The following is a 56,097-nucleotide window of genomic DNA, read 5'->3' as shown; positions in this document are numbered from 1 at the left end:
CGAGGATTGCTCAAGGATGAGCGATCGCGTATTAGCGGAATATTTTCCGATAATATAAAGAAAACCTCACATCCCATATCGCTCTTGCGAAAGGGACGAGAGGTTATTTAACATTCCCGCGGTACCACCCAGATTGGCAAATGACATGCATTCACCCACTTGTTTCATCCGTATCGGGGATAAGCCGCTCACCCTTACGCAGTCATTGTTTGAATGACCTTGGGGGCAAGTGCTGGGAGGTGAGTTCAGATAGATCCGGGTTGACTTGCACCATCCGTCAACTCTCTGTGAATGCTCGAATCCTATTCCTACTATTCCTCTTAAACGCGTCGAAATTTGTAGTTATAACGCCATTATAGTCAATCCGAACCAATCATGTCAAACTTTTCGGCTTGCGGGCTGAAAAAAATAGGCGCTCACTCGCTTCTTGTGGCGGCATATCCGAGTAATCAGCGGTGATGACAATATCTGTGAAGCCGGCATCTGTCAGCCAGCGCATCAGTTGGACAGGCTGGTAAGCCCGTTGCCAATGCTCTTCTTCCATCCGCTCGTACAATCCGTTTGGCTGACGAATGAAAAACGTTAACTGATGCTCTATCTCCAGTCGCAGCGGGTCGCAAAAACATTGCCAAATGTACGAAACTTCATCTTCTACATGTGTGAACGTCTCGTCTCCGAAAATGTGCAGCATCTTGTACGGACTGTGCACATCAAACAGAAAGCTCCCACCAGGCGCGAGATGAGCGAAAACGCGCTTGAACGTTTCCTGCACATCCGCTTCTTCTGTAAGATAGCTCAATGAATCACACAAGGAGATAACCGCATCCGCTTCGGGTAAGGACAGCTCGCGCATATCCTGCTCCACCCACGCTACTTCTACTTGCTCCTGCCTCATTTTGTCATAGGCGATCGCAAGCATTTCTGTTGAGAGATCCACTCCCGTAACACGGTATCCCCGCTTGGCGAGTGGGATCGCAATCGTGCCAGTCCCACAGCCAAGATCAATGACCCGCACAGGCTTCTCTCCCTTTGTCCAATGACGCTCGACCCAATCGAGCCACTGGTCATATGGAGTATCCGCCATCAGCCTGTCATATACAGCGGCCATATGTGCGTATGCCATCTGTCCTTACCCTTGCGCGCTGAAGGAAACTTCCTCTGCGTCCTTCCACAGGCGCTCCAGGTTGTAAAACTCGCGATCTTCGCGATGGAAAACGTGAATGACGATATCGCCCAGATCAACCAGTACCCAGCGACCTTCATCCGCTCCCTCGATACCGCGGACGTCAAAGCCGTTTTTGTGGGCTTGATCACGAATTTCGCGAACAATTGCCTGTACTTGACGCTCGTTGTTTCCGTGGCAAATCATGAAATAGTCTGCGATCACGGACAGCTTTTTAATATCGAGCACCTTCAAGTTCTCTGCTTTCTTGTCCTCTACTGCCTTCACAACCAACTGAGCCAAATCTTCTACTGTTTTAACCATCAAAACCCTCCTTCTCTCCCTTTGCGGGAAACCAAATCGTTATATGCGGTCAATGTCAACGGGAAAACCGTCTTTTGCTTCTCTATCAAAAATTGAATTGTGCCTCCCAAGGCGAGTGCCAGGGCGGCATCCAAATCATGCATGGCTTTGGCGCGAATAAAATCAACACCAGGGTATACCCGGTTTGGTTCTATATAGTCTGCCACACAGACGACTTTTTCTAACAGGGACATGCCAGCCCGACCCGTTGTATGGTAGCGAACGGCTTGTAAAATATCTGCATCCGTTACACCTAGGTCAGTCTGGATCACAATGGCTGCTGCAAAGGCGTGCCATAGCTCTTTTTCCCCTTCCAAAAGCTCTGTGGGCATATCGTGACGAACGAGAATCTCGAACATTTTTTCCACAGGCCAGCACTTACAGTAATCGTGCAACAGTCCAGCAAGCTCGGCTTTGTCAGGATCAGCCCCGAATCTCTCTGCCAGCTCGCGAGCCGACGCAGCCACCCCGAGGGTGTGCTTGTAGCGTTTTTCATGCATTTGTTGCCGTACGCGAACGAGAAGCTCTTCCCGATTATCCAAAAGTCTCATAGATTCGGTTCTCCTTTATATAGCGCTCCACGGCATCAGGTACAAGATAACGGATGCTTTTTCTGGCAGCTGCCTTCTCGCGAATCATCGTAGAGGAAATGTCCCAAACAGGCATCCCCACAAATGTGACGTCCTCGCTCGATTCTCGATCTAGTTCAGTTCCAGGCCTCGCTAGACCTATAAATCGTACCATATGAATCAGCTCTTTGTACTGGTACCATTTGGGCAAGATTTTTACCATATCTCCTCCCATGATAAAGGAAAAACGGCAATCCGGGAACTGCCTGATGAGCTGGGACATCGTGTCATAGGTGTACGATGGACCTTCTCTTGCGAACTCCACATCTGTTACACGAAACACCTCGTGATCAGACACGGCGAGCTGAACCATTTGCAAGCGGTGATGCGCCAGCGTCAGACTCTCTCTCTTTTTGTGCGGTGGAACGTGTGTAGGCATAAACCAGACTTCATCCAGGCCCGCTTGCTCTCTGGCTTGTTCAGCCGCCAGCAAGTGCCCGCAATGAATCGGGTCGAACGTTCCTCCCATGATCCCTACTTGCTTGATTGGCTGTCTCATCGCATGCAGGTCACTTATGGCAGCTTGATCGTCTTGTTCTCCCTGGACTCTTTGTACAAGACAACCGTATGGCCGATCAACTGCACGAGCTCTGCTCCTGCACCTGCTGCCAGATCTTCTGCTACTTGATGTTTATCGTCATTATTGTTTTGCAAAATCGCTACCTTGATCAATTCACGTACTTCCAACGCTTCTTTGATCTGAGTAATCATATTTTCGTTTACGCCGCCTTTTCCTACTTGGAAAATCGGGGTGAGATGATGTGCTTCTGCGCGCAAAAAGCGCTTTTGCTTGCCAGTCAACATCGGCAATGCCTCCTTTTACATCCTGCAAAATCAGGTTGTTTTCTTTAATTGTTGCAAGACGACCTCACGCATAACCTCAGTTGGTGCTCGTTCGCCCGTCCACAGCTCGAAAGCCAGTGCACCTTGATTCACGAACATACCGATTCCGGAATGAACAGTGGCACCGATGCCACGCGCTTCTTTGAGCAGACGCGTTTCGAGTGGGTTATAAATCAGATCGCTAACGGTTAAACCGGAATGAAGCCATTCTGCTGGCACAGGTGTCTCCTGTACGTTTGGCAGCATTCCGATCGATGTCGTATTGATCAACAGCGAAGAGTCTGCGATGGCCGCTGCCCCTTCGCCCTGTTCTACGATTTTCGTAGGTACAATCGTCCCGACATGCTCAGCTAATACGGCGGCTCTTTCCCGGGAACGATTGATGATGCGAATTTCCTTGACTCCTTGTTCAGCCAAGGTAAACGCCACTGCACGTGCAGCGCCTCCAGCCCCTACCATGGTTACCACTTGCTTTTCAAGAACGATTCCCGTCTCTTCCACAAGCGAACGAACATAGCCCATACCATCTGTGTTGTAGCCAATCAAGCGTCCATCACGAGAAACGACGGTATTGACGGCGCCGATTCGTTTGGCGAGCGGATCGATTTCATCCAGCATCGGCATGATAGCAACCTTGTGGGGGATCGTGACGTTAATCCCTTTCAAGCCTAAGGCGCGAATACCCGCGACTGCATCTTCCAGATTTTCTGGTTCAACATCGAACGCAGCATAGGCAAATCCCAACCCGGTCTCTGAAAAAGCTGTATTGTGCATCATCGGTGATTGCGAGTGGGAAACTGGATGTCCAAACAGGCCAACCAGTTGTGTTTTGCTTGTAATCATGGAGCTTTTCCTCCCCGGACGTCTCTCTATAGCATATGGCAAGGGGCAAGGCTAACTCGACTTTTCTTGCTTAAGCTAGATCAGCCCTTTGCGCATCCCAACACTTACGCCTTTAGGTGCATGCACGACAACACTCGCTTCGTGTTTTCCTTGGATGCTGACCCAGCCCAAACCGGAAATTACGATGTCAGTAGTCGTGGTGGACTTGTTGATTTTAAAGGTGTGCTTCACAAATGGTGGAAGTGCTTTCGCAGCTTCCTCCCCTGTTGGCGGTACCAGCAAGGTTCCATGGTGCTTTTGCATCACCTCGTCTGATTTCTCCAGCTTCGTCCGGTGGATGTACAGGTCGTTGTCGACATAGACGATGAACGGCTGTCTCTCTCCGCGTACGAAGTCGATACGGGCTAATCCACCCAAAAAGAGTGATTGTCCATCATCGAGCTGATACACCTTGGAGTTGATCCGGCTGGTCGGGGTAATCTTTCTCAGATCAGTCGGGGATACCATATGTCCAATCTGGTCGCGATTAATGATTCCCGGCGTATCAAAAATGGATCGGCCATCCTCGAGCGGAATCTCGATTTTGTCCAGTGTCGTACCCGGGAATGGCGAAGTCGTAATCTCCAGCTCAGCCGCACCGTAGTCATGCAAGATGCGATTGATCATGGTCGACTTTCCTACGTTGGTTACACCGACAATGTAAACATCTCGACCTTTGCGCAGCTCTCCGATGCGATTTAACAGTTCATCGATATGAAGCCCTTTTTGCGCGCTGATAAGTACGACATCCTCTGGGCGCAGTCCGCGTTCTTTTGCTTCGTGCTGCATCCAGTTACGTACGCGGTTCAGGTTGATGTTTCTCGGCAGCAGATCGACCTTGTTACCCACGAGCAAAATCGGATTTTTCCCGACAAAACGTGGCAAACCCTTGAGCCAGGAGCCTTGGAAGTCAAAAATATCGACTACCATTACGACAAGGGACTCCGTAGAACCGATGCCATCCAAAATCTTGAGGAAGTCGTCATCGCCCATTCCTACGGGAGCTACTTCATTATAATGCTTGATACGATAACAACGCTGGCAAATGACTACCTTTCTGCCAAGCGCGGATTCAGGTGCATAGCCAGGCTTTTTTGCATCTGCTATCTGAATGGCAATTCCACATCCAGCACAAGAGCCATGCATTTGTTCCGTCATGCTTTTCTCCTCCACGAAACCATTCCTTTCCTCTCCATCCAAATAAGGGCCACACGCTCCATCTGACGATTAAAGCGCGTCCAAAAACCATCCGTCTGGGCCACAGGAACAACCAGGATCGTATGAAATCCTAATCGATTTCCTCCCAGCACATCGGTAAACAATTGATCGCCAATGACAACAGTCTCAGCGATGGTTACATTCATCTGCCTCACTGCCTGCAAAAAGGCACGGTTTGTCGGCTTTTTGGCCGCATAAATAAACCCGAGATTTAATGGGGCACAGAAGCGGTCTACACGCTCCTTGTTGTTGTTGGAGACAACAGTGACCTGTATGCCTGCCTCATGCATGCGAGCAAGCCAGTTGATGACCTCCTCGGTTGCATGTGGCCTGTCCCATTCCACCAAGGTATTATCCAAGTCTGTAATCACCGCACGGATGTTATTTCGTTTCAATTGATCTATGTCAATGTGATGGATTGATTCGACGAACTGACTAGGCATCAGCTTCTCTAAAAACACGGGGCACCTCCAAATGATGTGAAGCAATCAACCGCGATTTCGGCACCTACTATACCATAATCGACCACATAGTTGCAAAACAAAAAGCATGATCACCACTTGCATTGCTCTGTCATCCTGTGTAAAATGGTGTGACTGAGAAAACTGTTTTTGTTTTTATAGTTTTCTGTTCTGTTTTGGCTGGGGGGCGATTGCAATTAAAAACCGGATCATGAAAGGTTTTATTGAAGAGATTCGCGATAAAGGCATGAAATTTTCCATGGATGATTTGGCCAAGCGGCTCGGGATCAGCAAACGCACGTTATACGAGCACTTCTCATCTAAGGTAGAAATTCTGGAAACCATCATTCAGCAGTCCTTTGAAGAGGGCGATGAAAAAACACAGCAAATTCTCGCAGACGACAGTCTCTCTCTTATCAATAAAATCAAAGGCGTCATGATGGTTTTACCGACACACTATGAATTTTATGATTTGCGCATCCTCGAACAGATGAAGCGATATTATCCTGAGCAATATGCCCAAGTCGAGGCTTCTTTATCCGAGGATTGGCAGACGCTTCGCGTCCTTCTCGAGCAAGCGATTCGAGAAGGACTCATCGTCAATATGGACGTCACGCTCATGCTGAAGGTCATTGTCGATGCGCTGAATTCAACACTCGATCAGCGATTTTACATGAAAAACCAGATTACAGTCTCAGAGGCGCTTTCCGCTATTGTAGATGTCCTCTTGTTTGGATTGGTACCAGCGGATAAAAGGTAACAAATTGCTCGTGGTCGTTCCGCTTACTTTGGAAGACCACGATATCGTTTTTTGCAAGAAAACCAATAAAACAAAAATAGTTTTTATAGTTAAGAGGTGTTCCATCATGTCCATCTTTACACAAATGACCAAGCAACAACGAATAGGACTTTTATTTGTTATCCTGATCCTTTTTATCGACATGCTGCTGTACAGCTTGTTGATTCCGATTGTTCCTTATTTTACAGAAACGCTTGCGCCCTCCTCCACCATGATGGGCGTGCTGTTTAGCAGCTATGCTGTAGCGCTGCTCCTCGCCACGCCGATTTTCGGACCGATATCTGATCGGGTCGGCAGACGTACCATGCTTTTGATCGGATTGCTCGGGCTCGCTGCTTCCACTTTATTGTTTGCTTTCTCTGAGACAATGGTCATGTTGATTACCGCTCGTTTTGTTCAAGGTATAGCTGCTGCCGCTACATGGCCAACTGCCCTTGCCCTCTTGGCGGATTTGTTCCCATCCAAAATGCGCGGAGCTGTTATGGGAATTGCATTGACGGCGATTTCGACCGGTACATTGCTCGGAGCGCCGATTGGCGGATGGTTGTTTGAAATCAGTGACCATCGCATGCCTTTCCTGGCAGCAGCAGCCTTCACCGTGATCAACATTGTGCTGGTCTACTTGTTCTTGAAGGAAGACGCGACGAGAACTGAGAGTGAAAAGCTTCATGTCGGTGGATTCATCCGCAATCCGCAAGTCATCTTTATCGCTGGAATCGTATTGTTAGCTGAGATTTCCCTTTGTTTGCTAGAACCGACGTTGCCCGTATTTTTTACAGAGAAACTCAGCATGACGCCGACAACGATTGGTCTTTTGTTTGGCGTCATGACACTCGCATACGGACTGATCGCTCCAGTTGCTGGCTCCCTTTCCAGCCGCATGAATCCGTATAAGCTCATGTTTGGCGGGATCATTATGCTGGCTGTGTTTCTGCCATTTTTGGCGTGGGCGGACTCCCTCTGGCAGGCAATGCTCGCAATGGCATTGATCGGGGCTAGTATTGGCTTTACCTTATCGCCTACCTTGGCTACGTTGGGGGCTATTATTGACCAAGGGGGAAGCGGTGCATACGGCACGGCATACTCTCTCTTTAATATGTTTCACGGAATCGGAATGGTTGCTGGCCCACTGGCAGGGGGAGTTTTGACCGATTTACTGCCAGTATCCTCTGCCCTCCTGATCGTGGCAGCGTCCATCCTCGGCTTCAGTATTTTACTTTTTGTCCAATTAAAAGCAAGCAAATCCGCCCGTCTAAGCACCAATGAAAGCGAGATGAAATTTTGAGCTTGTCTATTCGTGAAATTACGAAAGAAAATTGGCGCCAAATTGCCTGCTTGACTGTAACGGAAGGCCAACACTCCTTCATCGAGAGCAACGCTTTTTCCATCGCCCAATCAGGTTTTGAACCGGAATGGATATCATGCGGTCTGTATGACAAGGACATCGCTGTCGGTTATGCCATGCACGGAATCGAAGTAGAGAATGGCCGAATTTGGCTGGATCGCTTTATGATTGATGGTAGCCATCAGGGTAAGGGGTACGCCAAAAGGTTTCTGCGCGTGCTCGTTGAAGAAATGTGCAGACGCTACAGCTGTACGCGCATTTACTTGAGTATTCATCCTGAAAACGAGTTCGCTCGCAAGCTGTATGAGTCGTTCGGGTTTACCTCAAATGGCGAAATGGATGGTCCGGAGGAAGTGATGATCCTCGACCTGACAAATGAGTAGATAAGGCACCTCCTCTGTCGACGGACGAAGGGGGTGCCTCTTTTTGTCGCTATCATTGACTTTTACGTGCTTCCATCAGTCTCTTGACCTTCTCTGTCGGAGTCCAGCATTGAAATCGATAGTCCGGACGTGTCTCATAGGTTAGACGCGAACATCGATAGCTGACTCCTCCCGTACCTTTCTCCACGCGAAAATGAATACAGGTCGCACAGCAATGAAAGGCATTCTCTGTCTCCACCGCTCTCCCTCCCTTACTTCCCCAGCTTCCACGAAAACATGGAGAGCTGTTCGTACCTCTCCCCTTGCTGTTCGGCAAAATTCGAAAAGCCTACCCCCACCAATCGAACTCCCGCTGTATAGTCAAAGGCGTCGAGCAAATCGTCCAACAGATCCTGCCAATTGGCCCCGGCTACAGCCTTGAGCTGCTTGGTCCGTTGGGTAAAGTCCGCGTACTTGATTTTCAGCGTTATCGTCTGGGGCTCGACTCCTTCTTCGCGAATGTCCTCTTCGACCTCGCGCAAAAGGGAGGTGGCAATCGGAGCAATCGCATCCCTGTCAAACAAGTCAAAGGGCAGTGTCGTTTCGCGGCTCAATGATTTCGGCGCGCGGTCCATTTCTATTTCGCGATTGTCTTCTCCTCTCGCCCGGTAATAGAGGGAACGACCGAACTTCCCAAATAATGTAGTGGCTTCATCGAGTGAAAGCCGCCAAAAATCCTCTACCGTCTCAATCCCCTTTTTCGCGAGCAGCTCCTGCGACTTTTTGCCGACTCCATGCAAGGTGCCAATTGGCAACGGCCTCAGCACATCCAAAGCCTGCTCAGGTCGGATGATTACAAAGGCATCCGGCTTTTTCAAGTCACTGGCAATCTTAGCCAACGACATATTGTAGGAAAGTCCGATGCTGCAAGTAAGTCCGGTCTCCCGTTTGATACGCCTCTTGATATCGCGGGCGATGGGTACCGCATTCTCATAATGGGACACGTCTAAATAAGCCTCGTCTAGACCCACTGTTTGATAACGCTCTGTATAAGAAGTAAATATCTGTCTGACTTCAGCAGACTTTTCGATATAACGGCTATAGCGGACAGGCAAATAAAAGCCTTGCGGACATTTTTTCCTCGCCATGGCAACAGGCATTGCGGATCGAACACCGAACTTTCGAGCTTCGTAGCTGCAAGTCGATACGACACCGCGATTGCCAGTTCCCCCGACAATGACTGGCTTCCCACGCAATTCGGGGCGATCTAACTGCTCTACACTCGCAAAAAACGCGTCAATATCCAGGTGAAGAATTTTTTTCATAGGGATACCCACCAAACATACATTCTCATTTCTATTATCCCTGTTTTGTTCTGCGGACGCAAGCGAGAACGTCTTATGCTTGGCTTTCGATTACCTGTAGCAGCTCAGACACCGGCGGATTTCCTTTTTTGGCGTAGATGATATTTCCGTTTTTGCCTATGATGTACACGATGCGTTGCTGAAAAAACAATCCGAGAACCTTTCCGACATCATATGCTTTTCGAATCGATTCGTCTTCATCCACGATTAACGGAAATTCATAGCGGAACTTATCAGCAAATGAGCGTTTCTTGTCCATGCCGCCTGGATTGACGCCAAAAACGACTGTATTTGCTTGCTCGATTTTGGTGTAGTGTTCCTGCACCGCACACAGCTGCTTCGTACAAATCGGGGTATCATCTCCCGGATAGAAAATGAGGACGATATTTTCTTTGCCGATGTGTGTTTGGAGATCTACGATTCCTTTTGTGCTGTTTGCTTTAAAAACGGGAGCCGATGTTCCTACTTTTAACATTCCCCTCACCTCTAGGCCAAGTATATCAATATGTACAGCTCAACAGCCAGAGCAACTAGCCCCGGCTGTCAGGTGATAATAGTCGATGTTCTCGGCAATCTGGGATGAGCGCGAACATGGTTGAAACGCCCTTTTTCACTAGATTAGGAAGCCTCTCCTGCATGCAAAAAACCGCTCTGGGCAATCCTAGAACGGTTTCTTGCATTTCTATTCTATTTAGTCGCTTGCAGCTTCAACTGCTTTACCCGGGCAACAAATGCCTCGGCAATTTTCAACATGTCGTCGTCGTGTGCCCACATCCGTTCTGGATGCCACTGTACGCCTACATGTAGCCCGTCGAGGCTTTCCATCGCCTCAATCACACCATCAGCCGCGCATCCTGTGACTTTGAAGCCCGGTGCTATGTCTTTGACTGCTTGGTGGTGAGAGGTGTTCACGAGCACCTCTGTCTTTCCGAGGGCATCCGCTACAAAACCAGGTTGCAGCGTAATCTTGTGCGCCCCGTATTGCCGTGAACCCTTCTGCGCATGCTGTAATGCTCCTGGTACTTGGCTCGGGATATCTTGAATGAGAGTGCCGCCACACGCCACATTCAAAATTTGCATCCCGCGACAAATGCCCAGGATTGGCTTTTTCAGCTCCAGCGCAATCTTGATAATCTCAAGCTCCGTGATGTCTCTTTCGTAATTGATATCGCCCAGCCCTTGCAGTGGGTCTTCGCCGTACAAATGCGGGGCCGGATCTTCACCACCGGACAAAATCAAGCCGTCCAGGGATTCGATCATCTCACGAAACGGAGCATCCTGAATCGTCAGCAGTGGCAAGATCAGTGGAGTACCGCCACAGCGCGCAATTCCGTTCACATAGCCTGAACCTACATAGAAAAACTGGTCGAGATCGTTCTTCGGAAAATACATTTTCGTACATGCCACACCAATGATCGGACGCACACCAGTCACTCCCTCATAGACTCATGATTACTTTTGATTGGAAGCGTATTTGAAGTCGATGAACCCGAGTGCATCTACTACCACATCTTTTACGCTATCCTGCTTTACCCACGCATAGGTGAAATAGTAGATTGGCAACGCAGGCATTTCATCCATGACAATTTGTTCAGCTTTCTTGAGGATTTCCTTACGCTTCGCTACATCCCCTTCTTTAGCAGATTGGGCGAGCAAATCGAGGAACTCCTTGTTTTCCCATTTGGATGTATTCAGTCCACCCTTGAAGACTTCCAGGAAGTTGATCGGATCGTTGAAATCGCCAATCCAGCTACCTCGACCGATTGTGAAGTTTCCTTGCTTCATGTCTTCGCGGTGAACCTTGTTCTCTTTGTTAACCAGTTTGACCTCGATGCCAAATGCTTTTCGCCATTGATCCTGAATGACCGTCGCAATACGTGAATTGACCTCTGACGTATTGTATGCAATCGTGATCGGTGGCAACTCTTTGATTCCCGCTTCTTTCATGCCTTCTGCCAAGAGCTTTTTCGCGGTCTCTACATCGCCGTCTTTGATGTAGCCCTCTGGTGTGAGTGCCATGGTTGGCGGGAGAATTCCTGTCGCTGGCGTGCTCTTGTATGGTACGACATTATCGGAGATTTCCTGACGATTGACTGCCGTAGCAAACGCCTGACGAATCTTTTTGTTGTCAAACGGCTTTTGCGTCGTATTGAAAATGTACCAGTACGTACCCGCTGTCGCTTGAGCTTGCATCTTTCCGGATTCTTTCAGAGCATCCAGCGCATCCAATGGCAAATCGCCTAGTGGTGAGCCTGCCCAATCCAGATCACCTTTTTCAAACATCGACAGCTCCGTATTGGCATCCTCGATCATGTTCAAGGTCAGCTTGGACAATTTGACAGCGTCCTTATCCCAGTAGGAATCGCTCTTTTCGAATTCGATCTTTGATTTGTGCTCCCAATTTTTCAAGCTGAATGGCCCGTTTGTAATGTAAGTCTCTGGCTTAGAAGTCCACTCTTTTTTGCCCTCAACCGCTTTTTTGTTGACCGGGAAATAGGTGACAGATGCAACCAGTTCCGGGAAAAACGGTGCCGGGTTTTCCAGTGTAACAACCAGTGTCTTGTCATCAGTTGCCTTCACGCCGACATCTTCGGCTTTTGCCTTGTTGGCGTTAAAGGCTTGCCCATTTTTCAAATAGTACATCTGGTACGCGTAACCGGATGCGGTTTTCGGGTCGAGAACCCGTTTCCATGCGTACTCGAAGTCGTGAGCAGAAACCGGATCTCCATTGGTCCATTTGGACTCCCGCAGATGGAAGGTATACGTGAGACCATCAGCGGAAACCTCGTACTTCTCTGCGACCGCCTCTTTCAGCTCGCCTTTTTCATTCAAGCGCAGGAGGCCATCAAATGCTGCACGGGCAACAGACATCGAAGGGATATCTTCTGCCAGTCCAGGGTCGATCGTGCTTGGCTCACCAGAATTCAGGTTGACCTGCATCGTTTGGGGGGCGCTACTCTGCTCCTGCTTCGCACCTGTCGTCTCCCCCGTGGTGCTTGCTTGCGGTGTTCCACAACCAGCGAACGCTAAACTGGTTAACAAAACAGCACAAAATGATAGTTTCTTCCACTTATGCAACAGCAAAACCCCCATCTTAGGAATAATTCTTCTTGATTGTTAGGAGCATGACTAAATAATATTATCTTGAGAAAATTTTGTCTACATCGAAACAAAAGGAGATGGGTCTACATGTTATCCAGTCTTTTTGCCCAAATATCCAGTCTGATCACGGACGCCGGAGGGGAATGGGGAATCTTTTTCGAAGATTTGCAAACCGGTGAAACCTTATCCATCAACGAAGATCAACGCTTTTATGCAGCCAGTGTGATCAAAGTCCCGATCATGACAGCAGTTTTTGCAGAGGCGTACGCAGGCAAGTTTGCCTTAGAGGACAAAATCAAGCTGCGTGCAGAGGATCTCGTTGGCGGTGCAGGTGTTCTTCAGCATATGACTCCCGGCACTGAATTTACGATTCGCGACCTGGTTACGCTGATGATCATCCAAAGCGACAATACAGCGACGAACATGATGATTGATCTCGTCGGAACAGAGAGCATTCGCAACGCGATGCAAAAAACAGAAATGACAAACAGTCACTTCTACAACAAGCTCATGGTCGTCCCAGCCGAATTAGAAGGCTACAATGAGGTGACGGCAAAAGACATGGGAAGCCACCTCCGATACTTGGCAACAGGAAAAGTGATCTCCTACGACAGCTGTTTGAAAATGGTCGCCATCTTGAAGACTCAGCAACACCGTGACCGTATCCCCTTCCTTTTGCCTGACCCAGAAGGTGATGTGATCGGGATGATTCCGAAATGGGAATTCGCCAACAAGACTGGCTCTGTAACCAAAATTACGCATGATGTCGGCATCCTCTACATCGGTTCTCATGCTGTCACCTTGTCCATTTTAAACAAGGGACTCGAGCAAAAGGAAGCTGCCGACGTCATGGCGCAAATCGGCAATCTCGTTTATCACGTATATAGTCAGAAAGCGTAATCCATGTGGCCTGCCATCTCCATTGGCGGGCTTTTTTCTTTGAAACGTTGCATGAGAAAAAACAAGCAGGCATTCCTTTCGCAAAGGAACACCCGCTCGTCATCGACTTATTCTTTTTCCAAAATCAGCTTGGCAACGTTCATCGCGCTAGAGAAAGACAGCTCAGATAGCTGGCCTTGTCCTTCACACCAGTCACCCGCGAAGAACAGGTTGCGGTAATCCGGCATAAAAGTCGGCATTGGCTTCTGATTCATGGTCCACTTGATCTCCTGTACGACTGCACGAGCAGAAACGCGCGGCACAACCAGTTGCTCACGCCAGCCTGGGAAATGCTTGTCATACAGGTTTTCAATCTCTTGTTTGCGGATTTCGGCCGCTTCCTTGTTCCCTACTTCATCCTGACGCATGTAAGCAGTCGCCTGCAGCAACTGCCCGCCTTCAGGTACACAAGTACGGTCATAATACGAAATATCGGTAATGAAAATATTGTTTGCTTTTTCGTAGATGTAGGAGAACGGTACGTCAATTCGCTCTTTCAAGCCAATGTCATACACCATAACAACCGTTGGCTCGTATTCAGCATGCTGTGCAATCGCATGCTCCAGACGCGTCTCCGCAAAGACCTTCGCCATCTCCTTCGGCGGAATACAGCAAATAAATTCATCCGCCGTAAATTCGCCCTCCGGTGTCACCACTCCAACCACACGGTCATTCTCTACTTGGAACTTTTCTACTTTGGTTTTGATCAGAATCGTACCCTGATTTGCTTCAATCACACGCACGAATTCATTGATCAATGCTTGCCAGCCGCCACCGATATACGCTACCGGTTTATTCGTTGTAAACAAACGGCTGTAGTACGCAAAGAATACATCAGAAGGAATCTTTTCAGGCTCACGTGTGAAGAAGTTGGAAGAAGCAAGCGTCAACATCATTTCTCGCACTTCTTCGTTGACTTGCTTTTTCTCCATCCACTTTTGAATCGACATATGTGGATGGCCTTTCTCCATTTTTAGCATCGTTTTCAAAATCTCAAACGTGAACAATACTTTGTCCATGCCTTTTAAGAGCTTCGTTTGGAAAAGTCCTTGTACATTCGCCGGAACTGCAGTCAGATCGCTACCAATATCGTACTTGGCTTTTGTCGGATTGAAATCCTGCCAATCGATGTTCAGACCCAATTCTTTTTCAAACGTTCTCAAAACGGAGCTGTCGCGAGCATAAATGGCGTGGGCACCGAAGTTGAAGTTAAATCCTTTGATCTTCAGTGTAACGGCACGTCCACCCAATTGACCGCGTTCCAAAACTGCAACTTTTTTGCCTTTCGACGACAGGTAGGCGGCACTGGAAAGACCAGCAAGTCCTGCACCTACAATAACAACGTCATAGTGATTGGTTGTCATACACAATCTCCCCTACGCACTAGCGATGTTGAATACATAAGCTAAACCCTATCCTAGTCTAAGGGATGGATAAGGTGGAAGTCAACTATTATTGAACTGTGTCTATTTTTATACTGACTTATACCAATATTTACCTAATGAACCAACTTGTTTACCTCTCTTCTTGAAGCAGTATGCCCCGCTATTCGCCGTATATCCAGCCGACGAAAACACGACAAAAAAGCCCTCTATAGCAGTTATCTGCTTAATAGAGGGCTCTTGGGCAACTGGAAGTAGCGAATTAATCGTTTCGGCGAGTCATTTGCTGCCAAACGGTACCGCTAGCCGCCTCACCGCTTTCAATGCGCTGCACGGCCATTTGGACTTGCAAGCTGACCTCGAACTCGGGATCGTTCTGTGCGGCACGCAAAGCGTCCAAGGCAGTTTCATCCCCCACCTCAAACAAGTAGCGAGCAGCGCGCCAGCGTACCAGCTTGTTTTTATCCTTCAACGCTTCACACATCGGCAGAATTGCGCGCGTGTCACCTAAGTCAGACAAGGTATCCCCCGCCGTGCGTCGTACAGAGACGGAATCATCGCGGAGCGCTTCAAACAAGAGCGGGAAAACATCATCCCCACCAATCATGCCCATATACACAACCGCCAGCCTGCGAATCGACGGTTTGCTATCACGAAGCGCTTTTTCCAAAACAGGCAAATCCTCTTCAGTTGGCTCCATCCGATCCAACGCTTCATATCTTTTTTGCCAATCGGGATCATCGAGCATCTCTAGCGTAACGACTTTCTTTTCACGTACGACTGGCTCTGGGGTTTCCCCGGGACCAAGCGCCATGGCCTGTTCCACGATTTCTTCTACACGGCTCTCCGGATAGGAGGCATCGACTTCCAATGCGACCTCTTCACCAATCTCGCGCAAATCGCCGTAACGCACGCCATGCTCGACCCATTTTCGCTCCATGATGAGGTTGGGCGACGCAGAGCCTGCACGCACGGCTGCCTGTCCAAAGCGCTCTGGCAGCGCTGCACGAATCTGTTCCGTTCCCATAGTCACCTTGACCTGCATCGGTACACCGCGGAACATTTGAATGTACACTTGCGCCTCTCCAAATGCCCCCGCTTCCTCGGTAGACATGTCAGGAACAGCAGCTCCTGCACCTGCTTGCAAAACCTCTCGCGCGACAGTCAATATACGCTGCCAATCTGCATTAGACTTTCGCTCCAGCGCGAGAAAATCTGCCGTATGAAAAATGGAGGTAACCCCTTCGATCTCCAAGAGCTTGTTCATGAGTTCTGGTGCTTTACTCGCATCTTTCTTTGTATAGACATGTTGGACCCCATCCGGCAAACGCTCGTCTACATTCAGCTTCATGACGTTTGGACTCGGCGTCGGTTCGATGGACAACAGTTTCATATTGAGTCACTCCTTTCTTATGCATGTTCAAAAAGTCGTCTTTTCAGCACCGAGAAAGTGGCGAGAAGCCGAAGAAGGAGGAGCGGAATGTAGGAAATCTACATGAGCACCGGACTTCGAGGGTGAACGCCAATTTCGATGTCGAGTAAACTTTCAGGAATACCTCGTGATCAAAAGACGGCTTTTTGAACAACCTTTTTACAACGCACTTGCTTCTCTACTATCGTAGCATGGAACCTGATACGTTTTCCAACCCGAGAGATAGTGAAAAGCAGTTTGCCTGCTACAACGCCAGCTTGTAGTAATCATTGGCCGACTTTACAAAAAAGCCGCATGATTCATACAGCCCCAAAGCACTGCTGTTTTCACAGGCTACCTCGAGTGATACGTGCGGACATCCTTCATCCACCAGCATCTCAATCGTTTGTGCCAAAGCCTGTCGTCCGTATCCTTTCCCTTGGTAATCTGGGTGGACACAAAAACCATAAATAAACGCCTTGCCTTCATTCTTTTTCACGCTTATTTTGCCAATAGCCTTGTCATCGACAATCAATAAAAGCGTGGTGGACTTGGGATCGCCCGCCATGTTCTCGGCCATTTCCCTTGCGCGTTCTTCCTCCATTTGAAAACCATGGACGTTCAGCCAAATCAATGTTTCATAGTCACTGGCGATCTCCGGTCGAAGCAGCACGTTTCCAGAAACCGTTGCTCTTTGCTTCTCTCCTAAATCCATCCAATATTCCGAGAATTGATATTCCCCGCCGATTCGCTCCATATATGACTTGCCACTTTGCGAATCTCGCTGAACGATAAACAACTGCGACGGAATGCCTCTTCGTCTGCATGCATCTGCGGCTTGTGCTTGCAGCGCTGTGAATATGCCTTTTCTTCTGTAGGCTGGATGGACCATGCCGCTCACTTCTGCCTCACCGCCATGAAACACGTAGAGCCCCAGAAAGCCGACCAGCTTTCCATCTTCATAGCATACAAAATCTTCTTCATGCTCTCCCGAACGCCTTTCCAGCATGTTCGGGTTTACTTTGAGATCAATCCCATCCTGCTCATTGCAAATTGCAACCAACTCTTTAATCTGTGCCAGTTCCTCTGAGGTGAGTGTTTTTCTAGCCGTGATCGTATACGTCAAAGCGTAAGCACCCTTTCTATGATTAGAAGTATCGTCGTTGCAAGTCAGCGACCATCTCTTCCAAATTATTGGCGACCTGTGGAATCGAATAGCCTACGTAAAGAGGCGAGGTAACAAACCTCGGAACCACTTTGGCGATCAGCTTTTCTCCCCAATGGTAAAAGAAAAAATTGTAGCTTTGGTTACGCGGATTGACATGAGTCAGTATCCAATGTGCTAAAATTTGTAAGTAGTCTGCCATTTTCGGCAATCGATCAAAGTCCGATAGAATATTGTATTCAAAAAAACCTGCACGCGGATGCGTAGACAGATTGCATTCAATTCCTGCCTCTTGATCGATGGTCATGCCAATAAAATCACTGTCTTTTACCTGATCCAGATAGTTGTAGTCATGTAATCCGACGATCTGCATGTGCGGATGACGAATGCTTCCCCCGGAATACGGGCCGTGGTTTTTGAAAAACAGAACCGAACGATAAGAATTGCTTTGCTCCATTTCAAGCCACTTCTCTACCCCGAATGCCAGCAATGCTCGTACATGCTCTTTGGAATAGACAGACCAATCCCCTTGGCATTCATCCGTCTCAATCAAAACAGTCTGATGTGTATCTTCCAGAACAGGGAATTTGTTCATGAGCCAAATCATGGAGCCCCGCTGCTCCAAAACATCTGTGAGACTGTTTCGATCACAAAAAGGACAGGCCGTTTCTGTGTTGTTTACACTCACGGGCTTTTTTCTGCCTATTTGCATGTTAAAGTGCAAGTGCGTCTGCTTCATTCCCATGTCCCTCCAGTTTGTGCTACTTCCACTTTACACGCATTTCCTGGGAAAATCATGACGTTTTTTGCCCAGACGACACTTTTGAAAACTCAATTGGACTGCCTATTTTTCAATGTCTGTGGCGTTTGTTTCTTTTTTTATCTCAAATGTTTTACATACAATGGAAAGCAGTGAAACCTGGAAAGGTGTTGGAATTGGATGGAGAAATCATTTTATTATCCTGTTAGCTGGAGCGAGGCCCAACATTACAAAACGTTGCTTGATCAAGAAGGAGTCCCATATGAAATTCAATCCCCGCTCGATTTGCCTGTCTTGGAAGAAGGTAAGCTGGCTATCGTCTTTCCTTCCATTCCTTTACGGATGTACGTCTGGGTGCGAACCTTGTTCTATCGTGACGGCCTGCGCTATCCGGATACGTTTTCGTTAGATTTCAAACTACATTAATCATGAGGAAAAAGGTACCGGTTTCGTCGGTTTTCATAACATAGTAAGAGCGGCATTTCGTTTCGTTTGTGGGGGAGGTGAAGAAGCTGCCGTCCTACAATATCCGCATCTCGATTGCGAAGCTACGTCTCGATCTATTCGATGGGAACCGACTCATCCGCTCTTATCCTGTTGCCTTGGGCAAGATTGCCACATCGACACCACGAGGGAATTTTACCATCATCAACAAAGTCCCCTATCCGAATTCCTATCCGGGAGGTCCTCTGAGTGTATTTGGAACCATCTGGATGGGACTAAGTAAGCCACACTATGGCATTCACGGCACAAACGATCCTTCCTCTATCGGCAAGTATGTATCTCACGGCTGTATCCGCATGTACAATCAAGACGTGAATGCTTTGGCAAAAATCGTGCCCATCGGTACGCCTGTTCGAATCAGACAGCAATAAATGAAACATGAAAAAACCCGCCTCTCTTCAACCAAGGCGGGTCTTCTTTACATAAGATGAGTCTTTTTCGTTCTTTCTGCTTCCGTTTCATCCGATTCCAAGTATACAAGAAATCTTCTTGCTTGTTTGTACATGATCGATAACGTCATTTCCCTGATCTTGTTCATGATCACTTCTTTATCCTCTGGATGCACTTCGGAAGAGAGCTGTAGTTCTTGCAGCTCTAGGTAAGACATCACCCATTCCGGGTCTAACTTATAGGCAGGCAACGACAGCGACTCCTCTACTCTAGTAATCTTCTCTAGTCTACAGGTGGAAGCGTCGCATTCCCAGCCCTCAATTACTGGCTACGCCACTAATTATTTCCCTTGCTCCAATTCCTCTACCAATGCTGATAATTCCGCCCAACGCTCAATGGTTGCTTCCAGCTCTGCTGCCACTTGCTGTTCTTCTGCATAGAGCTTTTCAATTTTGCCGTAATCGCTGCCAGACGCTGCAATCTCTTGCTTTAGCTTGACACTGCGCTCTTCCAAAGCCGCGATCTTGCCTTCAATCGCATCCCATTCCTTCTGATCCTTGTAGGACAGCTTGCGCGTGCGGTTGTTGCCGCGATTAGCCCCACTGTTGCTTTGCGTCTTCTCTGCCTGCTGATCCGCTTCTTGCACCTGTGTTGCTTTTTCCTGGCGTCTTTCTTCCAGGTACTCGGAATAGTTGCCATAGTATTGACGAATATGTCCTTGCCCTTCAAAAGCAAACAAATGATCAACAGTACGATCGAGGAAATAGCGATCATGCGATACCGTGATGACTGCGCCTGGGAACTGCTCGAGATAGTCTTCCAAAATACTGAGCGTTTGAATATCCAAATCATTCGTAGGCTCATCTAAAAACAGCACATTCGGCTCTCCCATCAGCGTACGAAGCAGATAGAGACGTCTACGCTCTCCCCCAGACAGGCGGGAAATCGGTGTCCATTGCATATGCGGCGAAAACAGGAACCGCTCCAGCATTTGCGAAGCCGTGATCGACTCGCCATTGCTCGTCTGAATGACCTCTGCTGCTTCCTTTACATATTCGATGACGCGCAACTTTTCGTCCATCTCGACACTATCCTGCGTGTAGTAGGCGATTTTAACGGTCGTCCCGATTTCCAATGAACCGCTATCCGGTTGAATTCTTCCTGCGAGCATGTTCAAGAGTGTCGTTTTTCCGCTTCCGTTTGGTCCAATAATCCCCACACGATCACCCGGCAGGACAATATAGCTGAAATCGTTGATCAGTTTTCGCTCGCCGTACGCTTTATGGATGTTTGTAAGCTCGATCACCTTTTTGCCGAGACGGCTGGCCCCGAGTGCCATTTCCATCTTGGCAGCAGGTCCATCTACGACTTTATCTCGTAAATCCTCAGCCCGTTGCACACGCGCCTTTTGTTTGGTCGTCCGCGCCTTTGCTCCACGACGAAGCCATGCCAGCTCGCGTCGAAGCAGATTTTGCCGCTTGCTTTCTACGGCCGCTTCATTTTCTTCACGCTCCGCCTTTTTCTCCAGGAACATCGCGTAGTTGCCCTCATAGCTGTACAGCTTGCCGCGATCCAGCTCAAACGTACGGTTCGTCACGCGATCCAGGAAGTAACGATCATGGGTGACGAGCAGCAAAGCGCCCTTGTATCGGGACAAATACTCTTCCAGCCACTCGACTGTCTCATTGTCAATATGGTTCGTAGGCTCATCCAAAATGAGCAGATCTGCGGGTTGGATCAAAGCACGTGCCATTGCTACCCGCTTTTTTTGTCCACCAGAGAGCTCTGCTACCTTTTGCGAGAAATTGTGCAGGCCAAGCTTGGTCAGGATCATTTTGGCTTGCGTATTGCTCTCCCACGCATCTGCCGCATCCATCCTATTTTGAACAGCAAACAATCGCGCCTGCTTTTTCTCGTCGTCAGGCGATTCCTGAACGGCCTCTAGCGCTGTTTCATAATCACGCAAAAGCTGAATGAGTGGAGAATCGCCGTAAAATACTTGTTCTAGTACGGAGGAGTTTTCGTCAAAATCGGGATTTTGCGGCAAATACTCCACGCGGAAATGACTGGCGTGAACAATTTTCCCGCTATCCGCTGTATCCAAGCCCGCCACGATTTTCAAGAGCGAGGATTTTCCCGTACCATTGACACCGATCAGACCAATTCGCTCTTGCTCGGCAATATGAAAGGAAATGTTATCAAACAATACTTTTTCTCCATAGCCTTTGGAGAGGTTTTCTACTGATAATATTTGCATGAACGTCACCTGTACTTTTCTATTTGCGTATCGAGAAGCCATATGAATCTTACACTCGATGGTATCATGTTTTTCCCGCAAGCTCTAGGGTGATTCAAATGGATCGAGTAAATATTGGAACGCTATCCTATTAATGGTAAAATATTGAATATCAAGTAATAATGACACATGTATAAAAATAAAATAGGAAAGCGTCACCAGCAATCAGGCATGTCAATGAGCCCAAACAGAAGAAGCGTACTCTTTTCATCGAGCACGCCTGCCTTTATTCCCCTAATGACTGTCCTACTCTTTGCAGCACGTTGCCGATCCGTTCATTTTGGATGACCTCATCTGCCCACGCATCCAATGGGGTTGGTTCTTGATTGACAATGACCAGTTTAGCTCCTCTTTCTTTTGCATGCTGCGGAAACCAATTGGCTGGACTCACCGTAAGCGAAGAACCTAATACGATGAACAAATCGGCTTGTTCGGTCCACGAGATGGCCTGATCGACTTGCGATTGGGGCAAAGATTCGCCAAACAAGACAACACCCGGACGCAAAAATCCACCGCATGCGCAATTCGTCCCTTGATCTTCCAGATAACGTGTATTGGCATACTCGGTCCCGCAGGCATGACAGCGGATTTTCGCAAGGGAGCCATGGAGTTCGGCTACAGCCAAGCTTCCCGCCGCTTGATGAAAACCATCAACATTTTGTGTAATGACCCCATGAACCAATCCACGCCGCTCCCATTCAGCTAAGCATTCATGTCCGGCGTGTGGCTTGCAAGACAGTAGACCTTGAATGCGCATCTGATAAAATTCCACAAACGCTTCCCGATTCTCCATCATTGCGCGTGTACTCGCGAGCTGCATCGGATCTTTGCCGCGCCATAGCCCAGACTGTGAACGAAAATCAGGCAAGCCACTCTCTGTCGACATGCCTGCTCCGGTGAATACAACTGTATAGGAAGATGTCCGCAACCAGTGTGCAAGATGTTCCATCATGGTCTCCCCTTTTTCTTTGAAAGTGTTCTTCTCCTGATTGTAATGGAAGAATGCCGGATTTGGGAGACCTGCCCATCAAGACACCATCTGTCTTACCATTCAATAGGCTGGATAAACGGGTTGTGGCGGATATCCGGTATAGCAGGAATTCGTGCCATATTGTGGATAACCGGGCGGCTGTTGATAGACTGAGTGCTGTCCATACCCACCCTGCTGCACATAGTTGGCATCGTAATAACCGTAACCGTTTGGCAACTGGCTCGAGTAACCATAGTCCGGGTACTGGCTTGAAGCAGCTCTATCTGGTACCTGCCCCTGCTGCTGACATCCTACTGGTGGGCCAATCACGACTGTTTGGGTAATAGGCGCAAATGTCTCTTTAACCTTTGCTTCGTCTAAACAATACGTATGTGCCCACACACTTGCTGGAGTCAACCGCAAAATATCGGAGCCAAAGATCACCTCAGGAACAGACGCATCAAAAATAGCCAGTAGATGCGTATCGTCAGTCAAAGCCATTTCATAATGCCACCAGCCCTGTGGGATATTGGCAACTTGTCTTGGTTTAATATTGTAGTTGAGCAATTGATTGGTAAAAGGATTGATTAAGGACACAATGGCCTCACCAGCGATGCAATACACCAGTTCCGCTGCATTTTGATGAATGTGTGGCTCGACAACATTTCCCGTTGTCAGGAAAATATCCAGCAGTGAGCTGTTGCCCAATGTGTTTAATTGTGCGATCCCCAAGGCATCGATGAAATTCCGATCGTCCTTTTTGAAAAACAGATTATTTCTCATATCGTACGTGAACTGAGTATTTGGCGATGTATAGTCGCGATAGGAAGTAGCCATCTGTCGTTTGATCCTCCCACAGTATGGGTATTTGACTCATTCTGTATCTCTATTCCCTTTCACAAAATACGTGCACCCATCTATTCCATCGAGAAGAAGACACACCTTTCACCCTCCCCTTTACACAAACATATCCTACTAAAAGGCATTACGGGTACTCGAGGAGGGTGATCTTGTTTGGCTACTTATTTGGTCTCGGACATACATGGTCAGAATCAGGCTTTTCAAAAGGCGCTGCGGGACGCTTCCTTCTCCCCCCAAGCTGGTGATCGTCTGTTCGTATTGGGGGATATGATCGATCGAGGACCTGAATCAAAGGAAGTATTGGTCGATCTACTCGCTCTTCGGCAGGCGTATCCGAACCAAATCTATCTCTTAAAAGGCAACCACGAGCAAATGTTTGCAGATTGGCTGTCCGGCAACGGCAATCCGGAGTTATACCTGCGCTACAATGGCGGCGATGCCACCGTACGTTCTTTCTTAGGGAATCACCCGCTGCGGCGAGCTTTTCTGAACCGGATGCCTTCTTCGCAGGAACAAGAAGAAGCGCGGCAATTCATCCTTTCTCGCTATCCAACCATTTTGCCAACCTTGTCTTCTCTTCCTTTGTATATAGAGCTGCCAGCCGATCCGCGAACAGGAGCTCCAGCCGCCCTTTTGGTACACGCAGGCATTCGCCCCGGCATCCCCTTGCAGGAACAAAACCCGCAAGATTTACTATGGATTCGCGAGCCTTTTTACCTTTATTATGATGGAGAACTACCTGTCATCTTTGGGCATACTCCTGTTCCAGGATTGCCTCAATACACAGGCAGCGGTCCTTGGCGCAGAGACAATATTGTTGGCATTGATGGTGGCGCAGGATATTGGCGAGGCGTCATGCTCGTTGAATGGCCTTCTCTTCAATCCATTTTCGTACCGATTCGGGATAGACAATCCTCTCCACAAGTACGGGTCTACTGATCATGCTCGGAAAAACTGGGAGCTTTCGCACTGGTTTCTACCTGCTGCAAGCGCATCGGGTAGTGCATCCAGTATAATGCGAGAGACAAGCCCATTCGTTCAATAAATTATTACTTTTTATAATCAACTTTCGATTTGTAATATGTTAAGATATGGACGAGGTGTTTATATGAAACGTCAGCAAATCGTGGAACAAGCCATGTTTGCCGCTTGGGGAGTGTCCCTGATCGCAACAGGAGGCAGTTTGTTTTTTTCAGAGGTGTTAAAGTACATACCGTGTGACCTGTGCTGGTACCAGCGAATCTTGATGTACCCGCTCGTCATCTTACTCGGGGTAGCCACCGCGAAGAAAGATGACAAGATCGCGTCGTACGCCTTGATTCTCTCCATCATCGGAGGACTCACATCGCTGTATCATTACTCGATTCAAAAAATACCTGCCCTGCAAGATCTGGGTAGCGCTTGCGGCATTGTGCCATGCAACACGGACTATATTAACTGGCTAGGCTTTATCACGATTCCGTTCCTTGCTCTCATTGCCTTCACCTTGATCAGCATCCTGCTTGTCATCGTTATGAAAAATGCAAAGGAGAAATGATTCATGAAGAAAGTCATCTTTCTATCCATCCTTGTGGCTGCGATCCTAATCGGTGCGATCGTGTACTCTGACATTTCGAACCGTCAGCTTGCGGAAGGAAATCCTTACGGTAAAGCCAATTTGCACCCCGCTACTCTCGAACAATTGAGTGACCCGCTGTACGATAATCTCATTATGCCTGATGAGCTCAAAACCAAGCTCGATAATCAGGAGGACATGTTTGTATACTACTACAGTCCACTCTGCGAGCACTGCAAAGCGACTACGCCTGTCTTGGTGCCGATTGTCAAAAGCTTGGATATCGACATGAAAAAGCACAACCTGCTCGAATTCAATGGCAGCTACAACGATTACCAGATCGAGTTTACTCCGACCCTCGTTCATTACAAGGGCGGCAAGGAAGTAGCTCGACTCGTCGGTGGACGCGAAGCAAGCGAATGGAAAACATGGTTGGAAGAACAGAAAAAATCATAACATTTGGTAGCCTCCCTCCATTCTTTGCGGGAGGCTCTTTTCATATTGGGCATACGTGACAAATATGTGAAGATTTCCGTTCCCATGGAAGAAATAGCCCGAACGAGTCATTAGGCTTTTCCAGTTATTTGCCTATAATGAGTACTGGGGATAATCCTTGAAAACGGAGGTAATCGCATGACCCTCACTTATTTCACTGAAACCTTTGGCTTTCGGGCGACATGGAATCCAGAGCTAATTCTTTTGACCTTCTTGATCGGTCTGGCTTATTTCTCGCTGACCGGACCATTACGCCAAACTTTTCAAGATTCCACACCTGTTACACGAAAGCAAAAGACTTTTTTCACCCTCGGCTTACTTGGTTTTTACTTTAGTATGGGGAGTCCCTTGAACGTAGCTGGGCATTTTTTGTTTAGCGCCCACATGCTGCAGCAATCGTTGCTCTATCTCGTAATGCCCTTGCTGCTCTTGGCAGGGACCCCGTCATGGTTGATCCGCGGCCTGTTCTATCGCCGGGGGCTCAAGCTTTTCATGCGCATAGCTAGTCACCCTATACCTGCCATTCTCATGTTCAATGCCCTGTTCTCGTTTTACCATATGCCTGTTATTTTAGACTTGGCAATGAATAACCTGGCCCTACATAATCTGATTCATTTATTGCTGCTGGTGACTGCGATTTTGATGTGGATGCCTGTTGTCGCACCGATACCGGAAATTCACCGTCTATCAGAACTGCAAAAGCTTGCCTACATCTTTGCTAACGGCGTTTTGATTACGCCTGCATGCGCACTGATTATTTTTTCAGCAACACCGTTGTATGCGACATATGTAGACGGTCCTTCCATGCTCTGCGCTCCATTCTTTTCCACGCCGATCGACAAATCGATGTTCGCCGTTCCACTGCTCCCTCTGGAGGATCAACGGCTAGGCGGAATTGTGATGAAGCTCATGCAGGAGCTGACGTACGGAGTCGTCCTGGCTTACATCTTCTCTACCTGGTATCGAAAAGAAAAGAATCAGGAAGAGGACGGCCTCATGACGCCATAGCCAAAAAGAATCAGAAAGGAGGCGCCACACACACGTGAATATCGCCCCTGCTACCGCTATCCGAATCAGACGGTTGCTCCTATTGTTACCCGTCCTTGTCCTTGTTGTTCTTGTCGCTTCTTGGGTTTGGTTCGGGCCTAAAAACGCCCAGGCGAAATTACCTGATGTGACTCTGCAAACCATCGATGGACAATCCTATTCGCTAGCACCGCAAAAGAAAACGTTTCGCTTGGTGGAGTTGATTTATACACGTTGCCCGGATATTTGTCCCACGACAACGGTAAAAATGGTTCAGCTGCAAAAGCGCTTGCTCGAAGCAAACTTGATGGGGCGAGACGTTGAATTTTTGACCATCACGATTGATCCGCAAAACGACACCCCTGATGTCATGCGCTACTATGCCAAGCAGTTGGGGATTCAAGAACAAGGCTGGACCCTGCTTCGGGGTGATGGCGAAACGATCAAAACGGTTACAAATTCGCTTGGCTTTTTTTCCAATAAGATGGATGATGGATTTATCTCTCATACATCGAGTACGTATCTCGTGGATGATAACAATGTCGTCATTCAAAAATTCGGCATGGGGGACGATTTCGATCCCGAACAAATTTATCAGGAACTGTTGAAATTGAAGAAGGAAGGGTAATCCAACATGAAACGTACGATGATTCTGCTCTTATCCATGCTTATGCTCCTTTTAGCCGCTTGTGGAAAAGAGAACGAGCAGCAAGCTTTGCTACCCGGATCTCCCGTCGAGGCTGCCTTTACATTGGAACCAAAGGAGCTTGTAGCGGGCGACACCGTTACCTTCTCCGTTAAAGTTACACAAGATGGACAACCCGTGGATGATGCCAAGGAAGTGAAGTTCGAATGGTGGAAAGATGGGCAAGAAAAGCATGAAACAATCCCGGCTTCGCTGCAAGGAGACGGTGTTTACACGGCCCAACAAACCATTAGCGAGCCAGGTTCTTATTTTGTCTACTACCATGTAACGGCACGTGATTTCCACAATATGCAGAAGACCCCATTTACCGTAAACAGCAAGGCTGGTGAGACGCCATCCGCACCTCCAGCTGACGCAGGTCAATCACACGATCATGGGGCGGCGGGTCACACGAATGGTGAAACCGTTGATTATCATTTTTCTCCAGCTGACAATATTCAGGTAGCAACACCAGCTGCTCTCACTGTTCATCTGATGAAAGACAACAAAGCGTTGGACAAAGCGACCGTCAAATTCGAGTTCTGGCGGGGAAATGACGAGAAGCACAGCTTCGTCGATGCAACGGAAACTGCGGCCGGGCAGTATGAAGGCAACGTACAGTTCCCCACTGCCGGGGATTATACAGTGAAGGTCCATGTGGAAAAAGGAGATATTCATGACCACAAGGATTTCTCACTCTCCATAAAATAAATCCTTCAAAATAAAAAGGCCATCCTCCAGGGAATGGCCTTTTTGCTCGTAAATGGAGTTAGCAGGTAAAATAAGCGATTCGATCCAAGTCTGTCCCGTAATACTCCCATCGATATCCTCTCCAGCGATAACCAGTTACTGAGTTACGACTGACATAGACGGGGTAAAACCAGAAAGAGCGACCATTTCGCAGCCAAACGTACGTGTAACGATATAAACAGGGATAGAATCCGCCAGCATCGATCCGGCGTGTTCCCCCATAGCCTCTTGCTCCCGGTGCACTTGGCGTCCTGCTCGGTGGAGGACCCGGTGGCGGAGGGGGAAAACCTCCCGGTGAACCGGGGGAACCTGGGGAACCTTCTGGACCGCCAGGGGGAAATTGATATGACATGACGTGTCACCTCCTACTAGTCTCCCTATAGGAGATGCAGCAAACGCACAGATGGTATGTGCGTTTGCCCGCCGTCATTCACCTATTTTTTCCGCAATAGCCTGTATATAAAATCCTTGTCCGCCACCCCACAGGCGTCCCCACTCTTTCATTCTTTATGAGTGCTTCGATTGGCTGTTACTCTGCACAAAAATTGTACAGTTTCTCCCATTTTCAACCGATTCGATCCTTTTACGAGGAAAGCAGTATTTGGCTTCAGCTGTTTAACTAGACGACGATGCAAGCCTGCCTTGCTCAAGCAATGCCTGACCCGATTTGCCGGAAAACCAGAGAGAATCGCTGCTCTGGCAATATACCTAGCACTACTTCCCAGCGTATATAAGTAGTCTACATTTTTTTGACTCAAATATTTCCCGACATCCTCATGACCTTTCACGTCGTATTTGCCCATTTCCAGCATACTGGCGAGCACAGCGATCTTTGTGGTATGCCCGACCTGGCTTAACACATCAATCGCTGCCTTGGCCGCATCCGGATTCGAGCTATAGGTATCATCCAGCACCTGAATATTATTCGCGAGTCGATAGCTGGTTAGGCGTTTTCGCTGTCCGCGAAACTGACTTAACCCACGACGAATATCATCGACGGGAATCCCCATCGTATGCGCGACTGCGATAGCAGCCAACGCGTTGTACAAATTATGCTCTCCGGGAATTGGGACAAAAAATGATTCCTTTTCTCCACGCAAAGAACATTCAAATCGAAACCCATTGCCCTCTATTTTTGTTCTCCCCGCCTTATAGTCCGCCTCATGCTCCTTGCCAAATGTAACGATTTTTCCCGTGAACGATCCCAGATAAGGCTGTTGAATAAACTGGCGAGAATAGGGACAGTCCCAATTCAGAAAAATGGTTCCCGTGGGTTTCATATGACGAATTAACTCCGTTTTTGCTAACGCCAGCTGCCTAGCATCACCGCCAAAATTTCCGATATGAGCCGTGCCAATATTCGTGATGACTCCCATCGACGGCTGGATGATTTTGCAGTGCTGTCGCAAATGACCACTTCGATAAATTCCATACTCAAGCACTGCGGCCTTGTGCTCGTCCCGAATTCTTTTGGTATGCGCTCTTGTATTTCCCAGGAAGTTATAGTTATACATCGATTTATATGTGGGCATGCGTAGATTCAGGATGGTATAGATCATTTCCTTTGTTGTGGTCTTCCCTGCACTTCCCGTCACAGCGATAACCGGCTTGTCGAGAATCAGTGTCTTTACCGGTACAGCAGCTCTTCTCTTCTTTTTCACGGGTATCACCCCTTTGCCTCGTTCTTCTCTCGATCAGCTTTCCTATTGTATGAACGGCATAGACAGCCTGTATAGACCATTATCTATGAAAACGTTCCGCTACTATCCAAATCAGACGGACGACTTCTGGAATAAAGTAGGAGGGGAGGTGAAGCGCATGAAAAAGAAGGCCACCATTGCCGCTGTAGGCGACATCCTGATGTGGAAAGAGCAGGTGGCAACTGCCAGACTGCCTGGCACAGATCAATTTTCCTTTACGGATATGTTTCACCCCGTGACACCGATTCTCTCAGCGGCAGATCTCACGATTGGCAATTTAGAAACCACCTTTTCCGGGAAAACACAGCCCTATCAAATCGGTTCGGCACGAACCGGTTACCCTCGCTTCAACTGTCCAGATGAACTGGCTCGGGACTTGAAAACATCTGGCTTTGACGTATTGACTACAGTGAATAACCACTGTCTGGATGGCGGAGTAACCGGACTATGCCGAACCCTTGATGTTTTGGATCGATACAAGCTTGCTCATACCGGAACCTATCGAAGCCCCGAGGAGGCAAATACCTACCTGATCAAGGAGGTAAACGGCATTCGCATCGCCCTGCTTGCTTACACCTACGGGACAAACAAGCAGGTGATCCCCGCTCATACACCATGGATCGTCCGACTTCTTCATCTTGACACGATATTATCCGACCTGAGAAAAGTCCGTCCACTCGTCGATGTTGTGATCATCTCCCTTCACTTTGGGATTGAATTCCGCTATACACCGACGACTCGCCAGCGACAGCTCGTACAAAGCCTGCTCGACAATGGTGCTGATGTCATCCTCGGGGCTCACCCACATGTTCTGCAGCCTGTTGTCACCCCGAGTATCACGACAGCTCACGGAACAAAGAGACAAACATTAGTGGCGTATTCTTTGGGCAATTTCACATCAGAGAAAATGCTCTCATTTGATCAATCGCAGTGTGGAGCAATCCTGCGATTTACTGTCGAGAAGGATGAGAGGAATCAGATTTCACTCGAGCAAATTTCGGTCATTCCGACGTTTTCGCAACGATATGTAAGTCAAGGGCGAATTTGCTTTCGTGTCATCCCCATGCGTTCCTATTTGAAAAGCCCTGATCTGTATGTACGACCCCTGCAGAGAAAAAAGCTCCAGTTGCTATGGAATCGCGCCATCCGCATTATAGGCAGGTCGCGGGGCGTATTGATTGAATAACACCGGAGCAAACGAGGGAGCGGGCAGTTTGCTCCCTACCCTTCCTCTTTTCCTACATAGCCCACGATTGACGATTCACAGAACATTTTGGTAAAATCCATTTGTAACTAACAAAATTTATTTAGATGGTTACAAAAGGGAGATGACCTGCATGATAACCGTTCGCCGTATCCACTCGGAGGATTTACCTGTATTTCTTGCCTTCCCGAACCACCCTGCGTCCGTTCGGGATGATATAGCTCTTTACCTCGACAAAATGTTCACTCAAGGAGCCATGCGTCAGGACTGGTGCTTCGTTCTGGAGGTACAAGGTGAGATCGCTGGTCGTCTTGCCTTCTGGGCATTGCCTGGCAGTAAACAAGCAACTGATTTGGTATTGTGGGAACTTCCCTGGAAAGAAACAGAATGTCCTTCGCTCGGAGCTCATTTCTTACGCGAAGTCTTCACACTCATGGCAGGGAATCTTTCGGAGAAGATCGGCTATGTTCTGGATTCACCTTCCTCCTCTCCCCAATGGCAAACGGATCACCAAGAGCGAAGAAATGTTCTGGAAGCGCTCGGCTTTCGAATTAGCCGGGAAACAAACCGCTTCGAATGGCATGCACCGATTGAGACAACTGCTTTACCGTCAAACGAAATGCATGATTTGATCGTGTACCGCAGTCTTCCTGAGGTTGGCGAGGCTGCATTTGTGGATGCCATCCTGCGTGTCTCGCAATTCACCCATGATCAACAAATTACAGAGGAGCGCTTGGAAAAAGGCCCTCTAGCCCAAGCACAGGAAATGTTCCGAGATTTGCAACAAATGAAATACGAACCGGAATGGTGGCAGCTTGCCTATACAGCAAAAAATGAGCTTATTGGTTTTTTGATGCCTACGGTCAGCCCTACCTTTGCTACGATTGGTTACATAGGTGTTCTCCCCGAACAAAGAGGACACGGCTATATTGATCGATTGCTGAAGCAGGCCACAGACGTTCTTGTACAAGCAGGAGAAACATACATCCGTGCAGATACCGATGTAAAAAACACGCCAATGGCCAAAGCCTTTTTACGTGCTGGATACCACCAGTTTGCCAGTCGCCAAGAATTTTCCCTGGATTCTGGATTGTTGCTCTAACGGACATACAAAAAAGGGGGCGATTGTAGTAACAATCACTCCCCTTGCTTACCTCATATGGACAATATTTATGGCACAATCTCAGACATTTCTTCTGGGCATACAGCTTGCTTTAGCATCTCTGTTGCCTGTTCCGTATCTACGTCTTTTACCAGTTCAATCTCGCTAATGAGAAGCTGCTGCGCAGTATCCAGCATCATTTTGTCGCTCGTTCCCAATACTTTTTGTTTACTCATGCTAACCAAATCGCGAATGACCTCAGATTGCTCGTAAATATCGGCACTCTTCATTTTTTCTGTATGAAGCTTGTAGCGCTGCGCTGCATTCAAAGTGGTGTCGCGCTGCCCCTCTCGTATGGCGGCCAAAACATTCTCCAGAATGTCGGCTTCAACCACCTTTCGAATACCAAGAGCGGACATCTTTTCAACCGGGACCATGATGTTTAACTCTTTCAGCAGCATGTTGAGCACATAATAGAGGTGCTTTTCACCCAGAAATTCTTTATCCTCCATCGCCTCGATTACGCCTGCTCCGTGCATCGGATAAAAAACCTTGTCTCCAACTTGAAACATACGTCCACCTCCTTCAAAGCAATCTAAATCCATTATAGCACACTTATCGAATTAAAAAATTTTTATTTTATCATGTCGCATAAAATTAAGTCAACAAAAAATTTACATCTTACTGATTGAACGTTTCTGTTGCCATTCGCCGCCTAGTTTAAATACGATCACACCCCCGACAATGACCAGAACCCCAAACCATTGCGTAAAAGTAATCGGCACTTGAACCAGCCCTAACCAGCCGATTGAATCCGACCATAAAGCGAAGCCAAGCTGGGCAGTGAGAACGATGGAGATGGCATACGTTGGGCCAAGCAGTCTCATCCCTTGCACCAGACAAAAGACCACCCCAACGCCGATCATGCCGCTGAACCAGTACCACGGCTGCATAGATGGAAGAGAAAACAACTGATTGCCTTCAAAAATGAGGCCCATCGTCAAAGAAGACAGAAATCCCATCCCAAGCACAAGTGCTGTGGTAGACCATGTTCCTGCCTGTTCACTTACTTTCCTGTTGAAAATATTTTGCAGGCTGACCAACAAGCCAGCCAGTAACGCGAAGAATAGCCCGACCACCATGATTTTGACACTCCTGTCTCATTATTCGTTCGGAGTCTCGCTCGCCATTTTAGCTAAACCTTCCCTATCCTTGATCAGAAGGAATCCATTGGCACGCTCAATCAGTCCCTCCTTGCAGAACTGCTGGATGACCCGATTCAAATGTCTGTAGCTCGTTCCCATCATATTCGCTGCATCCAAGAGATTGCTCGTACTGATCTGTTCTTTGTTGGCAGGATTCCACTCCTCTATCGAAACGGACAACAAATAACGAGCGAAACGTACTTCTACTGGGTACAGAAGGTTGATGCTTAATGAGTTGGACTTCACACAAAATTTATGCGTAATGATTTGTAGTAAAAATTGCAGGAGTGGGGCGTAGTCTGTTCCGTATTTTTTCAACCAGCGATAATGAATCCCGATCATCTGAACAGACGAGGCCGCCTCCACCGAATTCAGATAAGAAATTCCTCTTACATACTCAATATCTCCGATCACTTCAAGCGGCTTTTTAAAGGAAAGGATCAGGGTTTTTCCTTCGGGGGAAGTCGTAAAAATCTTTACTTTGCCCTTCACCAAAACATACAGATGACAGGCCGTTTCGCCTTGAGCACAAATGAGCTCCCCTTGATCAAATTGATACAAGGATAAATACGGCAGAAAAGGCTCATGAAAAACAGACGCTAACTGATGGTCATGGAGATATTGTTGCAAAAGCTCACGATTTTCGATTTCCTTCATTCCTCTGTTTCCCCCTCTCGTCATCAGGCTCTCAGTATCAGTACCCCCAGAATCATCATCCCAATCCCAATAAAATGCGGCAGCCTCATCTTTTGTTTATCGACACCGAACCACCCATTACTATCAATGAGAAAAGTAAGGCTTAGCTGCGCAATCAAGAGGGCTGAAATCGTCATGGTTACCCCGATATGGTGAATGGCCGTAACATTGCTAAAAATGACAAACGCGGCGAATGCCCCACCTGTCAAATATAACGGTTTCACTCGCCTGTATGCCTGCCATTTTCCATCTCGGAAAAACATCAGGAGTAAAAAAGCCGTGAGGAAGCCCGTTAACTGCGTAAGTGTCGCGGTTTGCCAAGTACCTATATCTTGACTAATTCTGGAATTCGCTACACCTTGCAAGGTAATGAAAACACCGCCCAAAATAGCAAAAATAATTCCTTTCATCCTCTCACCTCACACTGATCTGTTCCTAATTAAAAAGGATCGCAAGGTGGATGGGGAAGGACATATGTCCTCATGATTTTCGTTGCAAAAAACAAAGGAGAGGACCTTCCCGTGCAGAAGGACCTCTCGCTCATTCTTCTCATTGAATCTTTTTTTGTTTCACGATTCCTATTACAAGCAGAACGATCATCCCAATACTGTGCAAATAAAACTGCTCGGCATTCGATTCAGTGAAGCGTGCCGGATAGTTATGCAGCTCCGGATGTTTTTCGAGTACCTGCATGAGGAAAATGATAATGACCCCAATCCCAGGTAAAAGAAGCAGTTCCCATTTTGAGCCCCAGCGATCTACTTCCCCCAAAGCATTGTAATGGGCAGGCACCTCGTCAGGAAGCTTATTCCATGCAAAGACTAAAAAGAGTAGCGATCCCACGAAAAATAAAAAACCAACTATATCCCAAACCCATTCGCTGCCTGTCTTTGGTATATTTATGATTGGTCTCTTCCTTTTCTCCCCCTTACGGCTGCTTCTCCTACAAGTATTTTACCATTTATGTTCATTTTGGAGTCAAGGTCAATCCGTCACACACTTCTGGGCGTTTTTACATATCTTGATGTGGAGTAAGGAGGGAACAACAGTGAACGATCCTTTGCGAGAAAGTATGTTGTTTGAGCATCGTTTCTGGCTACAAATTCTGGGCGATCATGCACGCTTTATTTTTCAATCACTCGCTCCGAATGAAGAGCAGGAGATTGAAAGAGCCGTATACTTTATCGTGTCATTCGATAACTTACTGGATAACGCCAGGAAAAACTTGTCTTCCGATGAACTTCACACACTCAACCAGCAAGCAAGTGCGCTCACCCAACAACTCCGTGATTTTAAACTCCACATTCTGGAAAGGCATCTCATCAGTAAAATATCCATCAGTCTTCCTCCAACGTTTATGAACCACATGGTCAATGAGCTAGAAGAATATGAACGAATTTTGCATGCTTTTCTCTCCGGAAGCCTGCCACCTGCCAATCACCCGGTAGATCTCCACATCCTCTGGCTTTCCGATGCGGTAGGGCATGCAGCCACCATCACTTCCCTTTTGGACATGGTGGAAAAAGACTATCAGCATAAAAGTGAACAATTCACCAAAAAGTTCGAGCATTTTTACCTAAAAGCGGTGGAATTAGCCGGATATCTCCGAACAAACCTGAATAACTTCCCGGCACTACGCCGTTTTAACCATCAAGCAGAAATGGAGATGAAGCTTTTTCAGGTATTCTTGCATGAATTGGAAGAGATGCGGATGCGCGATGAATTGCTTGGAGTTTTCTCTCCACTCATGGCCGACCATATGTCTCGAGAAGAATGCTACTATTTGATGAAGCTATCTGAGGTTACCGACGTGCAATCACCAGACTGTTTCTCGACCAGACCACGTATCGAGTAAGAGATTAACCTTGTTAGAACGGGGCGAAAGCTAGAGGCTTTACGCCTCTTTTTCATCCCTTCTTTGCGATATCCACTCATGCATAAGCAAGCAGAAAGCTGTCCTCATATCCTATAAAGTACCACCGTTAAGGGGGGAAGTGTCATGGATCCGATTGAGCATCACAGACAGCGAATGCATCACCACATGAGGCAAGCAGAACGCTTTCGCTCTTTAGCTTTTGAGCATCGCCATGATCGCATGCGTCATCATACCTTTAGAGAAAGAGAACACTTCCATCGCATGCGGGCACATCACCACAGAAGGCAAATGCATTCAATGCGTCGCTTTTAATATTTGGAAACTCCCGTTACTGGGAGTTTTTTTGTGGGACAAGCCAAAAAACGCCCGAGACAATCTTATGAAGAAATAGGCTTCGGTTTTTCGTTGATTCTGTGCTCATGCCCATCCATGAATCTGGGTAAACACATAGAAATACATCATGTGTGATCAAAAGTGGAAAAAGGGCTTTATCCGCCCAAATTCTTACGTGGAGGTACTATATGACAAATGTTTTTGTTGAACGCTCGTTAGAGGAAATACGTTTTTGGTCTCGCATCATGAAAGAACATTCCCTGTTTCTCAAATTGGGCTTTAACTGCGAAGACACACAATTGATTGAAGAAGCGAATCGCTTTTACCGCATTTTTGAAGAAATTGAAAGCCAAGCACTTGCCTTTTCTTCTGATGTAGACCCTCAACAAATCTATAACTTTAATCAAATTGTTCACAATGCCGCTTCCTATATTTGGGCCTTTAAACGCAAAGTACTCGGACTCATTATTCGTTGCAAAATCGGTGGTAACAACTTTCCGCTGTTGGTCGATCACGTGAGCAGGGAAGCAGCCTATTTTCGGAATCGATTAGAACAATTGAATACAGGAAACCTTGATCCCTTACCTGATGCGGTGATTAATGAGAATGTCTTCTTCCTACGAATCATGGCTGACCATGCGAAATTTATTAACCATTTGCTCGATCCTTCCGAAAGAAAGCTAGTGGATCAAGCTAGAGAATTTAGTCATGATTTTGATCAATTATTGTTCCAAGCTCAGGATCTTGATTCCATGCGCCCCCAGTCTCAAACGAAACCGCTACTGAATCAATTTGTGGATCAAAATCGCGTATCCGTCCGTCAATTGCGTGACTTCAAAAAAACAGCTCGTGATTTGATTGAGGAATGCAAAATTAAGAGCATAATCCCCCCATTGCTCGCTGACCATGTATTTAGAGAAGCCTCGCATTTTCTAGAGATTTTAGATGCCTTTGAGGTATCCCTCACACACGCAAAGTAGCGAAACAGGGGAACATCTTCTATCTAACAAAATTCACCCGTAAGATTGTCACTTTATGCAAAGTGTATCTTACGGGCGATTGCTATTGGTCGTACCTGGGAACAACAGATTAGCGATTCCTGATCCAGACCACAATACCAATTATCAGAAATAAGAATAACCCGTCTCCAAAAAACAGGGAGGTACCTCTTTTTAATCATAGGTTAGCAATCGATACATTCTGGGTCGTCATTCTTTGGACCTCGCCCTTTGCAGGTATAGCTAGCTCTCTTTGCTCAGGCAGTACAACTTACCGATATCAATGTACTTGTGGCGAAATATTATGGGATGTTAACGCGTTCCATATGAGGGGATAACTTTCAGGTAGCCATAACACTTCCCACCCCTGATAAAGGCTTACAGAAGGCTATAGGCAAGCGTGACAGAATGCTATTCGGTGTTATTATTTGAAAAAGAACTTTTATTGGAGGACAAAAGCATGACACAGAAAAAAATGCTGATGTTGATTGTGGTGCTGCTGATCGGCGCCGCCTATCTTTTTGGACTTGTGCCAATAAAGAACAAAACAGTCAGCAACCAAAACGTAGACCATACGATTGTTTTTCCGTCTGATAGATACCCTCAGACTGCAAAGCATATCGAAGAAGCAATTGCCTCTGGGAAGTCAGCTATATGCACAATTGACCGCGATGGAGCAGATGAAAATCGTGTAGAATCACTAAATGGCATTCCAACAAAAAAGGGGTATGATCGAGATGAATGGCCAATGGCCTTGTGTGCAGAGGGTGGAACAGGGGCACATATCAAATACATATCACCTTCAGATAATCGAGGAGCTGGATCTTGGATATCCAATCAATTAGAGGATTTTCCAGACGGAACAAAAGTTGAAATCGTGGTCAAATAAAGCATTTGTTTCGTCTACCCACAAATTCTGGATACGAATTGACAGTAAACAACCCGTCTCCTTAAAACAGGGACGGGTTGTTGATTTTTGTTACTTCTGGGGATTTCGTTCCCTATTTCTTCCCCTCAAACCAGCAAGACCAACTAATCCCAGCAAACCTATCCATTCCCAATCTGAATCAGTGTCTACTGCTGTCGTTCTGTACGCGTTGTTATTGATACCTGTGTTAGCAGGCGCCCTATTTCCTGTTACGCCTACACCCGTATTGCCTGTCATATTATCTTGGGCGTTTGTTCCTCCTGTGTTCCCCGCACCTATGGTACCACCAGCCTCAGCGGATGCAGTTGAGGCCATTGTTACAGTTAACGTTAAAGCCAACATCATTGCTTTCATCTTTTTCAACTTGAAGAACCCCCTAACTGTATTCTTATTTACTCCTTGTAATATTATCAATCTGAGCAAAATTATTCAGACCATCGCACTTTTTAACCAGAAAAGGTTGGCATACTTTTTTGTTATCCACATAATACCCCCCTCCGTAAAAGAGGGAGGCTTGAAGTGGGACCATTGATATGACGTTACTTTGCTCTCATTACGATAATTCTATCCAAGGAAACACTATGCAAACAGAATGAAATCTACAAATACTGGTGAGTGAAGAATGCCGCTTTTTGTCCAGTTTCGATCGCGATCCTCACCAGCAATCAACGGCTTCACCACTCCATAAAACGCCTGCTTGTGCGTAGGAGGAACGCCTAGTTCAATCACGACTGCTGGACTACCATTATAGTGAGCGAGCATCCGAAGTCGCCTTTCCTATAGCCCGCAATATGAACATCAGCCCGTCCGAAAATGGCTAATCTATCTGTTCATGCAGCCGTCACCACATACAAAAAAATCCCCGACGAACATGTCGAGGAGAAAATGTAAGGTTATTAGTCGTTGTATATATTGTAGTATATACTCACTGATATACTCAACAATCAAATATTTACAATTACTTCGTAACGTTTATGAGGTCCTTTAGTTTGATCCAATCTCTCCTCTACTTAACTTTTTGATTCGCGAACTTTATAATCAGATGCTAGATCCTTTAAATTTGAGGAATTGGCACTGATATTAGGATAACATTCCAAGAAATGCTTGAATCATGGTTATATGTGATCGTTTTTATTGTTGTTTTGTTTATACTTGGAATCCATTTCTTATAATGCCGAAAATTGGACTGGGTATTAAGTAGCTCCTTCCTGGTATTATTAATCGCGAATCTACTTTCGACTGTTTGCAGCTACCTGGCTAGCTTCAACAAACTTACTGGAATATCAGCACTTCTTTAAACCATTTAATGTCAAAGGCCTCGTAATTTTCTCATCCGTTTTATGGATACTCCCGCAATTAATCGTTTTCTTCGCCCGCGCATTATCTGCTGTCTTAGGTACTTTTCATTCCGGAATAAATCCTGCTCACCGTTATTGCACCTTCTCCTGCTGTTCTACTTCTGATGCCGTATTTCTCACCGGTAGTCCCCTCATATTGTTCTGGCGTTAACTTTCCTAGCTCGACAAAACGAGCGACATCTTCTGCCGTATACTCTCCGAAACGATACAACAGGCTAATATACTTCGTGTAATCTATGCCTTCTTTTGTATTTATCGTTTCCTTGATCGATTCCCCCGCGTTTACTTCTTTCGTAATATCTGTTGCTGCCTCTCCTGTTTTTGTAATCCCGACGGTGATTGGACTTCCTTTAAATAACTCTACATTGACGACCTACGATGTCGTCAATCTTCATGAACTTACTGTCATTACCAGGCATGTTATCTTCTATTGGGGAGGGTTTTGAATCTTGATTTTCGCCTTTGTAAAAGTAATTTGCGCTACGCTATTTTTTTGGTCCTCCATTCTTTGGATTCGTACAATTACCCCTCCCACCTGCGTTTTAACTGATCCAATAAGAGCACTTTGATCAGAACGCAAATAGAAAAGCCACCCGGCATCCGAGTGGCTTCATCCCATTTTGTTGCATTTCCTTATCATTCACTTTGAATTGAAGTAGAGAATGAACTGCGAAAAATTTACCGATTTTGCGGCTGCTTCGTCCGATAAAACTCATTAAACAACTTCATTAACGCTCGCTTTTCAATACGGGATACATACGAACGAGAAATGCCCAGCTCACGCGCAATTTCGCGCTGTGTCTTTTCTTTGTCCTGATCCAGCCCAAATCTGCCGATGATCACCTCTTTTTCCCGCTCATCGAGGATGTGTATGTGCTGGTAAATTTTATTGGACTCCAGCTTGAGCTGCACTGCGTCGACCACTTCGTCGGTTTCTATGCCAAGGACGTCGATCAAGGTGATTTCATTCACCCTATGTCTTTATCTGTACTCGATTTGAGCTTCACTTACTTAAAAGTACACACGATAGTCGAAGTATATTCTCAAAATGGTTATAGTTCCAATAATCAAGGAATAAGAAAATCCCGTCTCCTCAAAACAGGGACGGGATTGCTATTTGTTGAGTTAATAAAAAAACCAAATTACTCCTTTAATTTGTAATTTATTCCTTTTAATGTTTTGCTCAATTTTAGGAACTGTATTATATTTCTATGTGCGTATAGACTAATTATCCATTTTTAACAGTTCAAGGAGGTTTTTATGATTTTTGTAAAGAAGCGTAGCAAGGTTTTTGTTAGTGTTGGACTTATCATTTCTATTTTATTTTCTGGTCAAAATGTCGGTTTTGCTGCGGATGAGTACAGTGGAGATTTAATTCCTGCCATGACAAGTAACGATAGTCCAAGTGGGCTAGCAAGTGCAAGCACTGAATGGAGTACGAATCATAAAGCATACCGAGCATTTGATGACAAAGATGATACTTACGGATGGGGTACAGCTGGCGGTACAATTAAAGGCTGGTTACAATATGAATTTCCAGAGCCAAAGAAAATTTCCAAGTATACAGTAAAATCAAGGGATGTTTATAAAGGTGAAAGCCCCAAGGATTGGACATTTGAGGCATTCGATGGTCAAGAATGGATCGTATTAGATACACAAACTAATCAGGAAGGCTGGGCAACAAATTTCAAAAGAGATTACACATTTAACAATGAGAACTTCTATACACAATACCGTATTAATATAACATCTAACAATGGCTTTTCTTCATTTACAGTTATTGAAGAATTAGAAATGATGGAGAAAACAGGAACCACGAATCCCGATCCTAACCCAGAACCAAATCCCGATCCAAAACCAGAGCCCACTGGTGATAACGCACTTCTTGTTATTAAAATGATCAGTGGACTTGAGAAAGAGTTTGACTTAACTGCATCGGAAGTACAAGACTTCATCGACTGGTATAATGGCCGCGCGGACGGACGTGGCAAAGAAACCTATATGTTCGATAAGGACTTTAACAAGGGGCCGTTTACAGCTCGAAAAGATTATGTAGCATTCAGTAAGATTCAATCCTTTGAAGTGATGGAATATACCAAATAACACGACGAGGCACCTCCTATTTAACAGAAAGGTGCCTCTTTTTATTCATAGATTAGCAATCTCTTCTATACATTCTGGGTCGTCATTCTTTGGACTTCCTACCTTTGTAGGTACAGGATTGGCTTTCATCTGATCATGGTCATACGGCACATGTAGAGACTTCAGAAGCTCAGCATCAAAGTGTTCTCGATTCAAGCCAGGTTGCCTCATCCTGCTGCCGCAAAATCACGGGGCATGCGGTCATGAATATTGGCAACAACGTCATTTGGCTTTGTTGTGATGATTGTGCAGGACACCGTGTCCTCCTATATGCACGACTGTTAAATTGTCTGTTACAATTGCAACAATCATATCGGGAAAAATTAAGTGGGACTTGCAGGATTAAAACACTTGCCCTCGCGTGTTTGCGGGGGCAAGTGTCTAGTGTCATTAGTTTTAATCAAGTCCTAATTGACTTTCGCTTTTTACCTGCAATCCTTTGGCCACTCCGTTAGGAGACTGCAATTTACCTTCTTCTTCTAGGAATTTTCCTTGATATACCCCTTTAATTACGTACGCTTCTTCGGCAACGGGACCTTTATATTTTTCTAAGTATACATATGCTTTTTCACCTGTTTCGAATACTTCATTACCTTCAAAAGTATACTCTGTTCCATCTTTATATCCGCCGGTCTCTAGTATTTTGATCACATTTTCCGGCTCTACATCACCTTTATACACTTGCTTGACTTTTGCATCACTAAGGGTAAATACGACGTTTTTATACTGGAAGCTTTCCGATTCGTTGATTTCAACCTCGGCAATCACTTCAGCGCTTTCATTAAGCTTTTTGATACTGTCGAAACCCTCTACTACATCTCCCGATACATCTACTTTTTTTATAGTCTGCTTATCGCTTTTTGCTGGATTATGAGATGTTTGGTCGTAAGCACGACTCGTTTCGATTTTATTAGAATCTAAAAATAGATAGCCCCCACCGACAAGAACACCCAATGCAAGTGTTGATAATATGATTTGCTTTTTGTTCTTCATTACATTTTTCATCCTTCCCATAAGAGATTAATTCACTTTACATCTATTGTTTGTATATCGATTTAATACCAGCAATATCATCTTTTCCAGGCTCTTTTACTTTCCGCCCATCTTTAGTAGTAGACATGACTTGGTTAGGATCTTTAACATGGTCTAGACCAAGAACATGACCGAGTTCGTGAGCAAAAACACCTTCTTTTTTACTTGCACTCATATCGTCCATGTAATAAGAGTTTAGATTCATCGAGGCATTCCTAATTATATCTGATCCATCGTACGGGGTAACTGATGTTTCGGCAGTCCAGCCTGTTTTTCCATAGTCCTCCTCTTTGAAGATGAACACTCTGCTCTTTTTTGTATCTCGCCCAAAGGCTATATATTTTTCCACAGCATTATTCCATGAGGCTAAAGCGTCCTTCAACTCGTCTTCGTAATCACTACTCATATGATCAGCGTAGTTAAACCTAACTACACTATTATCCCAATAGTACCCTGTAGTGTTATAAGCAGAAGCGTTGTTTGGTACGGACAGTAAAGTGGCGATTGATAAAAATCCTAGCATCAATGAGGTACTTTTTTTCATTTTACTTCCTCCATTTCTAATTTGTTACAAAAGATTGAATACTATAACGTTTTAGAACTGTAAATATGTGGATTTTTTCCACTTACTTACTTTGACGTATTATTCTCGCTTTTGTTTCACAACTAGTTCACCAATTTCTTCTGGGAAGTTGCTTTACTTGATGTCAACAAAAAAGCCCTCCCCGGATTGTGAAGTGCACCCCTTAAAGTAGACATTGGAAAAACCCCTGTGGTTATCCGGATAGTTATTCGATCTTTTGTTTCTACCCCTCTTCATTTCCTTCCGTTCAACAAATCTCAATGAACGATTTAATTTTATTGTAAGGCCACAATGATTATTAAATTGAGCAATATGTTGATTAAGATTTGTCTGCTTTTTTATCAGACCCATTTATTGTTCCACCAGCAGCATCGTTTGTTCCCCGCTGAAAGACGGAGACTACTTGCATCCCAGCCGCCGTAATCGCCTCCCATTTCTGCTCGTGTGAGACATTTCCATTCATACTACACAGGAACAAGATAGCGGCAGACAAATTTCATACCCGCCGCCCTTGCTCACGTTTGATCTGCTGTGTAAGATACTTTTCATTCCCGAATAAAATCCCACTCACCGTTATTGCACCTTCTCCTGCTGTTCTACTTCTGATGCTCCGTATTTCTCACCGGTAATCCCCTCATATTGTTCTGGCGTTAACTTTCCTTGCTCGACAAAACGAGCGACATCTTCTGCCGTATACTCTCCGAAACGATACAACAAGATAATATACTTCGTGTAATCTATGCCTTCTTTTGTATTTATCGTTTCCTTGATCGTTTCCCCCGCGTTTATTTCTTTCGTAATATCTGTTGCTGCCTCTCCTGTTTTTGTAATCCCAACGGTGACTGGACTTCCTTTAAATAACTCTACATTGACGATGAAATTCTGCGCACTAATGATCCCTGCGTTCACCAGGTTGTCTACGATGTCGTCAATCTCCATGAACTTATTGTCATTACCAGGCATGTTATCTTCATTTTGGTTTTGAATCTTGATTTTCTCCTTTGTAAAAGTAATTTGCGCTACGCTATTTCTTTTGCTCCTCCCTTCTTTGGATTCGTACAATTACCCCTTCCACCTGCGTTTTGACTGATCCAATAAGAGCGTCTTTGATCAGAACGCAAATAGAAAAGCCACCCGGCATCCGAGTGGCTTCACCCATTTACTTGTCTGTATTTTACCAGAATGTTAAATCTAACCATTAAGAGCACTTGCTGTGTGAATTTTTGTAATTAATTGTTATTTTTTACATTTTCTTATCATTCACTTTGAATTGAAGTAGAGAATGAGCTGCAAAAAATTTACCGATTTTGCGGCTGCTTCGTCCGATAAAACTCATTAAACAACTTCATTAACGCTCGCTTTTCAATACGGGATACATACGAACGAGAAATGCCCAGCTCACGCGCAATTTCGCGCTGTGTCTTTTCTTTGTCCTGATCCAGCCCAAACCTGCCGATGATCACCTCTTTTTCCCGCTCATCGAGGATGTGTATGTGCTGGTAAATTTTATTGGACTCCAGCTTGAGCTGTACTGCGTCGACCACTTCGTCGGTTTCTGTGCCAAGGACGTCGATCAAGGTGATTTCATTGCCTTCTTTATCCGTTCCGATCGGGTCGTGCAAGGATACGTCTTTTTTGGTTTTTTTCAAGCTTCTCAGATGCATGAGGATTTCAATCTAAATGTCAAAAGGGGGTGCATAGACAAACTTAAATGTTCATTGAAAAATAAAGTCTTAGACTGCGGCTGCTTATTTTGCGCTAACATTCTCCGATAGTTGAAAAGTGCTGCTGATCATTGCGATCTACATTTATTCCCAAACTTGGCTGCCGTTATTTCGGCTTTTTAAGACATATGCTGAGGATCAATCACTTATTAATCAAGCATGAGATACCAATAAATTGCTATCTCATCACTATCTTTATCTAGACCTCTGTAGACGTAGGAATCGAAACCTCCGATGACAAAACCACAACTTTCGTAGAATTTACATGCGCGGACATTATTACTTTGTGTCTCCAGCATGATTCCCGTCATACCGCCATCCTTCATCCAGCGTTTAGCCTGTTCGATCAGTTTTTTACCGACACCGTATCCTCTATATTGCTTATCAACTTTGATATCTTCCACATAGGCATATTTGTTCCAATTTTTTTTCAAAACAATTCGACCCACAACTTGATTATTTACGAGCGCTACATAAATGATTTGATGGGGATTGTTAATATAGTTCGAATAATCCTCAACAGTATCTTCTTCAAGCTGTTCATCATCGTAGCTTTTATTCCTAAGAGGCCTCTCCTTCACCGTATATCCGATTCGCTGTCCTATTAGTTGCAAGACAAGGGTAGAGTCCACGATAAAGCTCCCATCAATGTTTGTACCACACTCATCGTCCCCAGCCCTCAGTTCTCTAATTAAAATATCCATATTCGTCCTCCTCTATTTTTATAAGGTGAGAATAGAGATATTAAGGGGGACCACGGACTTAACGGAATACATATTGCTCCGTCATTTTCATAACCTCCTGGTATTATTTAGCATGTAAGATTCTCCAGATAATTGTACATTCATTGCTTGGCAGGTGCGACAGCTTTTTAATCGTTAAGCCTGTTAGCTTACTGATGCCCACCGCAGGCTAACACTTTATTTTCTCAATCTACAATGTAGTGTAGTGCTTAAGCCTTTAGGACTTTGAATTTTTACCTTTTTATATCCTGGTAAATTAGATAACATGTCATCATTTTTGTATTTTTAAGCACGTGTAGGGTATACGGAAAAATTAATAAACACAACAGATTTTTGCAACTATCCGTTGTGCTTGTTTAAGTATCGATCCATGTTAGCTGAATAATTTAAATTCAAATGTATTTTTTTCTAGACATAATCCTTCATCAGAAGTTTTGATAATAATATCAAACCGTTGACTATACGGATGCATAAACACTTCGTACTGAATCCGACGTTCTTCATGTGACTGCCTTAAATAGTTGATATCGGTTCCCCTTTCACCAATATCACGGCTCAATCTTCTCTTTAATTCCGTTTCACCATCTGTATAAAAGTAAATTTTCAAATCAAATAAATCTGGATTAATAAATGCAACACTCATTCCTTCTACAATCGTTAATTTGTTTTTCGAAGAGATTAACTTGCTTTTCATATAATGAGTATCTATCGTATATAAATCTAAACCGTCTCTAACCATCTGAACATCTCTTTCTAAAGAAGGTAAATGATGTGCTGATGGATGACAAGCAGTCATTTTATAATGGTGATTTTCGTTTTGATATGTATAATCGATAATTGTATGCTTTCGTATGTTCGAACTAACAATATACGGATCTGTATTAATGTAATTCACTTCATTTTGATTTAGTAGGCTTACGAGCCTATTTGTAAACGTTGTTTTGCCAGCAGCTCCATGTCCTGAAACACCAACAACAATCTGATCATCAGTCAATCTGATCCAATTTATGATTTTTTGTAATAACTTATCCATCTTTTCCCCCTTATTAAATATTGTTTAACGAATGGTTAAAATGGCCTTAAGCTATTTTTGACTTTGATGCAGAATCGAATTTTCATAGGAGCTCAATGATTATTAGATTACGAATCTAATTCCTCGGACATTTCCGCAGCATCGCTTTCAAGCTCATCAATATTACCCGGTATCCTGATTAAGCTAGCTACTGTCCCTCCCCAGGAAACCCCTAATTGTTTGGCATGAAGGTACGGATCGTACATAGAGTTGTTTTTTAAGCAAGAATACATAACTTGAGCTATCTTTCCACATACATGTCCAATTGCTTTGCGTTTGCTCATTCCTCTGCCATTTACAAGGCGATCGTAATAATTTTTAAATAAGTTAGGCTTAGTATTTGGTGAGATTAGAACTAAAACCATTAAAAACAGTATTCTTCTTGTATCTCTTACGCCTTCATAGGTCTGCCTTGTTTTAGCAACGGAAGTTCCTGAGGTTTTGTTTTCAGCAGCCACACCAAGGTACTTTTTGAATTCCAAGTAGTTTGAAAATCGTTCTACATCACCTATTGCTCCAATTAGGGTGCAGGCCATTACGTCACTCATAATTGGGAATGATTTCAGAATAGTAGTGTAGGGGTGAGCTTCAATCCCTTTGCTCTGATCGCCGTGTAATAAAGTAGAGATCTGACGATCTATACTGTCAATGGCTTCATCAATACGTAATGCTTCTTGTATTAGCCATGTTTGCCTCTCGACTAAATGCGGTACTTCAACAGCTAAAGTATGTGGTAAATACTCAGCCAATGTAGTTGAGGCTTTTGTAGCAATTGTCTTAGCTCCCACAGTGATTAGAGCTTTCCTTAGTTCTTCTTGGGTAACCTGAGACATTTCCTTGGCAGTTGGGTATTGAAGTACAAGTTTCATAACAGTTGTGGAACCGGGCCTCTTAAAAGCTCTTTTTAGTTCCGGATTTGTAACAGAAAAGAGTTGTTGTACCTGATTTTTACGCCTCGTAAGTTGTGTTGAGAGCAGCCATCTATCCCTTGTTAAAGTTCGAAAAAGAATCTGAGTGGGAGTAGCAGGCTTAACAAGCCGGACACCTTTCATGTCTGGATGCAGCGTTTTATGCCAACCCATATAGGCCATAATTCTAGCATCGATTTCGTCTGATTTTTCATTAAGGCCAAGTTGGCGCTCACGGAAATCCTTAACGGATTTATTCTCAACTTGAAACAAGTGATAACCTTCATCTAGAAGGACCTTCATAACCAAGTAAGAATAATGACCGCCTGTAGGCTCAAGTAAAATAAAAAAGTCCGAAGGAGTTAATCCAAACGTTTCCCGGATTTTCCTTAGTTCACTAAGAAAATCAATAATCCCTTTACTATCTGAATGGAACTTCATTGTTTTTTGTCGCTTCCATTCCTTTTCGTTACGAAACTTCCCAAAAGGAATGCAAGCCGCAACATGAAAGTCAGCACCAATATCTAAGCCTACATAAAATTCGTACCATTTGTTTGATTCAAATCTCTGTCTTGAATGTTTCTCCTCAGCAATTAATTGGTTATCCATAAATCCTCCATAGGTAGCAGTAAAAGCACTATCAATCCAAGTTTTCTTTAGAGCTCCAAAGGGCCCAATGTAGCATGTCAGGATTAACGATAGTGCAGCGTCCCCACATTGTACAAAGAGGTCATAAATGCCCCAAATATTTCAAGAGGTTACTGCAATAGTCTTCTATAAGGTTCTTTCGATATGTTGGATAAATTATCCTCTTATAAGGTTCTTTAATTTTGAAAAATAAAAAAACTTGCACCTTGGCAAGTTCTCAATACGAAGATATTGTGCAGTGCCGTTAAAGCTGGAGTGCCCCAATTCTATAATAGAAGTCCAGGGAATAAGCTGGCTTCATGCCCATAACAGGTGGCTTCCCTAGAGGTCACTGCACAAATACCATTTCAACATATTCAGCTTAAGTTCCTGCAAATAGACAATGAGGAACCAGTTTTCCGCAAACTTTATTCAGAAGTACCTAAGCGGTCTTCACGTTGTAGACAGGGGTAAAACTGGCTCATGGTTATTTAACCACAGTAAGTACACTCACTCAACAAAAAATGAATATCCGGCTACGAAATAAAGCTCATACGTATTCAGCATGTAGTCTTTAGCTTTTAGACTTAAGAACTAAGAAAACTTTATTTTCCGAGTCTAATACTTTATTTCTTAGTCCAAGGCAGTATGGCCCGATCATTGGCTTTGACTTCCAGATGTTCAGTGATAATAAAGTTTTAGACCGGAACCCCTTATGGTACAAGGAGTCCCAGCCTTCTAAATCACTAGATATTTGAAAATGAGTTTTAGAATGCCTCATTGAACTATCGAATCCGTTAGCTCAACTCACAATATCTAGTTAGACGGATTTTAGAAGTGTGTTTTGTCCTGCTGCTAGCCTCCAAACTTTCGTTTCCTTGACCATTACGTAGATAGCAATGCTTTCTTGCCCTCTACCAATTCGTTTCCCATCGGAAGTTGTTGAATATTGACGGACATGAACAACTGCTACATTGGAATTAATGAACGAGATGCTGTCAACAGTATATTTGCTATAAGAATTACGTAAAGGACCTGTCAAGACGATTTTGTGCACTTTATTTATTTCATCCCAACCCGACAACTTTTCACCCATTACATTCACCCAAGTGGCGTTTTGTGTGAAATGGCTATCTAACGCATCTGCATCGTGCCGATTAAACGCTGCCTCCATTTCATTAACTACATGTTTGATAAGCTCGCGATCTTGCTCCAATGGTTCCACTTCTTTGTATACCATAGAAATTCCTCCCTTTATTGCTTACTTCATTGTTAAATCTGATACTATAACATATTATTAATAATATCTAATACATAATTTTCATGAGATTCATGCTAAATCGTATATAAATGGAGGTAATCATGGATACTTCACATTTACATTACTTTCGTACTATCGCTAGAATTCAACATATGACCAAAGCAGCCGAAGAACTGCAAATTGCTCAACCCGCATTAAGCAAAATAATCGCTCGACTTGAGGAAGATCTTGGTGTACCCCTCTTTGACCGACAAGGGAGAAATATTAGATTAAACACGTTTGGTAAAACGTTCCTTCGAAAGGTAGAAATTGCTTTAAACGCATTGGAAGATGGAAGGAAAGAAATTGAAGAACTTTCTGGGTTGTATGCGGGCAGTATTCACTTAGCGGTTACGAGCGTCGAGCTCCTGTCTAGGCCACTTGCTGACTTTCTATCCCAATACCCGAAAACCGATTTCCGAATAACCCAAGTTTCTATGATGGAACTGGAGCCTCTTCTTCTGAGTGGAGAAGTGGACATATGTCTCACAGCGTTACCTACGCAAAATGCTGGAGTGTGCTCCTCCCATGTCTTGGAGGAAGAAGTATACCTTGCTGTTTCTCCTAACCATCGATTCTCAGACCGACAGAGCATTTCTTTGGCAGAAGCTGCTACTGAAGCTTTCATTGGTTACAATGAGGGGCAATTTTATCAACCACTGAACGATATCTTTTTTGGAGAGGCTGGAATTCATCCTAAATATATATGCAGGGTAAATGAGCCTTCTGCTATTGCGAGTCTTGTCCGGGCCGGCGTTGGTGTCGCTCTTGTAGGTGAGTGCGGACGAAGCTCTGACTCTCCACTCACTTTATTAAAGATTCATGACCACAGTATGAAACGTAATTATAAGTTCATTTGGCTTGAATCACGATATTTATCTGTAGCAGCTAGAAAATTCTTGGAGTTCGTAACGGAATTTTTCTGTAGGACAAATTAGTCATTCTCTATCTGTGAAACGACGAGATAATCTGATCCCGGCAATGACTACCGCGATTCGGTTATTATTGAACTAATCTGCCCGTTAGTTTAACGGCCCCAGTCAAAAATTTTATTATCCAGTCTAGTACTTTATTTATCAGTCTAAAACTTTGTTATCTCCTGTACAATCGTGACCGTTAAAGACTAACCCACCCGTCCAACCTTACAGTCGCGTGCTTGTGCATTCATGGCTCGACTTATGATAAAGTGGTTGTGAAGAAAAAAGGAGGATGGCATGTATGCAAAATCAAATGGGTTCTGACGCTTTGCCGCCAAAAACCTGTACAATCGATCGTTTAATTACCGTGAAGCCGGATATCGAGAAAGTATTGTCGGGACAAAAAACCGCGACCCGGCGCAATGGACGCTACGCAGATGTTGGTGAAATCATGACCCTCGAAGGCCACGAATTTGTAATAGACAAGGTTTATTCACAGTCGCTCGGGGAATTAACCGATGATAATGCCAAGCAAGAGGGATATTCAAATGTAGAGGAATATAAGCAATCCATTCTATCATCTCATCCTGGGATGCCTTGGTTACCGCAAATGCGAGTGTGGGTCCATGAATTTAGCCCGGACAAGAAAAAATAACGGTGGGCATTTTATTATATAAGGCGATTCTTTATTTACATATTCTCAGTGCCATGATGTCCATTGGACCGTTTTTTGTTCTGCTACCCATGATGAAAAGATTGCGAGAGGCTGACCTCACCAAACAACAAGCCTATCTGGATACTTTCAGGTCTACCACACGTTTGGCGAAGCATGCTGGTCATGCTTTGGTCATATCCGGAGTATTTCTAGTCATGGGTGGGTATTGGCCATGGAATTCGTCCTGGATCGTGATGACCGTATTGATCCTGGTAAGCTCCTTGTATTTCCTGGCACGCGCATTTTCGCCGAAGATACGGAAGTTTAATGAAACTGACCAGGACAAGGATAAATTGGTGCAATCGCTTACTCGTTCGATCTGGATCTATTTGTTTCTTTTGCTGGCCATGTTATGGTTCATGGTGGTGAAGCCTGAGGTATGGTAGAGATGATCGTCCTTCACTTGTCCGAGATGGCCTCCTAATCGTGTTCTCGTTCACTGATGGAAAAAGGCGCCTCAGGTGTCTTTTTCTTTTTTGTTAACTAGCAGGTTAAATCTGCCGGTTTAATTGGCGTTTGATCTTCTTTTTATTCGATAACCAATTCCTCGATGTGTTTAATATGCCGATACACCCGGCGGTTGGTGCCGGTGCTGCACATATTTGCAAGCCTCTGCAAATGAGATTTGCTGGTGTTCGGTGAAAATAAAGAGTTAGACTGGTGGTCGTTGATAGACGCTGTAAGTAAAGCCGGAAACGCCTTTCTCGATTTTACATATGATATTGGGCCTACAGGATGGGGAATTACGGATACAGGGAAACAAACGTTCCTAAAACTCTTCCTTTTCCTCGCCCTTCCAAGTAAAATAAGGGGATATCGAGGAAAGGGTGTTACGATGAATAAAACTGAATTGATCGCAAAAGTTACAGAAACCACAGAACTTACAAAAAAGGATTCCACCAAAGCTGTTGACGCTATGCTGGAAGCAATTGCGGATGCTCTTAAATCAGGTGATAAAGTATCTCTCGTTGGTTTTGGTAACTTCGAAGTAAGAGAGCGGGCAGCTCGTAAGGGACGTAATCCTCAAACGGGTGAAGAGATTGAAATCGCTGCTTCCAAAATGCCAGCATTTAAACCGGGCAAAGAACTGAAAGACAGTGTAAAGTAAACATTGAAATACATATATAGCTTCAAAGTGAAGGCCCTAACTGATTCAATGTTAGGGCCTTCACCACGTCACTAGTGTTTCCATGTCACTGCTATGCGAACGTTCGCTTTCATAGTACAAAGGAACGTTTTCATATTCTCCCATAAAAATGGCTGGATGATGGTTGCAGAGAGCTGTTTTACTCCCTTTAACAGGAAAAAACTTTGCTAATCATGCCATATAAATGATATAGATTCATCAATATCGCCACCCCTTCTTCCCGATTCTCAAGACCTTCTTTCTGTTCTTGATTTGTATCTATTTATCCAAAAAGGTGTAAACAGTTTCGAGGTAAGCAACTGAAACATGTTCCGCTTCTCTTTTATATTTGATATTCCCTAAATGCTGACGAAGTTGTTGATAGAGTCGAATGGTCATTTGTAAAGCATGGTAACAGCTCTCTGTGCCGTGGTTTGGAATAGTTTCCTTTAGTTCTTCAAGTCCTTCGCTCACATATTTTTCGAGTCTTCTTACTCCTGTTGGAAGTACACCGTTCTTGATAAGAAACAATGGTCCAAGTACTGCGTTTCGCATATAGGTAATGTGATCGATTAACTCGAACAATTCTCCTCTTCCAAGTTTTGTCGCACCATAATGCACCCATACCCAAAATCGATCCTCGATCCATTGGGGACTGGGGTATGGATAGATTGGTGAAGTCCTTTGAAATAAAGCAATGATTTCCTCTCCTTTCTCCCAAAGGATTATAGGATTCTCAACCCTTTGTTCAAGTTCCTGAACGGTAACAAACTTTAAATCAACGTGTAGTGGCGGTGGCCCATATAAGCAAATCACCACACGCGGTTCTCCCACATGTTCGCCTGTAAAGCCAGATAACAAGTTCCCTAGCTTCTCTGCAATTAGTAAACGCTGATTCATTATCTCTTCTCGGTATTCAGCATCGTATACCACAATTAAATCCAAGTCGCTGTACTCATCCATAGTACTTGTAATCATGGAACCACCTGCAAGGAGTCCAAGAAATCGGTGGTCCTGAAGAAGATTCTCTTTGGCGTGATTAATAAAATTTTCATGCATTTGTAAAGGCATTTATACCACCCCTAAAATAGTGCCCCCAAAAAGGGCATTAGATCAATCTATCAAGTGTCCATTCACAAGTCATCACCCAAACATAAAATTACCAAAACTCATCATCTGACAACAGTTATGTTGCACCTGCCGTTAGCTTAATGACCCATATCCGTCTAATACTATATTTACATAGTTGTTTATAACATTATTTTTACGGTCTAACACTTTATTTTTTCGAGTCTAAAACATTATTTTCAGTGAACATTTTCACGGGGAGCGTTTCACCTTCATTATTTCGGCCCACTGCTACCACCGTGCCATCCGATTTAAGCCCAATGGTACGACGCCACCCCGCCGCTATGGAAGGCAGAGGTTTCACAACGTTCATGAATCTCGCTCCCTAGTTGATGGTAGATGTTTCTGATTTTAGGGTTCATCTCTGTTAAACCATAGTTATTTCTTCGTAGAGGGGGTTGTTGGCAGTCCCCCTATAGCTTAAGCAAGTGGTACTACGGCGCTATATTACTTCATACCAGCATGTTTTTTGGATAATTTTATGTTTAAAGGGAAGAAATATACTGTATTAAATGCCAATAGACATCAAACTCATTGATAAGCGAGGCGACTGTAATGCCAACAGACATCAAACTCGATGAAGGCGATGGAAACCATGTTGTCATCGAGGGAACGGTCGTGCGGACAACTGCATCTGACCTCATTTTAGACTCTCCCGACCGCCGAATTGCTGGAGGTTTACGCAGAGCACTTGTCCATGATGGAACCGACGGGCTCACCATCAATTTCAATGGCGACTATCCGGGTGGTGTGACAGTAGGCGGCGGAATGACGGTTACAGGAGATGTCCGTTGGAAATCAGAGAACGGAAATCAGCAAAGCCTGTCAGAGGTAATCGAGAATATCGAGAATATCATCAGAAACCTTAACCTACATGTGGACATTGAACGATTTGAACGATTCGAGAAAGGTTTGAACAGCCTAGCGGCTCTTCTTGATGCGGCGGCTGTACCGCCCTGGACAACACTGGAGGAAGTCCAACACGGTGACGACATGGGAGTACTGTATCTATCTGCCAAGGATCTCGGGTTTCATGTCGAATATGACTTAATTCAATACGGCCCAGTCGGATATCAACAAAAACAAGTAGTCAAGATTAACCCACCGCCAGGCACTATTTTGCGCAGGGGCAGCACCGTGGAGGTATCGATTGCCTGCCCAGACGGCGGGTAATATGTCAAATACGACCCTCTCCTTAAGACGGTTGGCCGATCACTTAGGCCGTACTCCGCAGGATGTCCGTAGTTTGCGAAAACTGCTAGGCCACCCTTCAGGCCCTCTCAAGCTAGCAGTTCGCCACGCACCACTTTCAGTTATGACGCATAACATGGGTCTACTTGTCTCTCCAGCTCCCTATTTGGGTACCGATCGAGACGGAGCGATTGCGGAAATAGTGGCTCGAATCAGAGCGCTAACACCGGATGTCGTGGGTCTTTGCGAGGTGTTTGCTGATGGAGAACGAACAAGGATAACTAACGCGCTCAGTGATTTGTATCCTTACTATAGCCAGGGTCCGGATGATTCTTTAAGTTTTAGATCTGACGGCGGGCTACTCCTGCTTAGCAGGCATCCCACAGTGTCCATCAACAAGATGACATTTGGCCCTTGTGACGGCTGGGACTGCTTCGCCCTCAAGGGCGTAATTTACATCCGAATTCAGCCTGTTTCTTGGCCGACTCCGATCGACATATTCTATTCCCATACGCAAGATATCGAGACCGAAAATGGCGTAAACACACTTTACTATCAGCTCTACGCAATGACACAGTTCATCGAAACGCTTTGGGACCCAGCTATACCCAAAATCATCATGGGTGACCTTAACATTCCCGGAGAGAATCCACTACACTACGATCGGCTCCTCAGGACGCTGGATTGGCCCCGTGATTGCTGGACCTTGGCTGGGAATCAGGCAGACAGTGGACACACGTTGGTCAGAGAGAATAATTTCTACGACGATCCCGACGATCGTCCATCAAGCAATCATCGTCTGGATTATGTATTAATGCAAGCCGGTACACGCCTAGTTCCCATCCTAGCAGATATCGAGGTACTCAAATTCCAACACAACGGGAGATACATATCGGATCACTTTGGAGTCCGTGCCTCATTCGACAAGATTGCGATCATTACTCACAGCTGATGTTTCTTTGATCGAGGCAGACTCACTCACCCGCTTTCACTAGTTAAGTCGATCCGGAAATATCTCAATCACATGACGTTGTTGACACTAATCGGAAGGTTTGATCAACCAACCAATGGTGTCCGGTCATGTGTAGAGTGTGGTAATAATCGAATCGTGCTGATCAACCGATACTCTCCAAGGAAGTTGATATGCTCCCAGCCTAAATTTCGCCTTCGGTTTTGAGAGTCTCTAGTTCCCGTGGTCTGTCTGAGCCACGGCGATGGCCAATCCGGCGTAGACGGAAGGTTACCATTCCCCGACATGCTTATTCTACATTACTGCCCGTTAGCGTAATGACGCGTCGTCAGTCTAATACTATATTTTCTCAGTCTAAAACATTGCTTTCATTGGACACAGGGAACTAATTTGTTTCGTACTATCATAAAAAAAGCCATCCCTTAAAGGAATGGCTTCTTCATTCATTCAAAACTGGATCTGCATGATCAGTTGCTAAGCGTGTGGATAAGTCCTCGACCGATTAGTATTCGTCAGCTCCACGCGTTACCGCGCTTCCACACCGAACCTATCAACCTCATCGTCTATGAGGGGTCTTACCAGCTTGCGCTGTGGGAAGTCTCATCTTGGAGGGGGCTTCACGCTTAGATGCTTTCAGCGCTTATCCCGTCCGCACATAGCTACCCAGCTGTGCCACTGGCGTGACAACTGGTGCACCAGCGGTGCGTCCATCCCGGTCCTCTCGTACTAAGGACAGCTCTCCTCAAACTTCCTACGCCCGCGACAGATAGGGACCGAACTGTCTCACGACGTTCTGAACC

General features: G+C 45.4%; 64 protein-coding genes, 1 rRNA gene and 4 pseudogenes (1 of these 69 running past the window's edge). 24 read left to right on the top strand and 45 right to left on the bottom strand.

What is annotated here, in order from left to right:
• Positions 1–373: 373 nt before the first annotated feature.
• From ACKKE8_RS11245 to ACKKE8_RS11210, 8 genes are all read right to left on the bottom strand, one after another.
• On the bottom strand, positions 374–1,123 hold the full coding sequence (locus ACKKE8_RS11245) for a class I SAM-dependent DNA methyltransferase (protein WP_409178232.1): 750 nt from the start codon (positions 1,121–1,123) through the stop codon (positions 374–376).
• A gap of 6 nt (positions 1,124–1,129) precedes the next feature.
• A complete protein-coding gene (rsfS, locus tag ACKKE8_RS11240) occupies positions 1,130–1,486 on the bottom strand; it encodes a ribosome silencing factor (RefSeq protein WP_409178231.1) in 357 nt (118 codons plus the stop codon).
• On the bottom strand, positions 1,486–2,076 hold the full coding sequence (yqeK, locus tag ACKKE8_RS11235) for a bis(5'-nucleosyl)-tetraphosphatase (symmetrical) YqeK (RefSeq protein ID WP_376899559.1): 591 nt from the start codon (positions 2,074–2,076) through the stop codon (positions 1,486–1,488). Before yqeK ends, rsfS begins: the two co-directional genes overlap by 1 nt.
• Positions 2,060–2,653, bottom strand: coding sequence for a nicotinate-nucleotide adenylyltransferase (locus ACKKE8_RS11230; RefSeq protein ID WP_409178230.1), 594 nt, complete (start codon positions 2,651–2,653; stop codon positions 2,060–2,062). Before ACKKE8_RS11230 ends, yqeK begins: the two co-directional genes overlap by 17 nt.
• Before the next feature lie 14 nt (positions 2,654–2,667).
• A complete protein-coding gene (gene yhbY, locus ACKKE8_RS11225; protein WP_007727776.1) occupies positions 2,668–2,958 on the bottom strand; it encodes a ribosome assembly RNA-binding protein YhbY in 291 nt (96 codons plus the stop codon).
• A gap of 30 nt (positions 2,959–2,988) precedes the next feature.
• A complete protein-coding gene (locus tag ACKKE8_RS11220; protein ID WP_409178229.1) occupies positions 2,989–3,840 on the bottom strand; it encodes a shikimate dehydrogenase in 852 nt (283 codons plus the stop codon).
• 75 nt (positions 3,841–3,915) lie between these two features.
• Positions 3,916–5,037 (bottom strand): ribosome biogenesis GTPase YqeH, encoded by a 1,122-nt coding sequence (yqeH, locus tag ACKKE8_RS11215; RefSeq protein WP_409178228.1) that lies wholly within the window; start codon positions 5,035–5,037, stop codon positions 3,916–3,918.
• The gene (locus tag ACKKE8_RS11210) at positions 5,034–5,558 is read right to left on the bottom strand and encodes a YqeG family HAD IIIA-type phosphatase (RefSeq protein ID WP_012685700.1); all 525 of its coding nucleotides are present in this window, start codon (positions 5,556–5,558) and stop codon (positions 5,034–5,036) included. The genes yqeH and ACKKE8_RS11210 overlap by 4 nt, the downstream gene beginning before the upstream one ends.
• A 211-nt stretch (positions 5,559–5,769) precedes the next feature.
• Here ACKKE8_RS11210 and ACKKE8_RS11205 point away from each other — a divergent pair, with 211 nt between their 5' ends.
• From ACKKE8_RS11205 to ACKKE8_RS11195, 3 genes are all read left to right on the top strand, one after another.
• On the top strand, positions 5,770–6,318 hold the full coding sequence (locus tag ACKKE8_RS11205; protein WP_409178227.1) for a TetR/AcrR family transcriptional regulator: 549 nt from the start codon (positions 5,770–5,772) through the stop codon (positions 6,316–6,318).
• Between the two features lie 106 nt (positions 6,319–6,424).
• Complete coding sequence (locus tag ACKKE8_RS11200; RefSeq protein WP_409178226.1) at positions 6,425–7,642, top strand: MFS transporter; 1,218 nt, start codon at positions 6,425–6,427, stop codon at positions 7,640–7,642.
• Entirely contained in the window at positions 7,639–8,085 is a 447-nt protein-coding gene (locus ACKKE8_RS11195; RefSeq protein WP_409178225.1) for a GNAT family N-acetyltransferase, read from the top strand. The genes ACKKE8_RS11200 and ACKKE8_RS11195 overlap by 4 nt, the downstream gene beginning before the upstream one ends.
• A 52-nt stretch (positions 8,086–8,137) precedes the next feature.
• Here ACKKE8_RS11195 and ACKKE8_RS11190 read toward each other — a convergent pair whose 3' ends face one another.
• From ACKKE8_RS11190 to ACKKE8_RS11170, 5 genes are all read right to left on the bottom strand, one after another.
• On the bottom strand, positions 8,138–8,323 hold the full coding sequence (locus ACKKE8_RS11190; RefSeq protein ID WP_007727789.1) for a hypothetical protein: 186 nt from the start codon (positions 8,321–8,323) through the stop codon (positions 8,138–8,140).
• 13 nt (positions 8,324–8,336) lie between these two features.
• Positions 8,337–9,389 carry a DNA polymerase IV gene (locus ACKKE8_RS11185; RefSeq protein WP_409178224.1) on the bottom strand — a complete coding sequence of 351 codons (1,053 nt, stop codon included), beginning with the start codon at positions 9,387–9,389 and terminating at the stop codon, positions 8,337–8,339.
• Between the two features lie 73 nt (positions 9,390–9,462).
• A complete protein-coding gene (locus ACKKE8_RS11180) occupies positions 9,463–9,903 on the bottom strand; it encodes a peroxiredoxin (RefSeq protein WP_409178223.1) in 441 nt (146 codons plus the stop codon).
• Between the two features lie 212 nt (positions 9,904–10,115).
• Entirely contained in the window at positions 10,116–10,853 is a 738-nt protein-coding gene (locus ACKKE8_RS11175) for a gamma-glutamyl-gamma-aminobutyrate hydrolase family protein (protein WP_409178222.1), read from the bottom strand.
• Between the two features lie 27 nt (positions 10,854–10,880).
• Positions 10,881–12,506: a peptide ABC transporter substrate-binding protein gene (locus ACKKE8_RS11170; protein ID WP_409178221.1), complete on the bottom strand. Its 1,626-nt coding sequence runs from the start codon at positions 12,504–12,506 to the stop codon at positions 10,881–10,883.
• A gap of 111 nt (positions 12,507–12,617) precedes the next feature.
• Between ACKKE8_RS11170 and ACKKE8_RS11165 the strand changes: the two genes are divergently transcribed.
• Complete coding sequence (locus ACKKE8_RS11165; protein ID WP_409178220.1) at positions 12,618–13,430, top strand: serine hydrolase; 813 nt, start codon at positions 12,618–12,620, stop codon at positions 13,428–13,430.
• Between the two features lie 107 nt (positions 13,431–13,537).
• On the opposite strand, the gene ACKKE8_RS11160 is transcribed toward ACKKE8_RS11165, so the two are convergent.
• The 4 genes from ACKKE8_RS11160 to ACKKE8_RS11145 form a co-directional block, all read right to left on the bottom strand.
• Positions 13,538–14,833, bottom strand: a complete 1,296-nt coding sequence (locus ACKKE8_RS11160; RefSeq protein ID WP_409178219.1) for a phytoene desaturase family protein — start codon at positions 14,831–14,833, stop codon at positions 13,538–13,540.
• A gap of 280 nt (positions 14,834–15,113) precedes the next feature.
• Positions 15,114–16,244, bottom strand: a complete 1,131-nt coding sequence (locus ACKKE8_RS11155) for a virulence factor (RefSeq protein ID WP_409178218.1) — start codon at positions 16,242–16,244, stop codon at positions 15,114–15,116.
• Between the two features lie 283 nt (positions 16,245–16,527).
• The gene (locus ACKKE8_RS11150; protein WP_409178217.1) at positions 16,528–17,388 is read right to left on the bottom strand and encodes a GNAT family N-acetyltransferase; all 861 of its coding nucleotides are present in this window, start codon (positions 17,386–17,388) and stop codon (positions 16,528–16,530) included.
• A gap of 22 nt (positions 17,389–17,410) precedes the next feature.
• Positions 17,411–18,166: a DUF4931 domain-containing protein gene (locus ACKKE8_RS11145; RefSeq protein WP_409178216.1), complete on the bottom strand. Its 756-nt coding sequence runs from the start codon at positions 18,164–18,166 to the stop codon at positions 17,411–17,413.
• Positions 18,167–18,367: 201 nt separating this feature from the next.
• Between ACKKE8_RS11145 and ACKKE8_RS11140 the strand changes: the two genes are divergently transcribed.
• Positions 18,368–18,613 (top strand): hypothetical protein, encoded by a 246-nt coding sequence (locus ACKKE8_RS11140; protein WP_007727802.1) that lies wholly within the window; start codon positions 18,368–18,370, stop codon positions 18,611–18,613.
• A 77-nt stretch (positions 18,614–18,690) separates the two neighbouring features.
• Positions 18,691–19,062 carry a L,D-transpeptidase gene (locus tag ACKKE8_RS11135; RefSeq protein WP_409178215.1) on the top strand — a complete coding sequence of 124 codons (372 nt, stop codon included), beginning with the start codon at positions 18,691–18,693 and terminating at the stop codon, positions 19,060–19,062.
• Positions 19,063–19,109: 47 nt separating this feature from the next.
• Here the strand turns inward: ACKKE8_RS11135 and ACKKE8_RS11130 are convergent, their stop codons facing one another.
• The 4 genes from ACKKE8_RS11130 to ACKKE8_RS11115 all read right to left on the bottom strand — a co-directional run bounded on the left by ACKKE8_RS11130 (position 19,110) and on the right by ACKKE8_RS11115 (position 23,184).
• Positions 19,110–19,331, bottom strand: a complete 222-nt coding sequence (locus ACKKE8_RS11130; protein ID WP_409178214.1) for a hypothetical protein — start codon at positions 19,329–19,331, stop codon at positions 19,110–19,112.
• A gap of 90 nt (positions 19,332–19,421) precedes the next feature.
• Positions 19,422–21,338: an ATP-binding cassette domain-containing protein gene (locus tag ACKKE8_RS11125; RefSeq protein WP_409178213.1), complete on the bottom strand. Its 1,917-nt coding sequence runs from the start codon at positions 21,336–21,338 to the stop codon at positions 19,422–19,424.
• 265 nt (positions 21,339–21,603) lie between these two features.
• A complete protein-coding gene (locus tag ACKKE8_RS11120; protein ID WP_409179099.1) occupies positions 21,604–22,326 on the bottom strand; it encodes an NAD-dependent deacylase in 723 nt (240 codons plus the stop codon).
• Positions 22,327–22,428: 102 nt separating this feature from the next.
• A complete protein-coding gene (locus ACKKE8_RS11115; protein ID WP_409178212.1) occupies positions 22,429–23,184 on the bottom strand; it encodes a cupin domain-containing protein in 756 nt (251 codons plus the stop codon).
• Positions 23,185–23,361: 177 nt separating this feature from the next.
• On the opposite strand from ACKKE8_RS11115, the gene ACKKE8_RS11110 reads away from it, so the two are divergent.
• From ACKKE8_RS11110 to ACKKE8_RS11085, 6 genes are all read left to right on the top strand, one after another.
• The gene (locus ACKKE8_RS11110) at positions 23,362–24,147 is read left to right on the top strand and encodes a metallophosphoesterase family protein (protein ID WP_409178211.1); all 786 of its coding nucleotides are present in this window, start codon (positions 23,362–23,364) and stop codon (positions 24,145–24,147) included.
• A 169-nt stretch (positions 24,148–24,316) separates the two neighbouring features.
• A complete protein-coding gene (locus ACKKE8_RS11105; protein ID WP_007727820.1) occupies positions 24,317–24,745 on the top strand; it encodes a disulfide oxidoreductase in 429 nt (142 codons plus the stop codon).
• Between the two features lie 3 nt (positions 24,746–24,748).
• A complete protein-coding gene (locus tag ACKKE8_RS11100; protein WP_409178210.1) occupies positions 24,749–25,219 on the top strand; it encodes a thioredoxin family protein in 471 nt (156 codons plus the stop codon).
• A 177-nt stretch (positions 25,220–25,396) separates the two neighbouring features.
• Entirely contained in the window at positions 25,397–26,266 is an 870-nt protein-coding gene (gene ctaG, locus ACKKE8_RS11095) for a cytochrome c oxidase assembly factor CtaG (protein ID WP_409178209.1), read from the top strand.
• Positions 26,267–26,300: 34 nt separating this feature from the next.
• Positions 26,301–26,912, top strand: coding sequence for an SCO family protein (locus ACKKE8_RS11090; RefSeq protein WP_409178208.1), 612 nt, complete (start codon positions 26,301–26,303; stop codon positions 26,910–26,912).
• 6 nt (positions 26,913–26,918) lie between these two features.
• The gene (locus ACKKE8_RS11085) at positions 26,919–27,680 is read left to right on the top strand and encodes a FixH family protein (protein WP_409178207.1); all 762 of its coding nucleotides are present in this window, start codon (positions 26,919–26,921) and stop codon (positions 27,678–27,680) included.
• Between the two features lie 58 nt (positions 27,681–27,738).
• Here the strand turns inward: ACKKE8_RS11085 and ACKKE8_RS11080 are convergent, their stop codons facing one another.
• Together ACKKE8_RS11080 and murF are read right to left on the bottom strand one after the other, a co-directional pair.
• The gene (locus tag ACKKE8_RS11080) at positions 27,739–28,071 is read right to left on the bottom strand and encodes a transporter (protein WP_409178206.1); all 333 of its coding nucleotides are present in this window, start codon (positions 28,069–28,071) and stop codon (positions 27,739–27,741) included.
• Between the two features lie 148 nt (positions 28,072–28,219).
• Positions 28,220–29,278: a UDP-N-acetylmuramoyl-tripeptide--D-alanyl-D-alanine ligase gene (gene murF / locus ACKKE8_RS11075; protein WP_409179098.1), complete on the bottom strand. Its 1,059-nt coding sequence runs from the start codon at positions 29,276–29,278 to the stop codon at positions 28,220–28,222.
• A gap of 259 nt (positions 29,279–29,537) precedes the next feature.
• On the opposite strand from murF, the gene ACKKE8_RS11070 reads away from it, so the two are divergent.
• The gene (locus ACKKE8_RS11070; RefSeq protein ID WP_409178205.1) at positions 29,538–30,605 is read left to right on the top strand and encodes a CapA family protein; all 1,068 of its coding nucleotides are present in this window, start codon (positions 29,538–29,540) and stop codon (positions 30,603–30,605) included.
• A 151-nt stretch (positions 30,606–30,756) separates the two neighbouring features.
• Positions 30,757–31,725 (top strand): GNAT family N-acetyltransferase, encoded by a 969-nt coding sequence (locus tag ACKKE8_RS11065; RefSeq protein WP_409178204.1) that lies wholly within the window; start codon positions 30,757–30,759, stop codon positions 31,723–31,725.
• 68 nt (positions 31,726–31,793) lie between these two features.
• Here the strand turns inward: ACKKE8_RS11065 and ACKKE8_RS11060 are convergent, their stop codons facing one another.
• The 5 genes from ACKKE8_RS11060 to ACKKE8_RS11040 form a co-directional block, all read right to left on the bottom strand.
• The gene (locus ACKKE8_RS11060; RefSeq protein ID WP_409178203.1) at positions 31,794–32,297 is read right to left on the bottom strand and encodes a CarD family transcriptional regulator; all 504 of its coding nucleotides are present in this window, start codon (positions 32,295–32,297) and stop codon (positions 31,794–31,796) included.
• A gap of 102 nt (positions 32,298–32,399) precedes the next feature.
• On the bottom strand, positions 32,400–32,867 hold the full coding sequence (locus ACKKE8_RS11055) for a DMT family transporter (RefSeq protein WP_409178202.1): 468 nt from the start codon (positions 32,865–32,867) through the stop codon (positions 32,400–32,402).
• 21 nt (positions 32,868–32,888) lie between these two features.
• Complete coding sequence (locus ACKKE8_RS11050) at positions 32,889–33,587, bottom strand: Crp/Fnr family transcriptional regulator (RefSeq protein ID WP_409178201.1); 699 nt, start codon at positions 33,585–33,587, stop codon at positions 32,889–32,891.
• A 23-nt stretch (positions 33,588–33,610) separates the two neighbouring features.
• The gene (locus ACKKE8_RS11045; RefSeq protein WP_409178200.1) at positions 33,611–34,036 is read right to left on the bottom strand and encodes a DMT family transporter; all 426 of its coding nucleotides are present in this window, start codon (positions 34,034–34,036) and stop codon (positions 33,611–33,613) included.
• A gap of 139 nt (positions 34,037–34,175) precedes the next feature.
• Positions 34,176–34,469, bottom strand: coding sequence for a DUF1648 domain-containing protein (locus tag ACKKE8_RS11040; RefSeq protein ID WP_409178199.1), 294 nt, complete (start codon positions 34,467–34,469; stop codon positions 34,176–34,178).
• A gap of 205 nt (positions 34,470–34,674) precedes the next feature.
• On the opposite strand from ACKKE8_RS11040, the gene ACKKE8_RS11035 reads away from it, so the two are divergent.
• The 3 genes from ACKKE8_RS11035 (at position 34,675) to ACKKE8_RS11025 (ending at position 37,722) form a co-directional block, all read left to right on the top strand.
• Entirely contained in the window at positions 34,675–35,481 is an 807-nt protein-coding gene (locus ACKKE8_RS11035; RefSeq protein WP_409178198.1) for a DUF2935 domain-containing protein, read from the top strand.
• Positions 35,482–36,023: 542 nt separating this feature from the next.
• The gene (locus tag ACKKE8_RS11030; RefSeq protein ID WP_409178197.1) at positions 36,024–36,815 is read left to right on the top strand and encodes a DUF2935 domain-containing protein; all 792 of its coding nucleotides are present in this window, start codon (positions 36,024–36,026) and stop codon (positions 36,813–36,815) included.
• Positions 36,816–37,293: 478 nt separating this feature from the next.
• Entirely contained in the window at positions 37,294–37,722 is a 429-nt protein-coding gene (locus tag ACKKE8_RS11025; protein ID WP_409178196.1) for a DNA-entry nuclease, read from the top strand.
• 90 nt (positions 37,723–37,812) lie between these two features.
• Here ACKKE8_RS11025 and ACKKE8_RS11020 read toward each other — a convergent pair whose 3' ends face one another.
• From ACKKE8_RS11020 to ACKKE8_RS11005, 4 genes and pseudogenes are all read right to left on the bottom strand, one after another.
• Entirely contained in the window at positions 37,813–38,115 is a 303-nt protein-coding gene (locus ACKKE8_RS11020) for a WGxxGxxG family protein (protein ID WP_409179097.1), read from the bottom strand.
• 225 nt (positions 38,116–38,340) lie between these two features.
• The gene (locus ACKKE8_RS11015) at positions 38,341–38,523 is read right to left on the bottom strand and encodes a hypothetical protein (RefSeq protein ID WP_409178195.1); all 183 of its coding nucleotides are present in this window, start codon (positions 38,521–38,523) and stop codon (positions 38,341–38,343) included.
• Positions 38,524–39,153: 630 nt separating this feature from the next.
• Positions 39,154–39,330: an XkdX family protein gene (locus tag ACKKE8_RS11010; RefSeq protein WP_409178194.1), complete on the bottom strand. Its 177-nt coding sequence runs from the start codon at positions 39,328–39,330 to the stop codon at positions 39,154–39,156.
• 467 nt (positions 39,331–39,797) lie between these two features.
• Positions 39,798–40,088, bottom strand: a pseudogene (locus ACKKE8_RS11005) (sigma-70 family RNA polymerase sigma factor); the annotation flags it as partial.
• A 291-nt stretch (positions 40,089–40,379) separates the two neighbouring features.
• Here ACKKE8_RS11005 and ACKKE8_RS11000 point away from each other — a divergent pair.
• Positions 40,380–41,222, top strand: coding sequence for a discoidin domain-containing protein (locus ACKKE8_RS11000; RefSeq protein ID WP_409178193.1), 843 nt, complete (start codon positions 40,380–40,382; stop codon positions 41,220–41,222).
• A gap of 206 nt (positions 41,223–41,428) precedes the next feature.
• On the opposite strand, the gene ACKKE8_RS10995 is transcribed toward ACKKE8_RS11000, so the two are convergent.
• The 10 genes and pseudogenes from ACKKE8_RS10995 to ACKKE8_RS10950 all read right to left on the bottom strand — a co-directional run bounded on the left by ACKKE8_RS10995 (position 41,429) and on the right by ACKKE8_RS10950 (position 49,196).
• Complete coding sequence (locus ACKKE8_RS10995) at positions 41,429–41,518, bottom strand: SOS response-associated peptidase family protein (protein WP_409178192.1); 90 nt, start codon at positions 41,516–41,518, stop codon at positions 41,429–41,431.
• 139 nt (positions 41,519–41,657) lie between these two features.
• Positions 41,658–42,254: a hypothetical protein gene (locus tag ACKKE8_RS10990; protein ID WP_409178191.1), complete on the bottom strand. Its 597-nt coding sequence runs from the start codon at positions 42,252–42,254 to the stop codon at positions 41,658–41,660.
• 43 nt (positions 42,255–42,297) lie between these two features.
• Entirely contained in the window at positions 42,298–42,837 is a 540-nt protein-coding gene (locus ACKKE8_RS10985; protein WP_409178190.1) for a matrixin family metalloprotease, read from the bottom strand.
• A 612-nt stretch (positions 42,838–43,449) separates the two neighbouring features.
• On the bottom strand, positions 43,450–43,590 hold the full coding sequence (locus ACKKE8_RS10980; protein WP_409179096.1) for an XkdX family protein: 141 nt from the start codon (positions 43,588–43,590) through the stop codon (positions 43,450–43,452).
• Positions 43,591–43,602: 12 nt separating this feature from the next.
• A pseudogene (locus tag ACKKE8_RS10975) lies at positions 43,603–43,839 on the bottom strand (hypothetical protein); the annotation flags it as partial.
• 335 nt (positions 43,840–44,174) lie between these two features.
• Positions 44,175–44,549 (bottom strand): annotated as a pseudogene (locus tag ACKKE8_RS10970) (sigma-70 family RNA polymerase sigma factor); the annotation flags it as partial.
• A gap of 200 nt (positions 44,550–44,749) precedes the next feature.
• On the bottom strand, positions 44,750–45,304 hold the full coding sequence (locus tag ACKKE8_RS10965) for a GNAT family N-acetyltransferase (RefSeq protein WP_409178189.1): 555 nt from the start codon (positions 45,302–45,304) through the stop codon (positions 44,750–44,752).
• Positions 45,305–45,716: 412 nt separating this feature from the next.
• Positions 45,717–46,376, bottom strand: coding sequence for a uridine kinase (locus tag ACKKE8_RS10960; RefSeq protein ID WP_409175470.1), 660 nt, complete (start codon positions 46,374–46,376; stop codon positions 45,717–45,719).
• Between the two features lie 107 nt (positions 46,377–46,483).
• The gene (locus ACKKE8_RS10955) at positions 46,484–47,932 is read right to left on the bottom strand and encodes an IS110 family transposase (protein ID WP_409175469.1); all 1,449 of its coding nucleotides are present in this window, start codon (positions 47,930–47,932) and stop codon (positions 46,484–46,486) included.
• An 838-nt stretch (positions 47,933–48,770) separates the two neighbouring features.
• A complete protein-coding gene (locus ACKKE8_RS10950; protein ID WP_409179095.1) occupies positions 48,771–49,196 on the bottom strand; it encodes an SgcJ/EcaC family oxidoreductase in 426 nt (141 codons plus the stop codon).
• 116 nt (positions 49,197–49,312) lie between these two features.
• On the opposite strand from ACKKE8_RS10950, the gene ACKKE8_RS10945 reads away from it, so the two are divergent.
• The 4 genes from ACKKE8_RS10945 (at position 49,313) to ACKKE8_RS10930 (ending at position 51,990) form a co-directional block, all read left to right on the top strand.
• Complete coding sequence (locus ACKKE8_RS10945) at positions 49,313–50,188, top strand: LysR family transcriptional regulator (protein ID WP_409178188.1); 876 nt, start codon at positions 49,313–49,315, stop codon at positions 50,186–50,188.
• A 280-nt stretch (positions 50,189–50,468) separates the two neighbouring features.
• A complete protein-coding gene (locus tag ACKKE8_RS10940; RefSeq protein ID WP_390233010.1) occupies positions 50,469–50,822 on the top strand; it encodes an ASCH domain-containing protein in 354 nt (117 codons plus the stop codon).
• 2 nt (positions 50,823–50,824) lie between these two features.
• Positions 50,825–51,268, top strand: coding sequence for a DUF2269 family protein (locus ACKKE8_RS10935; protein WP_409178187.1), 444 nt, complete (start codon positions 50,825–50,827; stop codon positions 51,266–51,268).
• A 449-nt stretch (positions 51,269–51,717) separates the two neighbouring features.
• Positions 51,718–51,990, top strand: a complete 273-nt coding sequence (locus ACKKE8_RS10930; RefSeq protein ID WP_409179094.1) for an HU family DNA-binding protein — start codon at positions 51,718–51,720, stop codon at positions 51,988–51,990.
• A gap of 297 nt (positions 51,991–52,287) precedes the next feature.
• Here ACKKE8_RS10930 and ACKKE8_RS10925 read toward each other — a convergent pair whose 3' ends face one another.
• Together ACKKE8_RS10925 and ACKKE8_RS10920 are read right to left on the bottom strand one after the other, a co-directional pair.
• Positions 52,288–53,079: an oxalate:formate antiporter gene (locus ACKKE8_RS10925; RefSeq protein WP_409178186.1), complete on the bottom strand. Its 792-nt coding sequence runs from the start codon at positions 53,077–53,079 to the stop codon at positions 52,288–52,290.
• Positions 53,080–53,341: 262 nt separating this feature from the next.
• A pseudogene (locus ACKKE8_RS10920) lies at positions 53,342–53,425 on the bottom strand (RCC1-like domain-containing protein); the annotation flags it as partial.
• Positions 53,426–53,691: 266 nt separating this feature from the next.
• Here ACKKE8_RS10920 and ACKKE8_RS10915 point away from each other — a divergent pair.
• Together ACKKE8_RS10915 and ACKKE8_RS10910 are read left to right on the top strand one after the other, a co-directional pair.
• Positions 53,692–54,309 (top strand): hypothetical protein, encoded by a 618-nt coding sequence (locus ACKKE8_RS10915; RefSeq protein WP_409178185.1) that lies wholly within the window; start codon positions 53,692–53,694, stop codon positions 54,307–54,309.
• Position 54,310: 1 nt separating this feature from the next.
• Positions 54,311–55,279: an endonuclease/exonuclease/phosphatase family protein gene (locus ACKKE8_RS10910; protein ID WP_409179093.1), complete on the top strand. Its 969-nt coding sequence runs from the start codon at positions 54,311–54,313 to the stop codon at positions 55,277–55,279.
• 500 nt (positions 55,280–55,779) lie between these two features.
• Here the strand turns inward: ACKKE8_RS10910 and ACKKE8_RS10905 are convergent.
• Positions 55,780–56,097, bottom strand: a 23S ribosomal RNA gene (locus ACKKE8_RS10905) (it continues 2,611 nt past the right edge of the window).

Origin of the sequence: Brevibacillus fortis (assembly GCF_046196545.1) — a bacterium.
In the GTDB taxonomy this organism is placed as follows: Bacteria; Bacillota; Bacilli; order Brevibacillales; family Brevibacillaceae; genus Brevibacillus; species Brevibacillus fortis_A.
This window is presented reverse-complemented; position numbering and strand designations above follow the sequence as displayed.

What these genes read in the sequence shown, in the direction of transcription:
- ACKKE8_RS11245 (WP_409178232.1), bottom strand. Translation starts at nt 1,123, where the DNA reads ATGGCATACGCACATATGGCCGCTGTATATGACAGGCTGATGGCGGAT.
- rsfS (WP_409178231.1), bottom strand. Translation starts at nt 1,486, where the DNA reads ATGGTTAAAACAGTAGAAGATTTGGCTCAGTTGGTTGTGAAGGCAGTA.
- yqeK (WP_376899559.1), bottom strand. Translation starts at nt 2,076, where the DNA reads ATGAGACTTTTGGATAATCGGGAAGAGCTTCTCGTTCGCGTACGGCAA.
- ACKKE8_RS11230 (WP_409178230.1), bottom strand. Translation starts at nt 2,653, where the DNA reads ATGAGACAGCCAATCAAGCAAGTAGGGATCATGGGAGGAACGTTCGAC.
- yhbY (WP_007727776.1), bottom strand. Translation starts at nt 2,958, where the DNA reads ATGTTGACTGGCAAGCAAAAGCGCTTTTTGCGCGCAGAAGCACATCAT.
- ACKKE8_RS11220 (WP_409178229.1), bottom strand. Translation starts at nt 3,840, where the DNA reads ATGATTACAAGCAAAACACAACTGGTTGGCCTGTTTGGACATCCAGTT.
- yqeH (WP_409178228.1), bottom strand. Translation starts at nt 5,037, where the DNA reads ATGACGGAACAAATGCATGGCTCTTGTGCTGGATGTGGAATTGCCATT.
- ACKKE8_RS11205 (WP_409178227.1), top strand. Translation starts at nt 5,770, where the DNA reads ATGAAAGGTTTTATTGAAGAGATTCGCGATAAAGGCATGAAATTTTCC.
- ACKKE8_RS11200 (WP_409178226.1), top strand. Translation starts at nt 6,425, where the DNA reads ATGTCCATCTTTACACAAATGACCAAGCAACAACGAATAGGACTTTTA.
- ACKKE8_RS11185 (WP_409178224.1), bottom strand. Translation starts at nt 9,389, where the DNA reads ATGAAAAAAATTCTTCACCTGGATATTGACGCGTTTTTTGCGAGTGTA.
- ACKKE8_RS11180 (WP_409178223.1), bottom strand. Translation starts at nt 9,903, where the DNA reads ATGTTAAAAGTAGGAACATCGGCTCCCGTTTTTAAAGCAAACAGCACA.
- ACKKE8_RS11165 (WP_409178220.1), top strand. Translation starts at nt 12,618, where the DNA reads ATGTTATCCAGTCTTTTTGCCCAAATATCCAGTCTGATCACGGACGCC.
- ACKKE8_RS11160 (WP_409178219.1), bottom strand. Translation starts at nt 14,833, where the DNA reads ATGACAACCAATCACTATGACGTTGTTATTGTAGGTGCAGGACTTGCT.
- ACKKE8_RS11155 (WP_409178218.1), bottom strand. Translation starts at nt 16,244, where the DNA reads ATGAAACTGTTGTCCATCGAACCGACGCCGAGTCCAAACGTCATGAAG.
- ACKKE8_RS11145 (WP_409178216.1), bottom strand. Translation starts at nt 18,166, where the DNA reads ATGAAGCAGACGCACTTGCACTTTAACATGCAAATAGGCAGAAAAAAG.
- ACKKE8_RS11140 (WP_007727802.1), top strand. Translation starts at nt 18,368, where the DNA reads ATGGAGAAATCATTTTATTATCCTGTTAGCTGGAGCGAGGCCCAACAT.
- ACKKE8_RS11125 (WP_409178213.1), bottom strand. Translation starts at nt 21,338, where the DNA reads ATGCAAATATTATCAGTAGAAAACCTCTCCAAAGGCTATGGAGAAAAA.
- ACKKE8_RS11120 (WP_409179099.1), bottom strand. Translation starts at nt 22,326, where the DNA reads ATGGAACATCTTGCACACTGGTTGCGGACATCTTCCTATACAGTTGTA.
- ACKKE8_RS11115 (WP_409178212.1), bottom strand. Translation starts at nt 23,184, where the DNA reads ATGGCTACTTCCTATCGCGACTATACATCGCCAAATACTCAGTTCACG.
- ACKKE8_RS11105 (WP_007727820.1), top strand. Translation starts at nt 24,317, where the DNA reads ATGAAACGTCAGCAAATCGTGGAACAAGCCATGTTTGCCGCTTGGGGA.
- ACKKE8_RS11100 (WP_409178210.1), top strand. Translation starts at nt 24,749, where the DNA reads ATGAAGAAAGTCATCTTTCTATCCATCCTTGTGGCTGCGATCCTAATC.
- ctaG (WP_409178209.1), top strand. Translation starts at nt 25,397, where the DNA reads ATGACCCTCACTTATTTCACTGAAACCTTTGGCTTTCGGGCGACATGG.
- ACKKE8_RS11085 (WP_409178207.1), top strand. Translation starts at nt 26,919, where the DNA reads ATGAAACGTACGATGATTCTGCTCTTATCCATGCTTATGCTCCTTTTA.
- ACKKE8_RS11080 (WP_409178206.1), bottom strand. Translation starts at nt 28,071, where the DNA reads ATGTCATATCAATTTCCCCCTGGCGGTCCAGAAGGTTCCCCAGGTTCC.
- murF (WP_409179098.1), bottom strand. Translation starts at nt 29,278, where the DNA reads ATGATCTATACCATCCTGAATCTACGCATGCCCACATATAAATCGATG.
- ACKKE8_RS11070 (WP_409178205.1), top strand. Translation starts at nt 29,538, where the DNA reads ATGAAAAAGAAGGCCACCATTGCCGCTGTAGGCGACATCCTGATGTGG.
- ACKKE8_RS11065 (WP_409178204.1), top strand. Translation starts at nt 30,757, where the DNA reads ATGATAACCGTTCGCCGTATCCACTCGGAGGATTTACCTGTATTTCTT.
- ACKKE8_RS11060 (WP_409178203.1), bottom strand. Translation starts at nt 32,297, where the DNA reads ATGTTTCAAGTTGGAGACAAGGTTTTTTATCCGATGCACGGAGCAGGC.
- ACKKE8_RS11055 (WP_409178202.1), bottom strand. Translation starts at nt 32,867, where the DNA reads ATGGTGGTCGGGCTATTCTTCGCGTTACTGGCTGGCTTGTTGGTCAGC.
- ACKKE8_RS11050 (WP_409178201.1), bottom strand. Translation starts at nt 33,587, where the DNA reads ATGAAGGAAATCGAAAATCGTGAGCTTTTGCAACAATATCTCCATGAC.
- ACKKE8_RS11045 (WP_409178200.1), bottom strand. Translation starts at nt 34,036, where the DNA reads ATGAAAGGAATTATTTTTGCTATTTTGGGCGGTGTTTTCATTACCTTG.
- ACKKE8_RS11030 (WP_409178197.1), top strand. Translation starts at nt 36,024, where the DNA reads ATGACAAATGTTTTTGTTGAACGCTCGTTAGAGGAAATACGTTTTTGG.
- ACKKE8_RS11025 (WP_409178196.1), top strand. Translation starts at nt 37,294, where the DNA reads ATGACACAGAAAAAAATGCTGATGTTGATTGTGGTGCTGCTGATCGGC.
- ACKKE8_RS11020 (WP_409179097.1), bottom strand. Translation starts at nt 38,115, where the DNA reads ATGAAAGCAATGATGTTGGCTTTAACGTTAACTGTAACAATGGCCTCA.
- ACKKE8_RS11015 (WP_409178195.1), bottom strand. Translation starts at nt 38,523, where the DNA reads ATGCTCGCTCACTATAATGGTAGTCCAGCAGTCGTGATTGAACTAGGC.
- ACKKE8_RS11000 (WP_409178193.1), top strand. Translation starts at nt 40,380, where the DNA reads ATGATTTTTGTAAAGAAGCGTAGCAAGGTTTTTGTTAGTGTTGGACTT.
- ACKKE8_RS10990 (WP_409178191.1), bottom strand. Translation starts at nt 42,254, where the DNA reads ATGAAGAACAAAAAGCAAATCATATTATCAACACTTGCATTGGGTGTT.
- ACKKE8_RS10985 (WP_409178190.1), bottom strand. Translation starts at nt 42,837, where the DNA reads ATGAAAAAAAGTACCTCATTGATGCTAGGATTTTTATCAATCGCCACT.
- ACKKE8_RS10965 (WP_409178189.1), bottom strand. Translation starts at nt 45,304, where the DNA reads ATGGATATTTTAATTAGAGAACTGAGGGCTGGGGACGATGAGTGTGGT.
- ACKKE8_RS10960 (WP_409175470.1), bottom strand. Translation starts at nt 46,376, where the DNA reads ATGGATAAGTTATTACAAAAAATCATAAATTGGATCAGATTGACTGAT.
- ACKKE8_RS10955 (WP_409175469.1), bottom strand. Translation starts at nt 47,932, where the DNA reads ATGGATAACCAATTAATTGCTGAGGAGAAACATTCAAGACAGAGATTT.
- ACKKE8_RS10945 (WP_409178188.1), top strand. Translation starts at nt 49,313, where the DNA reads ATGGATACTTCACATTTACATTACTTTCGTACTATCGCTAGAATTCAA.
- ACKKE8_RS10940 (WP_390233010.1), top strand. Translation starts at nt 50,469, where the DNA reads ATGCAAAATCAAATGGGTTCTGACGCTTTGCCGCCAAAAACCTGTACA.
- ACKKE8_RS10930 (WP_409179094.1), top strand. Translation starts at nt 51,718, where the DNA reads ATGAATAAAACTGAATTGATCGCAAAAGTTACAGAAACCACAGAACTT.
- ACKKE8_RS10925 (WP_409178186.1), bottom strand. Translation starts at nt 53,079, where the DNA reads ATGCCTTTACAAATGCATGAAAATTTTATTAATCACGCCAAAGAGAAT.
- ACKKE8_RS10915 (WP_409178185.1), top strand. Translation starts at nt 53,692, where the DNA reads ATGCCAACAGACATCAAACTCGATGAAGGCGATGGAAACCATGTTGTC.
- ACKKE8_RS10910 (WP_409179093.1), top strand. Translation starts at nt 54,311, where the DNA reads ATGTCAAATACGACCCTCTCCTTAAGACGGTTGGCCGATCACTTAGGC.